We start from the raw sequence: 57,671 nt of genomic DNA, 5'->3' as shown, positions 1-57,671 counted from the left end.
CCTCCGCAGGTCGTCTGACGTACCGTCAGCCGAACTGCCGTCAGGGAGGTGTGCCGTGGCCGACGACCGCCCCGTACCGCTCGACGAGTACCCCGTGCACCAGGTCCCGCTGTCCATGAAGCATGTGGCCACCGGGGACCGCAACGCCTACGACCGCTGCATCTTCCACTTCCTCGACCACGAGGGACGTGCCCTGCTCATCCTCGGGCTCGGCGTCTACCCCAACCTCGGGGTGATCGACGCCTACGCGACCCTGCGCACCGGCGACACCCTGCACGCCGTACGCGCCTCGGACGCGCTCGGCGACGACCGGACGCGGCTCGTCGTCGGGCCGCTGCGGATCGAGGTCGTGGAGCCGCTGCGGCGACTGCGCCTCGTGTGCGACGACGACCTGCTGTCGTACGACCTCACCTGGACCGCGGACTTCCCGGCCCTGTGGGAGCCCCATCACCTCCAGCGCCGGGGCGACCGGCTGACCCTGGAGGGGCGCCGCTTCGTGCAGGCGGGCCGGGCGCGGGGGCTGATCCGCGCCGGGGACGAGGAGTTCCGGGTCACGGCCGAGGGCTGGACCGGCACCCGCGACCGCAGCTGGGGCGTGCGGCCCGTCCCGGGGGAGGAGGGCGGACGCCTCGCCGAGGAGCACCGGCCCGAGGGCTTCCACTGGATCTGGTGCCCGGTCCGCTTCGCCGACCGCTTCCTGATGGTCATCACCCAGGAGGACGCCGACGGCTACCGCACCCTGAGCGACGCGACCCTGGTCGTCCCGGGCCGGCGTGACCGCCAACTCGGCTGGCCCCAGACGGAGATCACCTATCGTCCGGGCACCCGCCACCCCGAACGCGCCGTCGTCCACCTGGGCGACCCGCGCAAGCCCTTGGAGCTGGAGGCCGAGATCCTGACCTCGTCCCCGCTCGCGGTCGGCGCCGGCTACCCGCCCGCCGACGATTGGCAGCACGGGACCTGGCACGGCAAGGAGTGGACCGACCGCCGTACCTACGACCTGACGTCCCCTCACCCCCTGGCCGCCTACGGGGTCACCGACCACGCGGCCCGCTTCCGGCTCGACGGGCAGATCGGCCACGGCATCTTCGAGCACGGCTCGTTCGGCCGGCACGACCCGAGCGGATTCACCGGCTTCGACTCGGTCGCACCCTGAGGGAGGCGGAGATGGCCACGGCACCCCGACCCCGTACCACCACCCGCGACCCCGAGGACCTCACCCGCCGCCTCACCGCCTGGCTCGGCACCCGGCTGCCCGGCGCCAAGGCCGTCGGGGTCACCGCCCCGGCCTCCAACGGCATGTCCAGCGAGACCCTCCTCTTCCACATCGAGCACCCCGAACCCCTGGTGCGCGCCTGTGCGTTGAGGCTCGCGGCGGACCCGGCGGCGTACACCGTCTTCCCGGTCTACGACATGGCCCGGCAGTACCGCACCCTGCGTCTGGTGGCGGACCGTACGGACGTCCCGGTGCCGAAGGTGCTCTGGCTGGAGGAGGACCCCGAACCGCTCGGCGCGCCGTTCTTCGTCATGCAGCGGGTGGACGGGCGCGTGCCGCCGGATGTCATGCCCTATACGTACGAGGGCAGTTGGCTGCACGCGGCCACCGACGCGGAGCGCGAGCGACTGGAGGCGGGCACGGTCGGGATCCTGGCGCGGCTGCACGACCAAGTGCCGCCCGAGGAGGCCGAGTTCCTGTCCCTGCCCGGAGACGGAGACGCACTGCGCCGCCACGTCGAGTCCCAACGCGCCTACTACACCTGGGTGATCGACGGCCTGGCTCGCTCACCGCTCATCGAGGCCGCGTTCGACCGGCTGGAGGAACTGTGGCCGCGTGAGCCGGGTGCACCGGTCCTCAACTGGGGCGACGCGCGCATCGGGAACATCGTCTACGACGGGTTCGACCCCGTGGCCGTCCTCGACTGGGAGATGGCGGCCCCGGCCCCGCGTGAGGTGGACCTCGGCTGGACCGTCTACCTGCACCGCTTCTTCCACGACCTGACGGTCGCCTTCGGCCAGCGCGGACTGCCCGGCCTCCTGCGCCGCGACCGCGTCGAGGCCCGCTACGCGCGCCTGACCGGCCACACCCCGCGGGACATGGACTTCTACACCCTGTACGCCGCACTGCGGCACGCGATCGTCATGCTGCGCGTCGCCTACCGCCAGGCGCACTTCGGTGAGGTGGCCGTCCCCGCGGACCCGGACATGCTGATCCTGCACCACGGCAGCCTGCGGGCCATGGTGCAGGGCAGCTACTGGGATTGAGCGAGGCCGGACAGGACCCGGCGAGTCGAGCCCGCGGGGCTCAGGCCGCTTCGCGGCGCATCGTCGGTACGCGCATCGGGCGCGAGCCCGCGCCGCCGACGTGCGAGAAGGGCTGCGTCCGCCAGTTCAGACCCTGGGGGAGCGTCAGCAGAAGGGCGGTGTCCTGCTCCTGCGGCCGGAAGGACTCGTCCGCCGGACGGGCGTCGGCGGCGGCACGGCCCGTGCCCGCGCACGCGGTGAGTCCGAACGGGTTCCACGGCGAGACGCACAGCGCGTGCTCCGGCAGGACCTCCTCGTCCGCCAGCAGGGCGATGGGCTGCGCGCAGTCCGGGCAGATCACCCGGTACATCTCGAAAGTGTCGTAGGCGTCGAGCTCCTCGGCCTCGTAGGCGTCGGGTTCGACGCCCTCCGGCTCGGGCTCGACGACCGGCTGCATCCGCTTGGGCACGGTACGACCAGGGCGCTTAAGACTCTGCATGGGATTCTCCCCCTCGGGCTGGGCCGTGAAGGCACTGCGGCCTCGACCACAGCAAGCACTTCCCGTCCCGTCTGGGCGGTAATCGCGAGTGCATCACGGAGGCCGTGGATGCGCTGTGGCGTTCGTCACATGCCGTGCGCAGGTGCCCGCTGCGGCGGGTTTTTCCCACCGACGGCTCACAGCGGGCTCCCCGCGACGTCACGAACCGGCTATGACCTGCGTCGCTCGGGTATCCGAGGAGATCAGGCGCACTGTAGGTTCTTGCGCCATGGAGGAGCTGGACCGTCAAATCGTGCAGCTGCTCGTCAAGGACGGGCGGATGAGCTACACAGACCTGGGCAAGGCCACGGGCCTGTCCACGTCGGCCGTGCACCAGCGGGTGCGACGGCTCGAACAACGTGGCGTCATCCGCGGCTACGCCGCGGTCGTCGACCCCGAGGCGGTGGGGCTGCCGATGACCGCGTTCATCTCGGTCAAACCCTTCGACCCCAGCGCGCCCGACGACATCGCGGACCGCCTGGCCCCAGTCCCCGAGATCGAGGCCTGTCACAGCGTCGCGGGCGACGAGAACTACATCCTCAAGGTCCGCGTGGCCACCCCCCACGAGCTGGAGGAACTCCTGGCCCGCGTGCGCACCCTGGCCGGAGTGTCCACCCGCACGACGGTGGTGCTGTCCACGCCGTACGAGGCACGGCCGCCGAAGGTCTGAGACACGGCCCGACGTGCCCCGAGTGCGGTGCGGGCCCTCGCGCGCGAGAGACTGTGCGGCATGACTGAACGTCCCGTCGACACCAAGACCGTCCTGTTGCGCCGTGGTGAGGTGCACAGCCCCGCCGACCCCTTCGCCACCGCGATGGTCGTGGAGCGCGGGCAGGTGGCCTGGGTGGGCTCGGAGGGCGCCGCCGACGCCTTCGCGGACGGTGTCGACGAGGTGGTCGACCTGGACGGCGCGCTGGTCACGCCCGCCTTCACCGACGCCCATGTGCACGCCACGTCGACCGGGCTGGCCCTGACCGGCCTCGACCTCTGCGACGCGCCCTCCCTGGACGCGGCCCTGGCCCTCGTACGGGACTTCGCCGCCGCCCGCCCGCACGACCGCGTCCTGCTCGGCCACGGCTGGGACGCCTCCCGCTGGCCGGGCGGCCGCCCCCCGACGCGCACGGAACTCGACGAGGCCACCGGGGGACGGCCGCTGTACCTCTCCCGCATCGACGTTCACTCGGCGGTCGTCACCACGGCCCTGCTGGACCTGGTTCCGGGCGAGCTCTCCCGCGTGGACGGGCCGCTCACCCAGGACGACCACCACGAGGCCCGCGCGGCCGCGTACGGCGCCGTCACCCCGGCCCAGCGCGCCGAGGCCCAGCGCGCCGCCCTCGCGCACGCGGCCTCCCTCGGCATCGGCTCCGTCCACGAGTGCGGCGGGCCGAAGATCTCCTCCGAGGACGACTTCGCCGACCTGCTGCGGCTGGCCGCCGAGGTGCCCGGTCCCCGGGTGGTCGGCTACTGGGCCGAGCAGGGCGAAGAGGGTGTCGCCAGGGCGCGGCAGCTGGGCGCGCTCGGCGCGGCCGGCGACCTGTTCGTCGACGGCGCCCTCGGCTCGCACACCGCCTGTCTGCACCAGCCCTACGCCGACGCCGACCACACCGGCGCCGCCTACCTCGACGCGGACGACATCGCCGCCCATGTGATCGCCTGCACCGAGGCCGGCCTCCAGGCGGGCTTCCACGCCATCGGCGACGCCGCCGTGACCTCCGTCGTGGAGGGCGTCCGCGCCGCCGCCGAGAAGATCGGCCTCGCCCGCGTCCGCGCCGCCCGCCACCGCGTCGAGCACGCCGAGATGCTCACCCCCGAGTCCGTCGCCGCCTTCGCCGAGCTCGGCCTGACCGCCTCCGTCCAGCCCGCCTTCGACGCGCTGTGGGGCGGCGAGGACGGCATGTACGCCCAGCGCCTCGGCGCGGAGCGGGCCCGCACGCTCAACCCCTTCGCGACCCTGCTGCGCAGCGGCGTCCCGCTCGCCTTCGGCTCCGACAGCCCGGTCACGCCCCTCGACCCGTGGGGCACGGTCCGCGCGGCCGCCTTCCACCGCACCCCGGAGCACCGGATCTCCGTGCGCGCCGCCTTCACCGCCCACACCCGCGGCGGCTGGCGGGCCGTCGGCCGCGACGACGCGGGCGTCCTGGTCCCCGGTGCGCCCGCCGACTACGCCCTGTGGCGCACCGACGCGCTCGTCGTCCAGGCCCCCGACGACCGGGTCGCGCGCTGGTCCACCGACCCCCGCTCCGGCACCCCTGGCCTGCCCGACCTGACCCCCGGCAACGACCTCCCGGTCTGCCTGCGCACCGTGGTGGGCGGCCGGACGGTGTTCGTACGGCCGGGCGAGTGATCTCCCGGGGTGGCGCGGGCGTGATCGTCCGGCGCCGCCTCGTCGCGCGACCTGCGCATCCTCCGCACCGACCTGGAACGGGGTGGTGTTTGCGCAGGTCAAACGGCTGTTGACAGCCAGCCGCAGCGGGCCGGTAGGTTCGGCCGAGTCCACCGCCGGACGCCCGACCGGGGAGCTTTTGCACACTCGTCGCAGCGCCGCTGGGTCAGGGACGGTGTGCCGCACCGGGGCGCCGTCGCTGGGAGCCAGGCTCAGTGCCCGCGCCGACGGGGGAAGGTTCCGGCCGGTCGGGAGGTGTGACCCGGGTGGGGCCCGGACGCTCAGTAGACAACGGCTTTCGGTCGACCCGCAGCCAGCGGGCCCCAGGTCGGCCCGAAGGGCGTCGGGCCCCCATCCGCAGCGGCGCGCAGAGCCGCACGGCCCGAAAAGCCGAAAAAATGCATTCTTACCCCGCTCTTGCGGAATCGACACCACCGTACGAACGTGCTGTCACGTCCGCGCAGGCCGCGGCCACTATGGTGGTCCCCTGCGTACGACACGAAGGGGCAGCAGTGAACGACGGCGACGGGACCCCCGCGGCACAGGCCCAGGAGAGGCGGTTCGGCCCGCTCGGCACGGCCTTGGTGATCATCCCGACCTACAACGAGGCGGAGAACATCAAGGCCATCGTCGGCCGGGTCCGCAAGGCCGTCCCCGAGGCGCACGTCCTCGTGGCGGACGACAACAGCCCCGACGGGACCGGCAAGCTCGCCGACGAGCTGGCCGCCGAGGACGACCACGTCCAGGTCCTGCACCGCAAGGGCAAGGAAGGCCTCGGCGCCGCCTACCTCGCGGGCTTCCGCTGGGGCCTGGACAACGGCTACGGCGTGCTCGTCGAGATGGACGCCGACGGCTCCCACCAGCCCGAGGAACTGCCCCGCCTGCTCACCGCCCTCAAGGGCGCCGACTTGGTGCTCGGCTCCCGCTGGGTGCCGGGCGGCCGGGTCGTGAACTGGCCCAGGTCCCGCGAGTTCATCTCCCGCGGCGGCAGCCTCTACTCCCGCCTGGCCCTGGACCTGCCGCTGCGCGACATCACCGGCGGCTACCGCGCCTTCCGCCGCGAGACCCTGGAGGGCCTCGGCCTCACCGACGTCGCCTCCCAGGGCTACTGCTTCCAGGTCGACCTGGCCCGCCGGGCGGTCAGGGCCGGCTTCCACGTCGTCGAGGTGCCCATCACCTTCGTCGAGCGGGAGCTGGGCGACTCCAAGATGAGCCGCGACATCCTCGTCGAGGCGCTGTGGCGGGTCACGGCCTGGGGCGTCGGCGAGCGGGTCGGCAAAATCACCGGCAAGGGCAAGCGCGCCTGACCTCGGGCCGCCCCCTTATCCCGCACTGAGCCGGGCCCAGGCACACTGGGTGCATGACGACTGGCGCTCCGACCCCTCCGCCTCGCACCCGACCCCGGCGCTCCCGGCTGCGCACGTTCCTGCCGCTGGGCATCGCCGCGTGGCTCGTGCTGGAGATCTGGCTGCTGACCGTGGTCGCGGGCGCGGCGAGCGGTTTCACCGTGTTCCTGCTCCTGGTGGCGGGCTTCGTCGCCGGTTCCGTGGTCATCAAGCGCGCCGGGCGCCGGGCGTTCCAGAGCCTGAACGAGGCCCTGCAGCGCGGTGGCTCCCCGGAGCGCGGCGGCGGCAACGGCTTCATGATGCTCGGCGGCCTGCTGATCATGATCCCGGGCCTGATCTCCGACGTCGTGGGGCTGCTGCTCCTGCTGCCGCCGGTCCAGAAGGCCCTGAGCCGCTACGCCGAGCGCACCGTCGACCGCAAGCTCCGCCAGGCCGCCCCCGGAACCCTGGGCGACGCCTTCCAGCAGGTCCGCATCCACCGCCCCGACGGCAAGATCGTGCAGGGAGAGGTCATCAGGGAGACCGCGGCCGAGCCCGGCGACCCCGCGTGGGACCAGCGCCCGCCGCTGACCAGCTGATACGCCGCGGCCACCTCTCGGCGCAGGCCGACATCACTCAGCCCGTCCGGCGATCGAGGACGAGGCACTTCGGGCCGAAGGCGGGGGTCCGGGGCGCAGCCCCCGGAGGGCCCGGCCACCCACGCCAGGAACCCCCACCCGCACCCACAACGAAACCGCGGGCGCCGTACGTCAACATGACGTACGGCGCCCGCGGTCAATCTCGTTGCGCTGTGTCGCGGCCCAGTCCCGCAGGAACTACGCGGACTTGCGGCTGTCCCGGGGATGAACCGCGATGTTCATCGCCCCGGAGCGGAGAACCGCCAGGCGCTCCTCGAGGACCTCTTCGAGCTCCTCACGGGTGCGCCGCTCCATCAGCATGTCCCAATGTGTACGCGCGGGCTTGGCCTTCTTCTCCTCGGGGCCGTCGCCGTCCACCAGGAGTGCCTGGGCACCGCAGACCTTGCACTCCCACTCCGGCGGGATCTCCGCCTCGACCGAGAAGGGCATCTCGAAGCGGTGCCCCTTCTCGCATGCGTACTCCACGGCCTGGCGCGGAGCCAGGTCGATGCCGCGGTCCGTCTCGTAGCTGGTCACCACGAGGCGCGTACCGCGAAGAGCTCGCTCACTCATGAATCGTGCCTCCCGGGCTTGTCGCCCACAGGACAGGTGTCGCTGTCGTCGTCATCCGGTCAACGTCCGGTCGGCGGTAAAGATTCCCGTTCCGAGTCCCGTACCGGGTCATGCGTCGCCGTCGTAGCCGCCCCTTGTTGTACCCACCAGCGCCCGGTTTGTCACATCTGCTAGCAGATGTCACCCAGCGTTTCGGCTTCTTTGACGCGCAGTAACGGTACGCCTGGCAGGCCAAACGCGTACACTACCGCCCTTTCGCGTTGAGCGCTAAATCAGTGCTAAATCTTCTCCGGAACCGGGTTACCCGCCGCGCCGATCGCCCGCCGCACCGGAACCCGCGCGAGCAGCACGAACCCGATGACGAAGAAGGCCACCAGCGAGATGATCGCGGAGCGGTAGCTGCCGGTCAGCTGGTAGGTGACGCCGAACAGCAGCGGGCCCAGCCAGCTCATGCCCCGGTCGCTCATCTCGTACGCCGCGAAGTACTCGGCCTCCTTGCCGGGCGGGACGAGATGCGAGAACAGGGACCGGGACAGCGCCTGGCTCCCGCCGAGCACCAGCCCGATCCCGGCGGCCAGCACGAAGAACCACACCGGCGCCCCGGCCGGCAGGAAGTACCCGGCCGCGAGCGTGACCGTCCAGGCGACCAGGGATCCGAGGATCGTGCGCTGAGCGCCGTAGGTCCGTGCCAGCCGCCCCATCGCCAGCGCGCCGGCCACCGCCAGCACCTGGACCAGCAGCACGGCCCCGATCAGCGTCGACTGCCCGAGCCCGAGCTCCTCGGAGCCGTACACCGACGCCTGGGAGATCACCGTCTGGATGCCGTCGTTGTAGATGAGGTACGCGAGCAGGAAGGAGAGCGTCAGCGGATGCCGCCGCATGTCGCGGACGGTGGCCGCGAGCTGCCGCAGGCCGGGCGCGGTGGACTCGCGCGCCGGAGTCGACCGGCGGTCGCGCAGGCGGCGCAGCGGTACGAGGGTGAAGGCGCCCCACCACAGACCCGCCGACGCCAGGCAGATGCGGACGGCCGCGGTCTCGGAGAGGCCGAAGCTGTCGTGCGCGGAGTAGAGGACGAGATTGGCGACCAGGACCAGGGAGCCCGCCGCGTACCCGAAGGCCCAGCCCCGCGAGGAGACCGCGTCCCGCTCCTCGGGCGGGGCGATCTGCGGCAGGTAGGAGTTGTAGAGCATCGTCCCCACGGACGACGCGGCGTTCGCGACGATCAGCAGCGCCCCGCCGAGCAGGTACCGGTCGCCGTCCAGGAAGAACATGGCCGCCGTCGCCGCGGCCCCCACATAGGCGGCCGCGCCCAGGAGCGGCTTCTTGCGGCCCGTGCGGTCGGCGACGCTGCCCACCAGCGGCATCACCACCACGGCCACGATCACCGACAGGGACACGGTGTAGGCGAAGAACGAGCCCGCCCGGACCGGTATCCCGAGCGGATGCACGAAGCCGTCCGCGTCCGCCGCGTGCTCGGCGACCGAGGTCAGATACGGGCCGAGGAACACGGTGAGCACGCTCGTCGAGTAGACGGAGCACGCCCAGTCGTAGAAGTACCAGCCACGCTGCTCGCGCCGCCGTTCGACGGCCTCGTCGGCCGCCAGTGCCCGCACGGTTTCGGTGCCCACCCGTGCCCTCGCTTCCCCGCTGAAAGTGCCGTGCGAAGGCGTGGCCGGGCGGGCCGGGTGCTCAGACCCAGACGCCCCGGTCCTCCATGACCTTGCGCAACGTGTCGATGTGATCGGTCATGATGCCATCGACACCGAGGTCCAGGAGCCGGTGCATCCGCTCCGGTTCGTTGATCGTCCACACGTGGACCTGCAACCCGAGCGCGTGGGCGGCGCGCACGAAGCGGTGGTCGACCACCGGGACGCCGGACTGCGACTCGGGCACCTGCGCGGCGACCGCCGACCGGCGCACCGCGGCGGGCAGCCCCCAGGAGCGCAGCCGCAGGCTGAGCACCCCGCGGACCCCGAACGACGTGGCCAGGCGCGGCCCGGCCAGCCGCTGGGCGCGCAGCACGCGCGCCTCCGAGAAGGAGCCGACGCACACCCGGTCCCAGGCGTTGGTGCGCTCGATGAGATCCAGCAGGGGCCGCAGGGCCGGCTCCGCCTTGGCGTCCACGTTCCAGCGCACGTCCGGGAACGTCTCCAGCAGCTCCTCGAAGAGGGGTACCGGCTCGCTGCCGCCCACGCGCGCCTGCCGCACGTCCTCCCACGGGAGGTCGCCGATCCGGCCCGCCCCGTCGGTGACCCGGTCCAGGGTGTCGTCGTGGAAGGCGACGAGCTTCCCGTCCGTCGTGGCGTGCACATCGGTCTCGATGTACCGGTAGCCCAGGTCGACCGCGCGGCGGAACTGCGCCACGGTGTTCTCCAGGCCGTCGGCGGCACCGCCTCGATGGGCGAAGGGTATGGGGCCGGGGTGGTCCAGGTACGGGTGGCGTATCAACGTGCTCACCGTGGCAGTATCACCCGTCCGGGTGTCCCCGTGGCAACGACCGTGCTGCCGTCGGATGCAGCCGGGACGGCGAAAACGCGCAGGAACAGCTGGGCCAGCGGCCCGATCGACAGCGCGTACAGCACGGTGCCGACGCCGATGGAGCCGCCGAGCGCGAACCCGGTGGCCACGACCGCGACCTCGATGGCGGTCCGCAACAGACGGATCGAGGCACCGGTTTGCCGGTGCAGCCCCGTCATCAGACCGTCGCGCGGACCCGCGCCGAACCGCGCCGCGATGTAGAGGCCGGTGGCCGCCCCGTTGAGCACGATTCCGGCGAGCAGCAGGGGGATCCGCACGGCGAAGGCGTGGGCCTCGGGCACGACGGCGAGCGTGCCGTCCATGACGATGCCGATCACGAAGACGTTGGAGACCGTGCCGAGACCGGGGCGCTGGCGCAGCGGGATCCACAGGAGCAGCACCGCCGCGCCCACGATGATCAGGACGACCCCGATGGAGAGCCCGGTGCGTTCGGCGAGCCCCTGGTGCAGCACGTTCCAGGGCTCCAGACCCAGGCCCGCCTGGACGAGAAGGGCGGAACTCACGCCGTACAGCGCGAGTCCCGCGTACAGCTGGATCAACCGTCGCCCGAGACGGTCCTGTGTGGACAAGAGGTCCCCCCTGGTGGTGGTAGTGGCCTGGCTCATGACACCCTGTGGCTTGGGGATGAACGCCATCCATGGCCAATTCGGGGAAGGTGGACTGATCTGCATGGCGCAGTGGACTTCGGCGGTGGGTGCCGCACAGCTCGCCCGGCTGCTCACCTCCCAGCAGGAGCGGCCCGCCGGTCCCGGCAGCCGCCGCCCGCCCGCCTACCGCGCCCTCGCCGACGGCATCCGGCTGCTGGTGCTGGAGGGCCGGGTGCCGGTGGCCGCGCGACTGCCCGCCGAACGCGAACTGGCCCTGTCGCTGTCCGTCAGCCGCACCACGGTCGCGGCGGCCTACGAGGCGCTGCGCACCGAGGGCTTCCTGGAATCCCGGCGCGGCGCGGGCAGCTGGACGGCGGTTCCGGCGGGCAACCCCCTGCCCGCCCGCGGCCTGGAACCCCTGCCGCCCGAGGCACTCGGTTCGGTGATCGACCTCGGCTGCGCGGCGCTGCCCGCGCCCGAGCCCTGGCTCACCCGGGCCGTGCAGGGTGCCCTGGAGGAACTGCCGCCGTACGCCCACACCCACGGCGACTACCCGGCCGGTCTGCCGGCCCTCCGCGCGATGATCGCCGAGCGCTACACCGCGCGCGGGATCCCCACCATGCCCGAGCAGATCATGGTGACCACCGGTGCCATGGGTGCGATGGACGCCATCTGCCACCTCTTCGCGGGCCGCGGCGAGCGCATCGCCGTCGAGTCACCCTCCTACGCCAACATCCTCCAGCTGATGCGGGAGGCCGGCGCCCGGCTCGTGCCGGTCGCCATGGCCGAGGGGCTGTCCGGCTGGGACATGGACCGCTGGCGCCAGGTGCTGCGCGAGGCGGCCCCCCGGCTCGCGTACGTCGTCGCCGACTTCCACAACCCCACCGGTGCGCTGGCCGACGAGGACCAGCGGCGTCGGCTGGTGGACGCGGCCCGCTCCGCGGGCACGGTGCTGGTCGCCGACGAGACGATGAGCGAGCTGTGGCTGGACGAGGGCGTGGATATGCCGCGGCCCGTGTGCGGCTTCGACCGCGCCGGCTCGACGGTGATCACCGTCGGCTCGGCCAGCAAGGCCTTCTGGGCCGGGATGCGCATCGGCTGGGTGCGGGCCGCCCCCGACGTGATCCGCAGCCTGGTCGCGGCCCGCGCCTACGCCGACCTGGGCACGCCGGTACTGGAACAGCTGGCCGTGAACTGGCTGTTCAGCACGGGGGGTTGGGAGCAGGCCGTGGACCTGCGCCGCGGCCAGGCCCGGGAGAACCGGGATGCCCTGGTGGCGGCGGTACGGCGCGAGTTGCCGGACTGGGACTTCGAGGTGCCCGCGGGAGGCCTCACCCTGTGGGTGCGGGCCGGGGGCCTGTCCGGGTCGCGGCTCGCCGAGGCGGGGGAGCGGGTCGGCGTGCGCGTACCGTCCGGGCCGCGCTTCGGCGTCGACGGCGCCTTCGAGGGCTACGTGCGGCTGCCGTTCACAGTCGGCGGAGCGGTGGCCGAGGAGGCTGCGGTCCGTCTGGCGGCGGCGGCCCGGCTGGTGGAGACGGGGGCGACGGGAGGGGCGGAGTCCCCTCGGACGTTCGTGGCGTAGTACCGCCCCGGCTCAGGGGGCCGCTTCCAGCTCCGCTCCCGAAGCCTTGGCCACGACGGCCTCGGTGGGAACCGACTCGGTGGGGATCGCTTCGGTGGGGATCGCCTCGGCGGGAAGCGTCTCCGCGTCCGCAGGCGTCGTACGCGGCGGAAGCAGGGCCAGCACCGCCTGCCGGTCGGCGTCGCTCGTGGCGTCGTCGTACGGGTCGGGGGTCGCCGGAACCTGGAGCCGGTGCACCGGGCCGTACCCCAGCCGGGCGTAGCCGCGCCCCGGCGGCACCTGCGTCAACGGCGTGGTGTGCGGCGGGGCGCCCAGGACCGCTTCCAACTGCTGGGGCGACGCGGGCCCGAGCACGACACGCGCGCGTGTGTGCTGCCGTACCGCGTCGCTCAACGCGTCCGCGCTGTCGAACTGCTCGGCCACCACCATGGTCACATTGGCCGCACGGCCGTGCCGCAGCGGAACCTGGAGCAGCGTCTGCGGATCCCGGCGGCCGTCCGTGGCGGCGAGGTGGGCGAAGACGCTCGGCCGGTCCAGCACGATCCACAGCGGCCGCCTGGTGTCGTCCGGCGGCGGATGACCCGCCTGCCGTGCCCGGTTGGCCGCGATGAGCCGCCGCTCGGTCTCGTGCGCGGCCCACTCCAGACTCGCCAGCGCCCCGGCCAGCCCGCACTCGACGGCCAGGACCCCGTCCCGGCCGGTCAGGCAGGCGTACTCGCCGGTGCCGCCGCCCTCGACGATCAGTACGTCGCCGTACTGGAGCGCCTGGAGGGCGACCGAGCGCAGCAGGGTCGAGGTGCCGCTGCCGGGCTGGCCGAGGACCAGCAGGTGCGGCTCGGTGGACCGGATGCCGGTGCGCCAGACGACCGGCGGCACGTCGCGCTGCTCCTCCCCGTAGGAGAGGGGGAGCGTGCGCTGGACCTCGGTGGGATCGGTGAAGCCCAGGACGGTCTCGCCCGGCGCGGTGACGAAGCGCTGGGCGGCGATGTCGGTGGGCAGGGGCGCGAGGACGGCCACCGTGAGCTGGTTGGCCTCCTCGTCCCAGAAGAAGTGGTACTCCCGGCCCCGCCCGGCCTTCGCGGCGAGCAGGTGCTCGATCCGGGCGCGCTCCTCGGCCTCGCCGTCCGGGAAGTACGCGGGGTAGCGGATCACGAGGTGGGCGACCCGTCCCGCCTCGTCGAAGTCGTGGGTGGGGAAGGTCTTCTCCCACTCGCCGCCGTGGATGTACAGCGGCGCGGGGTCCTCGGCGGTGGAGAAGTAGGGCACCAGGGCCTCGTACAGCGACCGCAGCCGCTCCGTCTGTGACTCATCGGGACCCTCCGGCTCCGACGCGGTCCGCTCCCGGCCCTGCCAGGCTGCCGCCGCCATCAGCGTGATGGCGGCGAGCAGCGGTCCGTACGGCAGGAGCGCCACGACCAGGACGAGCGTGGCCGCGAGGAACAGCAGCGGCCCGCGTTTGTCCTTGGGCGTGTCCGCCCACTTGCGCCGCCCGGCCGAGGCCAGCCGGCGCAACCCGCGCGAGACGGTGATCAGCGGGTGGAGGACGTCCGTGGCGCTGTCGGCCGCCGTCCGGGCCAGCTCCCGGCTCCGGGCGATCTGCGCGCTGCCGTTGCTCAGAATGCGGGGGAGGGGGCGCCGGGCCACTGCTGTCTCCTGTTGGTGCGTACGGACGGGAGGGGCGGCGTCAGAACTTGATGCCGCCGAGCAGGCTCGCCAGGCTCTCGCCGCCTGCCTTGATGCTCGGCGCGATGGCCGTGCTGGCCAGGTAGAAGCCGAACAGGGATGAGACGCAGGCGTGCGATGCCTTCAGGCCGTCCTTCCGGAAAAAGAGGAAGACGATGATGCCGAGCAGGACGACGCCTGACATGGAGAGAATCATTTTCGGTCTCCTGGTGTCGAGGGGGGACAGTCACCATGAGTTCTTCCAGGATCACAGCATGTATCCATACGACAAAAGGTGCAACTGGGTGGATTTCCGAGGATTTCACCTGGTCGGCTGAGGGATCCTGGCCCGGCCGGGCGGGGTCGCGCGCGTCCTGTGGGCGGGACTCCCGCGCCCCGTGGGGTCAGTGGTGATCTTTACCTCGGGCATATCCAGTCATGTGCCGCGAGAGCCAGTACCCTGGCGTTTCACCCGTACGGCGGCAACCGCTCGCTGCCGTAGGCTCCCTCAGTCCCCGAAGTGCGCAGGAGAGGCGGTCCGGCCGATGAGTGAAGCCCCCGACCCCGAGGTCGTGGAGCTGGCGACGAAGATCTTCGATCTCGCCCGGCAGGGCGGGACCGAGGCGCTCGTGGCCTACGTCGACGCGGGCGTCCCGGCCAACCTCACCAACGACCGAGGCGACTCCCTCGTGATGCTCGCGGCCTACCACGGCCACGCGGACGCGGTGCGTGCGCTGCTCGCCCGGGGTGCCGAGGCCGACCGGATCAACGACCGGGGCCAGACCCCGCTCGCCGGGGCCGTCTTCAAGGGAGAGACGGAAGTGATCAAGACACTTCTGGAAGGCGGCGCAGATCCGGCTGCGGGTACTCCGTCGGCCATTGACACGGCGCGTATGTTCGGCAAGACGGAACTGCTCGAATTGTTCGGCGCACATTGATCCGAACGTCCTGACCAGGAACGACACGCAAAACGGGGGAGGCGGTAAAGGGCCGCCGGAAATACGGTCGCGGCAGGAGAAACCCGCGAGTCATCATGACGTCGTGATTCACGGACGCGATGGCTGGGCAGGTGTTGCCGCACCACGCGGACCGTGATGCGGTCCGCATGGGCCACTGACGAGAGGCAGAGAGAAATGGTCTACAGCAAGCAAGAGACGGCGGGCGCCCCGACGTTGTGTCACGCGGCCAGGTAGTGCGTGTTCCCCGGTTGCGTCGACGCTTGATGTGAGGCTGTTTCCCATGTTCGATCCGGTCATAGCGCCCAGCGGTACGCTGCTCGGCCTGCTCCAGCGGGGCCGTGGCGACGGCACGCTGCACGCGCTCACCGCCCCCCGCGCCGAGGCGCTCGCGGCGCTGAACCACTGCGTGCTGCGCGACCCGCGCCACGACTGGCAGGTGGAGAACCGCTCCCTCTACTACGCCCGCCTGTACCTCGATCTCGGCGGCGAACTGGACGCCATCGAGGCCCACCTGTTCTGCGCCGAGGACGTCCTCGACACCGAGGAGTCCCGCACCGGCCTCGCTCTCGCCGTCCTCGGGCACCTCGCCTCGTACGGCAGGCGCGACGCCCTCGAACTGCTGCGCAGGTACGCCGGCTCCGGTTCCAACTGGGCCTGGGCGCTCGACGAACTCGCCCTCCGGGACGACGACGCGGGCCTGCGCGCCCTCGCCGCCCCCGTCCTGGCCCGCTTCGCCACCGACGCCGAGGGCGAGGCCGAGCTGGCCGCCGCCGTCCGCGACGCCTTCGAGCCACGGCCCTGGCGGCTGTGGGCCGAGGATCCGCGCGAATCCGTCGCCACGCGCGTGCGTGCCGCCCAGGAGGCCGGCTGTTTCGACCGCTGGCAGCGGCAGCTGCGACCGAGCGGGCCCCGTCCGGGGTGGAGCGTGCGAGCGGTCTTCGAGTGGGCCCAGCAGGGCCTCGAACGCGGCGCCGCCCTGCATGTCCCGGCCGCCCGCTGTCTCGTCGCCGTGGCAGGCCCGGAGGACCGGCCCGAGATCGTCCAGGCCGCCAAGGACGGCACCGAGGGAGCCCGGTGCACCGCCCTGCGCTACCTGGCCGACAGCAACGACCCCGACGCCCTCGGCCTGATCGAGGCCGCCGTCGGCGACGGCACCACGCCCGTCGTGGAGGCTGCCGTCGACGCCTTCGAGCGGATGCGCAGCATCGCCGCCGTCGACCGGGCCCGGGGCTGGGCCCACCGGCCCGACGCCCTCGGCGCCGCCGCCGGACGCATGCTCGCCTGTCGCGGCGGAGCCCAGGACAGCGACCTGGTCCTCGGCGCCCTCCGTGAGGCCGTACGGGGCGAGGGCCCCGACGCGCCGACCCTGTGGACCCTCGTCGACGGCACCGGACGGCTCGGCATCGCCTGCGCGGCCCCCGTCCTGCGCCACATCTATCGCGAGACGGCGTCGTCCCACCTACGGGGCCGCGCCGCCCGCGCCCTGTCCGCCACCGACCCCTCCTTCCCGGCGGGCTTCGCCGTCGAATGCCTCTGGGACTGCGAGGAGAGCACTCGCGAGCTCGCCGCCCGGCACGCCGAGACCGGTGACGCCCGGGTCGTCGAGCAGCTCCGCCGGCTCGCCGCGGATCCGGCCGAGGAGGCCGAGGTCCAGACAGCCGTGCGTAGCCGAATCGCGTCGGACGGACCCGCCGTGTGAACACGAGGTGACTCGTGGGTCAGGAAGTCATGGACGCGATCTGACCTGCTCGGGTGTGCAGCGCAACGCTCATGGGACGTTTATCGTTCGGAAAGATCCACTTTGACGCGGCCACGTTCAGCGCGGCGACAACACCGGTATGCGTGTCGTCATCGTGACCGAATCCTTTCCCCCCGATGTGAACGGCGTGGCCCACTGCGCGCTCCAGACCGCCCGGCACCTCGTCGATCGCGGTCACGCTCCCCTCGTCGTCGCTCCGGCTCCCGCCCCCGGCAACAAGCCCGACGCCTCGGCGCCGTGCCCCGTTGTCCATGTCCCCTCCCTCCCGCTCCCGGGCTACCCCCAGGTCCGCGTCGCCCTCCCCAGCCGACGCCTCGCCGCCGCACTCATCGAGCACCGTGCCGATGTCGTGCACCTGGCCAGCCCCTTCATCCTCGGTGTCCGCGGCATGGCCGCCGCCGCCAAGCTCGGCATCCCGGCCGTGGCCGTCTACCAGACCGACCTGGCCGGATACGCCCGCACGTACGTGGGCGCCGGTGAGGCGGCGGCCTGGCGGCGCATACGCTCCGTCCACTCCGCCGCCGACCGGACCCTCGCCCCGTCCAGCGCCTCCCAGCAGGACCTGGAGGCACATGGCGTGCCCCGGGTCAGGCTGTGGCCCCGAGGCGTGGACACCGTCCGCTTCCGCCCCGACCTGCGCGACGAGGCACTGCGCCGCGAACTCGCCCCCAACGGCGAGGTCATCGTCGGCTACGTCGGCCGGCTCGCCCCCGAGAAGCAGGTCGAGCTCCTGGCCGGTGCCTGCGGCCTGGAGGGCGTGAAGGTCGTGATCGTGGGCGACGGCCCCAGCCAGGCGCACCTGACCGAGGCGCTGCCGGGCGCGGTCTTCCTCGGCCGCCGCACCGGCTCCGACCTCGCCCGGATCTTCGCCTCGCTGGACGTCTTCGCGCACACCGGCCCCTTCGAGACCTTCTGCCAGACCGTGCAGGAGGCCATGGCCAGCGGTGTCCCCGTGATCGCGCCCGCCGCCGGCGGCCCGCTCGACCTCGTCGACCACGGCCGCACCGGCTTCCTGGTCCCGCCGCGCGACGGGGACGCCGTCCGCGACGCGGTGGCGACCCTGGCCACCGACCGGGGCCTGCGGACCGCCTTCGGCGCCACCGCCCGCGCGACGGTCGAGGGACGCACCTGGGCCGCCGTGGGCGACCAACTGATCGCCCACTACGAGGACGTCCTCGCCCACCGCCGGGCGGTGGTCGCGGCATGACCGGCGACTCCCTGCGCATCGTCCGGCTCGCCAACTTCGTCGCCCCCGCCTCGGGCGGCCTGCGCACGGCCCTGCGTGAACTCGGCACGGGCTTCCAGGCGGCGGGCCACGAATCGGTGCTGATCGTGCCCGGCGAGCGGTTCTCCGACCGGGACACCGAGCAGGGCCGGGTCATCACCCTGCCCGGCCCGCTGCTGCCGGGCACCGGCGGCTACCGCGTCCTCACCGACAAGCGGCGCGTCGCCACCCTGCTGGAGCGCCTCGCCCCGGACCGGCTCGAGGTCTCCGACCGCACGACGCTGCGGTGGACCGGCCGGTGGGCCCGGCGCGCCCGGGTCCCCGCCGTGATGGTCTCCCACGAGACCGCCGACGGCGTCCTGCGCACCTGGGGCCTGCCGGAGAACCTGTCCCGGCGCGCCGCCGACGCCCTCAACATGCGTACGGCCCACACGTACTCGCGGATCGTGTGCACCACGGAGTTCGCCGAGCGGGAGTTCGTCCGCATCGGCGCGCGGAACGTCGTACGGGCCCCGCTGGGCGTGGATCTCATGCAGCGGCACCCCGCGCTGCGCGACCCCGAGATGCGCGCCCGGCACGCGCGCCCGGACGAGGCGCTACTGGTGATGTGCTCCCGGCTGTCCGTGGAGAAGCGGCCCGGCACGGCGCTCGACGCGCTGGAGGCGCTGGTACGGCGCGGTCGGCGCGTGGTGCTCGTGGTGGCCGGCGACGGACCGCTGCGGGTACGGCTGGAGCAGCGGGCGCGTGAGCGCGGGCTGCCGGTGACCTTCCTCGGGCACGTGGCCGACCGGGGCGAGCTGGGCGCGCTCCAGGCCTCCGCCGACGTCGCCCTGGCCCCCGGGCCCGCCGAGACCTTCGGGCTCGCCGCGCTGGAGGCCATGGCCTGCGGCACGCCCGTGGTGGCCAGCGCGTCCTCCGCGCTGCCGGAGGTGATCGGATCCGCGGGCGCCACGGCGGCCGACCACGGCGCCGCCTTCGCGGACGCCGTGGAGATGCTCCTGGAGCGCCGGGAGCACGAGCGCCGTGAGGCCGCACGCGCGCGTGCCGAGTGCTTCGGCTGGGGCGCGGCGGTCGAGGCGTTCCTCGCGGCGCACGACGCTTCCGTCCTGTCGGAGGGCGCGGGGGACGACGATACGACGGCGCTGTCCCGTCCTGGCGCGGAGGACGGGACGACACCGTCCCGTCGTAGCGCCGACGACACGACGGCACCGTCCCGCTCCGTCGCCCACGACACGTCGGCACCGTCCCGTCCCGCCACGGACGGAACGTCGGCACCGTCCCGTCGCGTCGTCCCGGAGGGCGTCGTATGAGACCCGTCCGCTTCGTGGCCCTCGGGGACTCGCTCACCGAGGGAGTGGGCGACCCCGCCGGCGAGGGGTGGCGCGGCTGGGCCGCGCTGCTGGCCGGCGGACTCTCCGGGGACTCGGTCGACTTCACCAACCTCGCGGTCAGCGGGGCGCAGACGCGGGACGTCCTGGAACGCCAGACCCCGGCCGCACTCGACCTGCGCCCGGACGTCGCCTCCGTCGTCATCGGCGTCAACGACACCCTGCGCTGCACGTTCGACATCCACGCGGTGGCCGCGAACCTCGACAAGGCCTACGCGGCGGTCACCGGGCAGGGCGCGGTCCTGCTCACGGCGTGCCTGCCCGATCCCGGCTCGATGCTGCGGCTCCCGGGCGCCCTGGCCCGCCCGCTGGCCCGCCGGCAACGGGCGGTCAACGCCGTGGTGCACGCGCTCTCGGAGCGGCACGGGGCGGTCCACCTGCACGCCAGCGAGGGCGCGTGGCTCGCCGACCGCGCCATGTGGAGCGCGGACCGGCTGCACCCGGGGGAGCGCGGCCACCGGCAACTGGCCCTGCGTTTCCACGCGCTGCTCGCCAAGGCGGGCGTCGCGAAGGGCAAGGCACCCTCTCCCGAGCCGGAGTTCCCCGTGCCCACCAAGTCGGCGAGCCTGCTGTGGCTGGCCACCGCCGGCACCGCCTGGGTGATCCGGCGCTGCACCGACCTGCTGCCGCAGCTGCTGAGGCTGGCCCTCGACGAGATGCGGCACCGCGCCCGGGGCACCAGCGCCCGCCTCGACCTGCGCACCTCCGCCGCGGTCTCGTCGGCACTGGCCGCCCTGTCGGTCGCGGAGCGGCCGGACGCCGCATGACGGCTCAGCGTCGGCGCACGGCCACGAAGCGGACCGGGGTACCCGGTACCGCCTGCGCCGCGGCCGGGAGGTCGGCGGCGCGGACCACCGCGACCACCGGGTAGCCCCCGGTGGTCGGGTGGTCGGCCAGAAAGATCACGGGACGGCCGTCCGGCGGCACCTGGACGGCGCCGAGGACCATCCCCTCGCTGGGGAGTTCGCCGGGACGGGCCCGCTCCAGGGCGGGCCCTTCCGTGCGCAGTCCGATGCGGTTGCTCGCGGAGGACACCCGGTAGGTCCGCGCGGTGAGATCCCGTACGGCTCGGGGCGTGAACCAGTCGTCGCGCGGGCCCGGCGTCACGCGCAGGACGAGTTCGGCCGGCGGGCTCGGCTGCGGGGCGACGTCCACGCGCGCGTGCGGGCCGGCCGCGGCGCCCAGGGTCAGCACCGCGCCGTCCGTGAGCGGCGCCGGGCCGAGGCCGGACAGCAGGTCCGTGGACCGGCTGCCCAGAACCGGTTCGACGGCGACGCCGCCGTTGACGGCCACGTAACTCCGCACCCCCGCGACCGCTCTGCCCACCTCCAGTACCACCCCGGCCGGGACCACGACCGGGCCGCCCCAGGCCGCCGGACGGCCCCCCACGGTGACCGGGCACGGGGCGCCGGCGACCGCCACGGTGACCGTCGACCGCGGCCGCAGGGCACAGCCGTCGAGGGTCGTCTCCAGCACGGCGGCGTCCGGCGGATTGCCCACCAGCCGGTTGACGAGCGCCGCCGCGGGCGCGTCGAGCGCCCCGGACCGGGGAACTCCGAGATGGGCGTGCCCGGGCCGCCCCCGGTCCTGCACCGTGGTCAGCGCCCCGGCCCGTACGACGACCAGGGCACGATCCGTCATACGTCACCCACCGGTACGAAGCGGACGCGCGCACCCGGTGACAGCAGCGCGGCCGGCACGCGCGCGTGGTCCCACAGGACCGCGTCGGTCGTACCGATCAGCTGCCAGCCGCCCGGCGACGAGCGCGGGTACACGCCCGTGTACGGGCCCGCCAGGGCCACGGCCCCGGCGGGCACGGCCGTGCGCGGAGTGGCCCGGCGCGGCACGTCCAGGCAGGCGGGGAGGCCGGTGAGGTAGCCGAACCCGGGGGCGAACCCGCAGAAGGCGACGGTGAATTCGGTGGCCGCGTGGATACGGGCAACCTCCCGCTCCGGCACCCGCCAGTGGGCGGCGACCTCGGCGAGGTCGGGGCCGTCGTAGCGCACCGGGAGCTCGATCACCTCACGCGCGCGCGGGGGAGCGGGCGGCACTTCGGAGGCGGTCAGTTCGGATGCCCAACGAACCGGGTCGTCGAGGCTGTCGAGCAGCACCGTACGGGCCGCCGGGACGATCTCCCGGACGGCCAGGGAGCCCTCCGCGCGGCGGCGCAGCAGCTCCGCGTGCAGTGCCTGGGCCTCCTCGCCCGTGGACACCTCGACGAGCAGCCCGCTGTCGCCGACGGGCAGCGCCCTCATGCGAAGGCCTCCACCCGCACGCCCGACGCGACCAGCCGCTCGCGCACCCGGCGGGCGAGCTCCACCGCGCCCGGCGTGTCCCCGTGCAGGCAGAGCGAGCGGGCGCGGACCTCGATGCGCGCACCGGAGTGCGTGGTGACCTTGCCGGAGCGCGCCAGATCCACCGCGCGCTCCTCGACGGCCGCCGGATCGCTGAGCACCGCGCCGTCCTGCCCGCGCGGCACCAGCGTGCCCTCCTCGGTGTACGCGCGGTCCGCGAACGCCTCCGTGACGGCCGGCAGTCCGGCCTTCTGCGCCAGCTCCAGCAGGCGCGAGCCGGGCAGCCCCAGGACGGGGAGCGAGGTGTCCGCGAGGAGCACGCCGTCGATCACCGCCCCGGCCTGTTCCGGGTCGTGCACCACCCGGTTGTAGAGCGCGCCGTGCGGCTTCACATAGGCCACGCGGGCGCCCGCCGCGCGCGCGAAGACCTCCAGGGCGCCGATCTGGTAGGCCACTTCGGCCGCCAGCTCGGCGGGCGGCACGTCCATCGCGCGCCGCCCGAACCCCGCCAGGTCCCGGTAGGACACCTGCGCGCCGATCGTCACGCCGCGCTCGGCCGCCACCTCGCACACCCGGCGCATGGTCGCCGCGTCCCCGGCATGGAAGCCGCAGGCCACGTTGGCGCTGGTGACCACGGACAGCAGCCGTTCGTCATCGGTCAGCCGCCAGCGGCCGAAGCCCTCGCCGAGATCGGCGTTCAGATCGATCGAGGTCATGAATCTTCCGTGTCTCCTGTCAGGCCACGCGGTACTGCTCGTCGCGGGCGTCCGTGAGGAACATCTGTCCCGGCGCGTGGGTGATCGCGAACGGTGGGCGCGAGGCCATCACCGCGGCCTGCGGGGTCACCCCGCAGGCCCAGAACACCGGGATGTCGTCCGGGCCGACGTCCACCGCATCCCCGAAGTCGGGGCGGCCGAGGTCGTCGATGCCGAGCGCCGAGGGATCGTCGCAGTGCACGGGACCGCCGTGCACCGCCGGGAACAGGCTGCTCTCCCGGATCGCGGCCGCCAGATGCTCCGGCGGCACCGGGCGCATGGACACCACCAGCGGTCCGCTCAGCCGCCCCGCCGGCCGGCACTGGCGGCCGGTCACGTACATCGGGACGTTGCGGCCCTGTTCGACGTGCCGGATCGGGACGCCGGCCCCGGCCAGGGCCCACTCGAAGGTGAAGCTGCAGCCGATCAGGAACGACACCAGGTCGTCGCGCCAGTGGGCGCGCACGTCCGTCGGCTCGTCCACCAGCTCCCCGTCCTGCCACACCCGGTAGCGCGGCAGGTCGGTGCGCAGGTCCGCGCCCTCCGCGAGCTCGGTGGTCCAGGAGCCGGCGTCCGTGACGTCGAGCACTGGACAGGGCTTGGGGTTGCGCTGGCAGAACAGCAGCATGTCGTAGGCCCAGTCGGCGGGCACCGAGATCAGGTTGGCCTGCGTGTGGCCCGCCGCGACCCCGGCCGTGGGGCCCGCCAGACCCTCCCGGCAGCGGGCCCGCGCGGTTTTCGCGCTCCACGCGTGCGCGTGCTCGTCGACGAGGGTCAGGGGGCGGTCCTCGGTACGGTTCGCTCCGGTCACGCCAGTTCCCTTCCGCGTGTCTCCGGCAGCCCGAACAGCGCCAGCGCCGCGATGCCGTACCCGATCGCGCCGAAGACCAGCGCGCCGCCCACACCCCAGCTGTCGGCCAGGAAGCCCACCAGGGTCGGGAAGACGGCGCCCACGGCGCGGCCGGTGTTGTACGTGAACCCCTGCCCCGTGCCGCGTACCTCCGTCGGGTACAGCTCGCTCAGGAAGGAACCGAAGCCGCTGAAGATCGCCGACATGCAGAACCCGAGCGGGAAACCGAGCACCAGCAGCAGGGTGTTGGCGCCGCTCGGGATGTTCGCGTACGCCAGGATGCACAGCGCCGACAGCAGGGCGAACAGCCAGATGTTGCGGCGGCGGCCGAGCCGGTCGGTGAGGTAGCCGCCGGTGAGGTAGCCCAGGAAGGCGCCGGAGATCAGGAAGGTCAGATATCCGCCGGTGCCGACGACCGACAGGCCACGCTCGGTCTTGAGGTACGTCGGCACCCAGGTCGCCAGCGTGTAGTAGCCGCCCTGCACGCCGGTGGACAGCAGGCCCGCGAAGACCGTCGTGCGCAGCAGACCCGGCGCGTCGGCCGTACCCGGCCGGAAGATCGCCGCGAACGAGCCCCGCCGCGCGTTTCGTTCGCGCACCGCCGTCGCCCCCGGGGCGTCGTGCACCCGGCGGCGCAGCCACACCACGAGCAGTGCGGGCAGCGCGCCGGTCCAGAACATCACGCGCCAGGCCCAGTCGTCGCCGACGTAGGTGAAGACCAGCGTGTAGACGAGTGCGGCGAGCGCCCAGCCCACGGCCCACGAGCTCTGGATCGCGCCGAGGGTACGGCCCCGGTTCCTGGCGCTCGCGTACTCGGCGACCAGGATCGCGCCGACCGCCCACTCGCCGCCGAAGCCGAGGCCCTGGAGAGCGCGGAACACCAGCAGCGTCTCGTAGTCGGGCGCGAAGCCGCAGGCCACGGTGAACACCGCGTAGGTGATCACCGTGATCATCAGCGCCCTGACCCGGCCGACCCGGTCCGCGAACACGCCCGCCGCGGCGCCGCCGATCGCGGAGACCACCAGCGTGACGGTGGTGAACAGGCCGGTCTGACCGCTGTCCAGGCCGAAGTACGCCGCCAGCGCGACCATGCTGAGCGGCAGGGTGAAGTAGTCGTAGGAATCTAGGGCATATCCACCGAAAGCGCCCGCGAAGGCGCGGCGGCCGCCGGGGCCGAGGTCGTGCAGCCATCCCAACGCGCCGCCGTCGGCGCCGCGTTCACCCGCGCCTGTCCTGGCGTCGGAGGGAAGGGCCTGAGGTGGAGGGGTCGAGCTCATGGGCACCTCGCAGATGAGGGACGGAAGGTGCGGGAAACGGAGCCGCGTCGAGAGCCGTGCCGTGCGGGAGTTGTGCGCAGGAGTCGTGCCGTGCGGGGATCGTGCCGTGCGGAGCACCGTAGAGGATCGTTCAACGATCCTTCAATACCCGTGTTGTTTCGTCCTGGTGTCTGCGGTTGAATTCCGGGCATGGCAGAGCACCTGACGGGACTGGCCGACGACCGTGCCCTCCTGGGCCGTACGAGCACCGCCGAGCGTGTTTCGGACATCCTCAGAAGCCGCATCGCCGAGGGCTATTTCCCGCCGGGCACCCGGCTGTCGGAGGACAGCATCGGAGGGGCGCTCGGCGTCTCCCGCAACACGCTGCGCGAGGCGTTCCGGCTGCTCACCCATGAGCGCCTGCTGGTCCACGAGCTCAACCGGGGCGTGTTCGTCCGGGTCCTGACCGTCGAGGACGTCGAGGACATCTACCGCACCCGCGCCCTCGTCGAGTGCGCCGTCGTGCGCCGGCTGGGCGAGCCGCCCTACGCGCTGGAAGGACTCGCCTCCGCGGTCACCGAGGGACAGCTGGCGTCCGTCGAGAATGACTGGAAAGGACTGGGTACGGCCAATATCCACTTCCACCGGGAACTGGTCGCCCTGGCCGGCAGCGAACGCACCGACGAGCTGATGCGCAGCGTTTTCGCCGAGCTGCGGCTGGCCTTCCACGTCGTGGACGACCCGCGCCGGCTGCACGAGCCGTACCTCGCGCGCAACCGGCAGATCCTGCAGGCGCTCCAGGCCGGCGACCGGCGCGAGGCGGAGAGGCTGCTGGAGACCTACCTCACGGACTCGCTGGAGCGGGTCGTGGAGGTGTACCGGCGCCGGGTCGGCGAGGATGGCCCGGGCACGGACTGACACCGCCGGCGAGGGCGGGCCGGAGTGCCGGCCGGCACGTCAGGACCGACGCCTTCTCGCGCGGCTGTGACGCCCGTCGCTTCTGCGTCGTTTGGGTCGTTGTCAGACCGAGGATTTAGTCTGTGCACCGTGACTTCGCCTGCACCGACGGACAGCGTTCCGCCCCAGTTCACCGCGGTGCCGCGCCCGGCTCCGGGCCCGGCCGCCGACGAGGGGCTGGCGCGGCGGCTGCGCGCGCTCGCCTGCACGGCACCGCTGCACGACCTCGACGCGCGCAAGGCGAACCTCGCCGGCGAGTACTCGGTCTACGGCATGGCCGAGGTGGCCCTCGCCGCCATCGACCTCGTCACCCTCAACATGGACTTCGACACGGGCGCCGACCACGAGCAGATAGTGGCCAGGCTCATCCCGCGCATCGCCGCCCAGGCCCCGCGGCGGCCCGTCGCCGAGCACGAACGCGTCGCCCGCTGGGTCCTGGAGAACCTGATCAACGTCGGCAGCGTCGACCGCGGCTTCCGCGCCGTGTACGGCACGTTCGCACCGGACGGCACCTATGTCCGCCGTGACTACGACTTCAAGCTGATCGAGGAGGTCCCGGGCCCCGGCGGCACCGTCTACCTCCGGACGACCGACGAGGCGGTCAACGTCCTCGTCGGCGCCCTGGACACCGACGTCACCAGCGCCCAGATCGCCGCCGAGGTCAAGCTGGAGGTCCTGATCAACCGGGGCCGCCTCGCGGACGCCCAGCTCGCCGCGGAGCAGGCCCGCTACCGCACCGTGCAGTACTCGGAGACCCTGCGCCGGGCCCTGGACGCGACCCGGCGCAACGTCCGGGCCGTGGACTGGCTCAACGCCGTGCCCGACATGATCGCCGAGGCGCTGGACCACGTCGCCGACCGGTACCGCCACGAGAACGCGATCCTCACCAACATCCGCCGGGCCCGCGACGAGACCGAGGACTCCGAGCACAAGCGCCGCGCCGCCGAGCTGGTCGACATCGTCAAGGACTGCATCCGGCGGCACACCCAGCTCCAGTCCCGGCTGCTGGAGGCCGGCCCGCTGTTCCGCGCCGAGCAGGACCGGCAGGCCTTCGCCACGCCGATGACGACGTCCGGGATCGACCTGTACGGACACCTCGTCGCGCCGGTGCTGCCGCTGCCCGTGGAGCAGGCGGTCCGCGTCACCGACGCGTTCTTCGCGCGCGGGACGGGCCTGCGCACCCCGGTGTCGGTCCGGGTCGGCGACCTCGTCGACATACTGCTGACCCCGCCCCTGGAGCGCGAACACCTCGGCGCGGAGATGCCCGAGCCGGACCTGATCGCGACCCCGGACGACAGCCGGTTCAGCGACGAGCAGCTGGCGGCCGCGACGGAGCTGCTGGACCTCCCGGCCGACGCGCCCCGCCGGCTGTCGGGACTGCTCGCGCAGGCGCGCCGCCAGGACCCCGATCTGCCCTACCTGGTGGCCCTGCTGGCGGTCCACGCCGCCAGCCCCCCGGTCGGCACCGCCTACCGCCAGGGCGAGGAGAAGCTGCTCTTCGCCGTGGACGACGGGACCGAATTGGACGACCCCGAGTTCGGCGGTGCCGACCTCATCGTGGGCACAGCCCTGCTGGACGCCGCGGGGATGGCGGCGGACCGGACGGAAGCAGCATGAGTGAACGAGAACGCGACAAGGAGCCGAAGCCGTGACCGAGCACGTCGACTGGAGTGAGCCCGAGCCCGCCGCCGCGCCGGCCGGCTCCGCCGTCACGCCCGCCGACGCCGCCGACGCGGCGAGACTCGTCGCCTTCGGGCTCCAGCCCAAGCTGCAGCCCGCGCGGGACCAGGAGTACACCGAGCTGCTCCGCCGCTACCGGGAGGACCCGGCGTTCGCGCGGCTCGCGGACGCCGTCGCCGCCGGTCTGGGGCTGGTCGTCCTCGAAGTGTCCCCGCGCGCGGGGATGGCCGTGACGGCGGCCGAGGACTCGGTGTTCGCCGTGCGCATGGGCGACTACGCGCGTCGCGCCTCCTCCGACTCGGGCGACCGGTTCCTGCACGGGCTGGCCCATCTGGCCCTCGCCGCCCTGGCGTTCCCGCGGCCCGAGGACCTCGCCGACGACGGCTACATCGGCCGGGTCACCGTCAACGGCGTGGACGCCTTCGTCCGGCAGGCCTGCCGGCGTCTGGAGGAGCGGGCCGAGGAACAGGGCGAGAACACCGACCCGGCCACCGACGCACCCGGCCTGGAGGCCGCCTGGCGGATCTGGGTCAGACGCAGCGCGACCGGCGCCACCAAGGACGCCCGCCGGCTCGCCGGGTCGACGACCGGCATCGTCGGCAAGGCGGCCGCCTTCCTCACCGACTCGGGCTTCCTGCAACGCACCGGCGACGACCACGGCGGCACCTACCGCACGACGGCCCGCTACCAGCTCCAGATCCGCGACATGGCGGGCAGCACCGCCATGGCCGAGCTCCTCGACCTGGGCGTCGTCCCGGTCACCGACGGCAGCGCCAGTCTGCTGCCCGCCGAGGACACCGACGACCTAGACCTGGTCGCCGACGCGGGGCTGCCGTTCCACTCCTGAGGCCCTCGGCCACCGCAGATCCCGAACCACCGCACCTTTCCGAAGAATGACGACGAGAGTCCGCCATGTACGAGCTGTCCCGGGTCCGCCTCTACTCCATCGGGCCCGCCGGTGCGCGCTACGCCGACACCGTGCTTGACCTGCGGGGCGTGGGCGAGCCGGTGCCCCAACCCGCCCCGACGCAGGCGGAGTTCTTCGAGGAGGAGCCCGTCGGCCCGCCGCGCCGGCCCGCGCCCGCCGGCGTGCTCTTCCTGGAGAACGGCGGCGGCAAGTCGGTCCTGCTCAAGCTGATCTTCTCCGTCATGCTGCCGGGCCACCGCAACACCCTCGGCGGCGCCAGCTCCGGTGTGCTGCGCAAGTTCCTGCTCGCCGACGACTGCGGTCACGTGGCGCTGGAGTGGCAGCACGTGCAGACCGGCGAGTGCGTGGTCGTCGGCAAGGTCAGCGAGTGGCGCGGGCGCCAGGTGTCCAACGACCCGCGGAAGTTCGCCGAGGCCTGGTACTCCTTCCGGCCCGGCCCCGGCCTGAGCCTCGACAACCTCCCCGTCGCCGAGTCCACCGCCGTGCGGCCGCCCGTCGAGGGCGCGTCCGGCGCCCAGGGCCGCCGCCGCACCATGAAGGGTTTTCGCGACGCCCTCACCGAGGCGGGCAAGGCGTATCCGCACCTGGAGGTGCACTGGGAGGAGATCCACGACCGCTGGATCGAGCACCTCGGCGAACTCGGCCTCGACCCCGAACTCTTCCGCTACCAGCGGGAGATGAACGCCGACGAGGGCGAGGCGGCCGGACTCTTCGCGGTGAAGAAGGACTCCGACTTCACCGACCTGCTGCTGCGCGCGGTCACCGACACCCGGGACACCGACGGGCTCGCCGACCTGGTCGGCGGCTTCGGCAACAAGCTGGGACGGCGGGCCGAGCTGATCGCCGAACGGGACTTCACCGCCGGATCCGTCGACCTGCTCGGGCGGATCGTCGAGGCCGCCGAGTCCCGCTCACGCGCGCGTGACATCCACGGCGGCGCCGAGCGCCGCACCCGCACCCTGGCGCGTCGGCTGTCCGCGCGCGCCGTGCGGGAACGGGTGCGCGCCGCCGACCTCGCCCAGCGGGTGACGGCGGCCGCGTACTCCGTCACGCACTCCGAGGGCGCCCGGGAGCGCAGCGCGCTGATCGCCGCCGAACTCGCCTACCGACACGCGTCGCTGGCGCTCGCCGCCGCCGAGAAGGCCGCCGCCGCGCAGAAGCGCGAACTCGCCGACGCCCGCACCCTGCACTCCGCCTGGCAGGCCGCCGAGGCCGTGCTGCGCCACCGCGCCGCCGCCGACCGCGTCGCGCGCGTGGCCGCCGCGATCCAGGAGGCCGAGCGCGACGCCGCCCCCGCCCTGGCCGCCCGCGCCAAGGCCGCCGTGGATCTCGTACGGGCCCTGCACGGGGCCGTCGAGAGCGCCGAGACGCTCGCCAACGAGGGCGAGGAGCGGTCCGCCGTTCTTCAGGAGGCCGGCGAGGCCGCGTACCGCGACTCGACCGCCGCCGCCACCGAGGCGCAGCGCGCCCGCAGTGAGGTCGGGCACCTTCGGCAGCGCCTGAGCGAGGTCGAGCAGGAGACCGCCGAGGCGGTGCGCGCCGGCTGGCTCGACGACAGCGCGCCCGACGCCGACCCGGCGCGCGCCGCGCTGGCGGCCAGCGACGCCGAGAAGACGGCCGTCGCGGCCTGGGACACGGCCCGCGAGGCCTCCCGCAAGGCGACCGAGCACGCGCGCGAAGCGGCCTCCGCCGAGTCCCGCGCGGAGCTGACCGCGGCCCGCGCGGCCGACGCGGCCACGGCGACGGAACGCGCGTACGAGGCCGAGCGCCGCCTCGCCGAGTCCCTCGCCGCGGAGGAGCGGCTGGGTGAGCTGCTGAGCCTGCCCGGGACCTCCGGGTCCGGGCGGGCCGGGGTGCCCGGGCCGCGGACGGCGGCCGCCGACGGCGACGCCGGGTCGGGCGGTTCACGGGCACGGGGCACCGACGAGGTCGACGACTCGTCCGGCACCGCAGCCACCCGCTCCCTCGCCGAAGGCCCCGCCACCGAAGGCGCCCTCACCCCCGAGGACCTGGACCGCTTCGCCGACGAGCTGCGCGAACTCCTCGACGACACGGTCTCCTCCGCCGAACGCCTGCTCTTCGACCTGCGCACCGCCGCCGCCGACGACGCCCGGATCCTCGGCGCCCTCGGTGACGGCGGACTCCTGCCGCCCGGCCCCGACGTGCTGGCCACCGTGGAGTACCTCGGCGAGCACGGCATCCCCGCCCTGCCCGGCTGGCGCTACCTCGCCCAGGCCGTCGACCCGGCCGACCACGCGCGCGTGCTCGCGGCCCGCCCGGAGCTGGTCGACGGCGTGATCATCACCGACCCGGACACCCATGCGCGCGCCCGCGACGTGCTCGGCGACGCGGCGCTGCTGCCGCGCTCCGCCGTCGCCGTCGGCACGGCGGCCGCCCTGCTCGCCCCCACCCCGGCCGCCGACGCGTCCCCGGGCGACGTGTTCCTCGTACCGCCGAACCCGGCCATGCACGACGAGCACGCCGCCGACGAGGAGCGGCAGGCGCTGCGCGCGCGGGCGAGCGAGCGGGACGAGGAGATCCGGGCGCTGGCCGCCCGGCTCGGCAAGGACCGGGAGCTGGCGGCGCGGCTCGCCTCGTGGCGCACCGGCTGCCCGGCGGGCCGGCTCGTCGAGCTGGCGCGGGCCGCCCGTGAGGCGCGCGCGTTCGCCGAGGAGTCCGAGGCCGAGCTGGCCGAGGCGCGCACCGTGCGGGCCGAGGCCGACGGGGTCGCCGCCGAGGCCGCCCAGGTGCGCGACGAGCGGCAGGAGGCCGCGCAGAAGGCCCGGCGCGCGGCCGACGCCCTCGCCGGGCTCGCCTTCCGGCTGCGCGAGTGCTCCGGCTGGCAGGTGAAGCTGCGGGAACTCGCCGACGAGGCCACCGAGTGCGAGGCCCGCGCCCAGGTCTGCCTGGAGCGGGCCCGCGCCGCCGACGAGGACCGCCGTGCCGCCCAGCGCGCCGCCGACGACGCCCGCCGCACCGCCCGTGCCCTGCGCGCCGAGCGCTCGGAGATCGCGGGCGCCCCCGACGACGTACCGGAGGCGGACGCGGACGCGCCGAAGGCGTCCCTGCCCGCCCTCCGCGAGGCCTACCGCGCCGCCTCCCAGGTGTACGAGAAGGTGGGCGTCGGCGCCGACCTGCGCGCCGAGCAGGCCCGCGCGGAGAGCGACGAGAGCGCCGCCCGCGCCGAACTGGACCGGCTCAGCAACAAGGTCCGCACGCGCGCGGAGCAGCTGCTTCAGTTGCCCGATGGCTCGGACGGCCCCTCCCGGCAGGCCGCCGTCGCGCGCGCGGAGGAGCTGGTGCAGCTCCTGGAGACCCGTATGTCGACCGCGAGCGAGCAGCTCGGCCGGCTGCGCGGCGAGGCCGAGCGGCACGCGCCCGAGGACGGCGAGGCGCACACCGAGCTGCCGGAGGAACTCCTCCCGCGCGACGCCGAGCACGCCCAGGCCCTGCTGCGTACCGCCACCACCGAACTCGCCGCCCGCACCGAGGCGTTGGCCCAGGCGCGGGAGGCGCACGCCGAGCTCCTGGAGGCCCACCGGGCCGCGGAGGACGCGGCCGGCGGCTTCGACGAGATCGCCGCGATGCTCCGCGACCTGCTGCGCGAGCACACCGTCGAGGAGGAGCAGGAGGAGCCGGAGCCGTACCCCGGCAGCCTGGAGGAGGCCCGGCAGTCCGCCGCGGAGGCCCGCCGGTCGCTGCGCGGCTGCGCCGCCGACCTGTCCGCCGCCGATGCCGCCGTCCGCGAGGCGAGCGACATCCTCGTCCGGCACGCCAACTCCACCCGCTACGAGCAGGTGCGCACCCCCGCCCGCCAGCAGATCCGCGAACTGCCGGCCTCCGCGCTGCCCGAGCATGCGCAGAAGTGGGCGGACGCCTTCGCACCCCGGCTGCGCGTCCTCACCGACGAGCTGGCACAGCTGGAGCGCAACCGGGACTCGATCGTGGACCGGCTGCGCGGGCTCGTCGAGTCGGCGCTGGCCACCCTGCGCTCCGCCCAGCGGCTGTCGCGGCTGCCGGAGGGGCTCGGCGAGTGGTCCGGGCAGGAGTTCCTGCGCATCCGCTTCGAGGAACCCGACCAGGCCACGCTCGCCGAGCGGCTCGGCGAGGTCATCGACGAGGCGACCCGGGCCGCCGTGAAGAAGAACTCCGACCTGCGGCGCGACGGCATGTCCCTGCTGCTGCGCGGCGTCGCGGCGGCGCTCCAGCCGAAGGGCGTGGCCGTCGAGATCCTCAAGCCCGACGCCGTGCTGCGCGCCGAGCGCGTCCCCGTCGGGCAGATGGGCGACGTGTTCTCCGGCGGTCAGCTGCTCACCGCCGCCATCGCCCTGTACTGCACGATGGCCGCCCTCAGGAGCAACGACCGGGGCCGCGACAAGCACCGCCACGCGGGCACGCTGTTCCTGGACAATCCGATCGGCCGCGCCAACGCCACGTATCTGCTGGAGCTCCAGCGGGCCGTGTCGGACGCGCTCGGGGTGCAACTGCTGTACACCACCGGTCTGTTCGACACGACCGCGCTGGCCGAGTTCCCGCTGGTCATCCGGCTGCGCAACGACGCCGACCTCCGGGCGGGTCTGAAGTACATCAGCGTGGAGGAACACCTGCGGCCGGGACTGCCTCAGCAGAGCCAGGCCGGAGAAGCGGTGCACAGCGAGATCACGGCGACACGGATGTACAAGAGGCCCGCGTCGGCCATCAGTTGATCAACCTGGTGACCGGCGTCTTGATCCGGCGTCCTCCTCCTCGTCGGCCGGCGAGGAGGAGGGAGACACCGTGCGCCCCACCGAGGGCGGTCTCACCGACTGCACTCTGACGGACGGCAGGGCCCGCCTGCTCAGCCGCGTGTCCGGTCTCAGGGGTGCGACAACTGCCCGGCACCGCCCCGACGGCGTATTCGCTCCCGCTCCCGCTCGGCGGCCCGTGCCTGCCGGCGGGCGGTGCGCCGCTCGCGCCGCAGCGCCCTCGCCGTGCTGCTCGGCACCGACACCACCCCGTTGCGCTGGTTCCACACCTGGCGGGTCACCCAGATGTCGACGACGCTCCACGTGGCCACCACCGTGCTGGCCACACTGCTGATCACCATCGGGAACGCCAGCCAGGAACCCGCCATCGTGCACAGGAACGCGACCATGGCCTGGATCAGTGTCACGGAGATGATCAGCACCGCCCGCACGGCCGCCGTCCGTACCGGATCCGGCATCCGGCGCCGGCGAGCGGCCTCCTCGACCCACAACGGACGGTAATACGGCTGCTGTTGCGGCCCCGCGAACTCCGTATCGCGGCTCTGCGACGGAATGTCGCGATCCGGTGCCTCCCGGCGTTGCCCCGTCCTGGAGCGTGCCGTCACGCCGTCCTCGGGCGCCTCGCGCCGCTCGGCCGTCCCCATCACCGTGTCACTCCCCACCGCCGGCAGACCACCCCTCCGGTGCCCCGAGGCACCGGCTCCCCAGTGACTGCCCGGCTTGCGCTGTTTTACGCCGCCCGGGTGCAGGATGCGGCTCCTGTGGCCGATTCCGCCCCCATTTCCCGTAGTGAAGGACGAACGGCATGCCGTGAAGATTCCCAACTGGCGAAAAATTCCGGCCAACCGGCCAACTGTGCCGATCCGGCTCGCCTCGGTGGGGTACCCGGAATCCGGGTGGCAATCTCCCGCAATGCCCGGACAACTCGCCACGTCTCGCCGCCTTGGCGGAAGTTCGACCTCCGGATACGTCTTCGAGTTAGCTGTGTGGCGGTAGTAGGCTCCCCCCGTTTGTTGACGCACATGTGTACCCCCGGACCGGAGGGGGCCGAGCTGGGGGAGGCCATGCGCTTTCGCGGGAAGTCGATCCGCCGGAAGATCGTGGCGCTGCTTCTCGTGCCGCTGGTGTCCCTGACCGCCATCTGGGGCTTCGCGACCGTGCTCACGGGGCGCGAGGTCACCCGGCTCTTCCGGGTGACGGATGTCGTGGAGAACATCGGTTACCGCACCGAGGACACCGTGCACGTCCTGCAGCAGGAACGCCGCCAGACCCTCGTCTATCTCGCGGATCCCCGGGCCGCCGACGCGCTGGCGGCACTGCGCCGCACCCGGACCGCCACCGACGGCGCCCTCGCCAAGCTCCGGAAGAACGCCAAGGACCCCGATGTCCGGGGCGACATGGACAAGGACGACGGCGAACGCCTGACCGCCGCCCTGGACGCCTTCGACGACATCGACTCCCTGCGCCGCAGCGTCGAGCAGGGCACCATCACCCGAGCCCAGGCCCTCGGCCTCTACAACCGGGTCGTCGACTCCTGCTACGGCCTCCTGGCGAGCATCGACAGCGTCGACGACGTGGAGATGGACAAGCAGGGCCGCGCGCTCGTCAACATCGACCGCGCCCGTGAACTCCTCTCCCGCGAGGACGCGTTGCTCGGCTCCTCCCTGGTGGTCGGCAAGCTCACCCGCGAGGAGACCCGCGACATCTCCGACCTCGTCGCCCAGCGCACCCTGCTGTACGACATCAGCCTGCCGCTGCTGCCGCCCTCGGAACGCGGCCGCTACGAGCGGTTCTGGAAGAACGCCACCATCGCCCCATTGCGTGTGGCCGAACAGGCGGTCGTCTCCTCCGGCTCCGGCGCGCCGCGCGGGGTCAACGCCAAGAACTGGGACACCACCGCGGGCGGCGTGCTCGACGAACTCCGCACCCTCGACGACCGGGCCGACGACCGCTATCAGGACCGCGTCCACCCCGTGGCCGTCAGCGTGATCGTCCAGGCGGCCGTCGCCGGCGTCCTCGGCCTGGTCGCGCTCTTGGTCTCCGTCGTCCTGTCCATACGCGTCGGTCGCAGCCTCATCCGTGACCTGCGGCAGCTGCGTCTCGAAGCGCACGAGGCGTCCGGTGTCCGGCTGCCCAGCGTGATGCGCCGGCTGTCCGTGGGCGAACAGGTGGACGTGGAGACCGAGGTTCCGCGCCTGGAGTACGACAAGAACGAGATCGGTGAGGTCGGGCAGGCCCTCAACACCCTCCAGCGCGCCGCGGTCGAGGCCGCCGTCAAACAGGCCGAACTGCGCGCCGGCGTCTCCGAGGTCTTCGTGAACCTCGCCCGCCGCAGCCAGGTCCTGCTGCATAAGCAGCTCACCCTGCTGGACACCATGGAGCGCAGGACCGAGGACACCGACGAGCTCGCCGACCTCTTCCGGCTCGACCACCTCACCACCCGCATGCGCCGGCACGCGGAGGGCCTGGTGATCCTCTCCGGCGCCGCTCCCTCGCGGCAGTGGCGCAAACCCGTGCAGCTGATGGACGTCGTCCGCGCTGCCGTCGCCGAGGTCGAGGACTACGAACGCATCGAGGTCCGCCGACTGCCGCGTATCGCCGTCACCGGCCCGGCCGTCGCCGACCTCACCCACCTGACCGCCGAGCTCCTGGAGAACGCCACGGTGTTCTCCCCGCCGCACACCGCCGTCCAGGTGCTCGGCGAACGGGTCGCCAACGGCTTCACGCTGGAGATCCACGACCGGGGCCTCGGCATGGCGGCCGAGGCGCTGCTGGACGCCAACCTCCGGCTCGCCGAGACTCCCGAGTTCGAGCTCTCCGACACCGACCGGCTCGGCCTCTTCGTGGTCAGCCGCCTCGCCCAGCGCCAGAACATCCGCGTCTCGCTGCAGCCGTCCCCCTACGGCGGCACCACCGCCGTCGTCTTCATCCCCGACGTGCTGCTGACCGACGACGTCCCCGACACCAACGGCATCGGCTTCCGCCTCGACCGGGACAGGCCCTCGAAGGAGGCCGAACTGGAGGAGAGCCACGCGGCGGCTCTGACCCAGGCGCCCCTGCAACTGCCCGGCATGACGGCCTCGCTCCTGGACGGCCCGGTCGAGCTGGAGGCCCCCGTCGACCTGGACGCGCTCGACGAATTCCCCGACGTCCTGTCCGACGACGACAGTGAACGTGGCGGAATCTTCCGCCCCCGCCGCTCCACGGCCCGGGCGGACGGCCGGCCCCCGGCCCGGCTGGGTGAGCTCCATCAGCAGCCCTCCGCCCCCGAGGACCGGTTCGGCGCCCACGACGGGCCGAGCGCTCCCGTGCCGCTGCCCAGGCGGCGCACGCCCAAGCTGGTCAGCTCGCACGGCAGGCCGGTTCCCGAGCAGCGCAACCGTCGCGGCGAGCCGGAAGCGGAGGCCCCCGTGGGCTCGAGCCGCTCCGACTCCGAGGCCTTGGCGCCGTTGCCGTCCCGCCGCCGCGGCGAGCCGTCGCCGGGGCCCGCCGCCCCCGGGTTCGCGGGCCGCCTCACCGAGCGCGCGGACTCCCCGGCACCCCGCCCGGACGGGCCCGCCGAGGCCCCCGCGCTGCCCCGGCGCCCGCGCCGCAGCGAGAGCCCCGCCGGCGGCGGCCCGGGTGACAGCGCGCCGCCCCAGGGCAGCACACCCGAGGACACCGGATCAGGGCAGCTGCCCAAGCGCGTACGGCAGGCCAGCCTGGCGCCGCAGCTGAAGCAGAACACCGAACGGCGCGCCGAGCGCGCGGCGGACCCCGCCGACCGCGACGCGGACGAGGTCCGCAGCCGCATGGCCTCGCTCCAGCGGGGCTGGCAGCGTGGCCGTAAGGAGAACGCCGCGGGCGACGGGGCCCGGAACGGCACAGCACAAGGAACGACAGAGGGGGACGGTTGATGACCGCACCGAACGCGACCGGCCAGAGTGCGGCGAACAGGGGAGAGCTGAACTGGCTCCTCGACGAGCTCGTCGACCGGGTCGCCAGCATCCGCAAGGCCATCGTGCTCTCCGGCGACGGCCTGCCCACGGGCGTGTCCAAGGACCTGACCAGGGAGGACAGCGAGCATCTCGCGGCCGTCGCCTCCGGGTTCCACAGCCTCGCCAAGGGCGTGGGCCGCCACTTCGAGGCGGGCAGCGTCCGGCAGACGGTCGTCGAGCTCGACGACGCCTTCCTGTTCGTGACGGCCGCCGGCGACGGCAGCTGCCTCGCCGTCCTCGCGGACGCGGACTCCGACGTCGGCCAGGTCGCCTACGAGATGACCCTCCTGGTCAAGCGGGTCGGCGTGCATCTGGGCGCCGCCCCGCGCACCGATCTGCCCGCCGGCGGGTAGTGGGATGACATGAGCGGAGACGGTCAGGGAAGAAGTCACTGGTTCGACGACGAGGCCGGACCGGTGGTCCGTCCGTACGCCATGACGCGTGGCCGCACCACCAGTGCGGCCCAGCACCGCCTCGACGTGATCGCGGTGGTCGTCACCGAATCCCACGCGGACGATCCCGAGGCGGACCACACGCTGTCCCCCGAGCACGTGGACATCGTCGAGCTCTGCCGTGACGCCCCGCAGTCGGTCGCCGAGCTCGCCGCCGAACTCAATCTGCCGATCGGTGTCGTGCGGGTCCTGATCGGCGATCTGGTGAACGGGGAACTCGTCCACGTGACACGTCCGGTCCCGCCGGCCGAGCTGCCGGACGAGAGTATTCTGCGCGACGTGATCAACGGCCTCCGGGCGCTGTGACCGGCGCGGAAGCGGAGTAGTGACGTGACTGGCTGGCAGTTCTGGGTAGATCGAGGCGGCACCTTCACCGACATCGTCGCGCGGCGCCCGGACGGCCGGCTGCTCACCCACAAACTGCTGTCCGACAACCCCGCCCGCTACGCCGACGCGGCCGTCGCCGGCGTGCGCGACCTCCTCGACGGCTCCGAGGAGCGGGTCGAGGCCGTCCGGATGGGCACCACGGTCGCCACCAACGCGCTCCTGGAACGCAAGGGCGAGCGCACCCTCCTCGTCGTCACCAAGGGCTTCCGCGACGCCCTGCGCATCGCCTACCAGAACCGCCCCCGCATCTTCGCCCGCCACATCGAACTGCCGGAGCTGCTGTACGAGCGGGTCGTCGAGGCCGACGAGCGGATCGCGGCCGACGGCACCGTCCTGCGCGCAGCCGACCTGGACGCACTCGAAGGCCCGCTCAGGGAGGCGTACGACGACGGGATCCGCGCCGTCGCCGTCGTCTGCATGCACAGCCATCTGCACCCCGCCCACGAACGGGCGATCGGCGAGCTGGCCGCCCGCGTCGGCTTCCCGCAGATCTCGCTGTCCAGCGAGGTCAGCCCGCTGATGAAGCTCGTGCCGCGCGGGGACACCGCCGTCGTCGACGCCTACCTGTCGCCCGTGCTGCGCCGCTACGTCCAGCACGTCGCCGACGAGCTCCAGGGCGTGCGCCTGATGTTCATGCAGTCCAACGGCGGACTCGCCGAGGCAGGGCAGTTCCGCGGCAAGGACGCCATCCTGTCCGGGCCGGCCGGCGGCATCGTCGGCATGGCCAGGATGTCGCAGCTCGCCGGCTTCGACCGGGTCATCGGCTTCGACATGGGCGGCACCTCCACCGACGTCTCGCACTTCGCGGGCGAGTACGAACGCGTCTTCACCACGCAGATCGCCGGTGTCCGGCTGCGCGCGCCCATGCTGGACATCCACACCGTCGCCGCCGGGGGCGGCTCGGTCCTGCACTTCGACGGCTCCCGCTACCGGGTGGGCCCGGACTCGGCGGGCGCGGACCCGGGCCCCGCCTGCTACCGGGGCGGCGGGCCGCTCGCCGTCACCGACGCCAACGTCATGCTCGGCCGTATCCAGCCAGCCCACTTCCCGACGGTGTTCGGCCCCGACGGCGACGAGCCACTGGACGACGCGCAGGTCCGCGAACGCTTCACCGCCCTCGCCCGTGAGATCGGCGAGCGGACCGGGGACGAGCGCACCCCCGAACAGGTCGCCGAGGGCTACCTGCAGATCGCCGTCGCCAACATCGCCAACGCCGTGAAGCGGATCTCCGTCCAGAAGGGGCACGACGTGACCCGCTACGCCCTCACCACCTTCGGTGGTGCGGGCGGCCAGCACGCCTGCATGGTCGCCGACTCGCTCGGTATCCGCACCGTCCTCGTGCCGCCCATGGCCGGTGTCCTCTCCGCCCTGGGCATCGGCCTCGCCGACACCACGGCGATGCGCGAACAGTCCGTCGAGGCGCCCCTGGAGGCCGCCTCGATGCCGGGCGTCCGCAAGACGGCCGAGGACCTGGAGGGCGCGGCCCGCGCCGAGCTCCTCGCCGAGGACATCCCCGAGGACCGCATCAGGGTCACCCGTCGCGCCCAGCTCCGCTACGACGGCACCGACACCACGCTCACCGTCGAGCTGACCGAGCCCGACGACATGAGGCACGTCTTCGAAGAACGTCATCGCGCCACGTACTCCTTCACACTCGACCGCCCGGTCGTCGTCGAAGCCCTCTCCGTGGAAGCCACCGGCATCACCGAACCCCCCGATCTGTCCGCCCTAGCCCCGTACGAGGGCCGCTCCATCGCTCCCGAGACCGTCCGGCTGCACACCGGCGGCGCCTGGCGCGACGTACCCCTCCACCGCCGCGAGGACCTGCCTCCCGGCGAGACCGTCACCGGCCCCGCGATCATCACCGAGGCCAGCGCCACGACCGTCGTCGACGACGGCTGGCGGGCCGCGGCGACCGACGACGGGCATCTGGTCATGGAACGCGCGGCGATTACGCAGAGTTCCGATCTCGGCACGGAAGCCGACCCGGTCCTGCTTGAGGTCTTCAACAACCTCTTCATGTCCATCGCCGAACAGATGGGCGCCCGGCTGGAGTCCACGGCACAGTCCGTCAACATCAAGGAGCGGCTGGACTTCTCCTGCGCGCTGTTCGACCCGGACGGAAACCTGGTGGCCAACGCCCCCCACATCCCCGTCCACCTGGGCTCGATGGGCACCAGCGTCAAGGAGGTCATCCGGCGGCGCGGCGACTCCATGCGGCCCGGCGACACCTACGCGGTCAACGACCCGTACCACGGCGGCACGCACCTGCCGGACGTCACGGTCATCACGCCCGTGTTCGACACGCAGGGTGACCACATCCTCTTCTACGTCGCCTCTCGCGGGCACCACGCAGAGATCGGCGGCATCGCACCCGGCTCCATGCCCGCGAACAGCCGCACCATCGAGGAGGAGGGCGTCCTCTTCGACAACTGGCTGCTCGCCGAGAACGGCCGCTTCCGCGAGGAGCAGACCCACCGGCTCCTCACCGAGGCGCCCCACCCGTCCCGCAACCCGAAGACCAACCTCGCCGACCTGCGCGCCCAGATCGCCGCCAACCAGAAGGGCGTCGACGAAGTCGGCCGGATGATCGAGAACTTCGGCCTCGACGTCGTCCAGGCCTATATGCGCCACGTCCAGGACAACGCCGAGGAAGCGGTCCGCCGCGTCATCGACGCCCTGGACGACGGCGAGTACGCCTACGAGACCGACTCCGGCGCCGTCATCCGGGTACGCGTGCGCGTGGACCGCCAACAGCGCGCCGCGAGGATCGACTTCACCGGTACGTCCGCACAGCTCGGCACCAACTTCAACGCCCCGTTCTCGGTGGTCAACGCGGCCGTCCTGTACGTCTTCCGCACCCTCGTCGCCGACGACATCCCCCTGAACGACGGCTGTCTGCGCCCCCTGGAGATCGTCGTGCCGTCCGGCTCCATGCTCGCCCCCGAGCCGCCGGCCGCCGTCGTCGCGGGCAACGTCGAGACGTCCCAGGCCATCACCGGCGCCCTCTACGCGGCGCTCGGCGTCCAGGCCGAGGGCTCCGGGACCATGAACAACGTCACCTTCGGCAACGAACGCCACCAGTACTACGAGACCGTCGCCTCCGGCTCCGGCGCGGGAGACGGCTTCCCCGGCGCGAGCGTCGTCCAGACCCATATGACCAACTCGCGGCTGACCGACCCGGAAGTCCTGGAGTGGCGCCTGCCCGTGCTGCTCGACGAGTTCGCGATCCGGCCGGACAGCGGCGGCGCCGGGCAGTGGCGCGGCGGGGACGGCGCGGTGCGCCGCATCCGCTTCCACGAGCCCATGACGGTCTCCACCCTGTCCCAGCACCGCCGGGTTCCGCCGTACGGTATGGCGGGCGGCGAGGCCGGCGCGCTCGGTGCCAACCGGGTGGAGCGGGCCGACGGTACGGTGACCGAACTCGGCGGCAGCGATGCGGCCGACGTCGGCCCCGACGACGTACTCGTCATCGAAACCCCCGGTGGCGGAGGCTACGGCCCGCCGTCATCCGACCCCCATCAAGCAGGAGTAGAGATCGATGATCTTCGGGCGTTCTGAGCGCGGGAAGCCTCCGGTCGAGCCCGTCACGCTCAAGATCCTGGTGGCCGGCGGCTTCGGCGTGGGCAAGACCACCCTCGTCGGCGCGGTCAGCGAGATCAGGCCGCTGCGCACCGAGGAGCAGCTCACCGAGGCCGGACGCCCGGTCGACGACACCAGCGGTGTGGAGGGCAAGCACACCACCACCGTGGCCATGGACTTCGGCCGCATCACCCTGCGCGAGGACCTGGTGCTGTACCTCTTCGGCACGCCCGGGCAGGAGCGGTTCTGGTTCATGTGGGACGAGCTGTCCGAGGGCGCCCTGGGCGCCGTCGTGCTGGCCGACACCCGGCGCCTGGAGGACTGTTTCGCCGCCGTCGACTACTTCGAGCGGCGCTCCATACCCTTCGTCGTGGGCGTCAACTGCTTCGAGGGAGCGGCCCGTTATCCGGCCGAGGACGTCCGCCGGGCACTCGACCTCGACGGCGACGTCCCCCTGGTGCTGTGCGACGCACGCGACCGGGAGTCGGTCAAGGAGGTGCTCATCGGGGTCGTCCAGCACGCGATGGCGTACGCGGCCGGCCGCCGCGAGGCCGTCACCACCTGAGGCTCGCGCACGGCCCGTACCCCCGCCGACCGGGGTACGGGCCGCGGCCCTGTGGGAGCCCTAGCGCTCGTCTCCGTCCTCCAGCCAGCCGAGGCTCTTCTCCACGGCCTTGTGCCAGTTGTGGTACTCGCGGTCGCGCACCGACGCCTCCATGGTGGGCGTCCACTCCACGTCCCGCTGCCAGTGCGACTTGAGCTCGTCGAGGTCGTTCCACACGCCGGTGGCGAGTCCGGCCGCGTACGCGGCGCCCAGGCAGGTCGTCTCGGAGACCCTGGGCCGGATCACCGGGACGCCGAGCACATCGGCCTGGTGCTGCATGAGGAGGTTGTTCTTCGTCATGCCGCCGTCGACCTTCAGGGTCGTGATGTGCACCCCGGAGTCCTGGAACATGGCGTCCACGACCTCCCGCGTCTGCCAGCTGGTCGCCTCCAGCACCGCGCGCGCGAGGTGGGCCTTCGTGACGTACCGGGTGAGGCCGGTGACGACCCCGCGCGCGTCGGAGCGCCAGTACGGCGCGAACAGCCCGGAGAACGCCGGCACGATGTAGGCGCCCCCGTTGTCGTCGACGCTCGCCGCGAGGGTCTCGATCTCGTCGGCGCTGCGGATGATCCCGAGCTGGTCGCGGAACCATTGCACGAGGGCGCCCGTTATCGCGATGGACCCTTCGAGGCAGTAGACCGGTGCCTCACTGCCGATCTTGTACCCCATCGTCGTCAACAGCCCGCTCTTCGAGGGCACCGGCCGGTTGCCGGTGTTGAGCAGCAGGAAACTCCCCGTCCCGTAGGTGTTCTTCGCCGTGCCGACGTCGTAGCAGGCCTGGCCGAACACGGCCGCCTGCTGGTCGCCCAGCGCCGAGGCGACCGGGACGCCCGCGAGTTGCCCGACGGCGGTGCCGTACACCTCCGCCGAGGACCTGATCTCGGGGAGGATCGCCGCGGGCACGTTCATCGCCGCCAGGATGGACGCGTCCCACTGGAGCGTCTCCAGGTTCATCAGCATGGTGCGCCCGGCGTTCGTCACGTCGGTGACGTGCCGGCCGCCCTCGGTGCCGCCGGTGAGGTTCCAGATCAGCCAGGAGTCGATGGTGCCGAAGGCGATCTCGCCGCGTTCGGCGCGGTCCCTGAGGCCCGGCACGTTGTCGAGCAGCCAGGCGGCCTTGGGTCCGGAGAAGTAGCTGGCCAGCGGCAGGCCGGTCTGTTCGCGGAAGCGGTCCTGGCCGTCCGAGCCGCCCAGTTCGTTGCACAGGCTCGCGGTGCGGGTGTCCTGCCAGACGATCGCGTTGTGCACGGGCTTGCCCGTGGCGCGGTCCCACAGGACCGTCGTCTCGCGCTGGTTGGTGATTCCGAGCGCGCTGAGCTGGTCGGCGCGCAGTCCGGCCTTGGCGATCGCACCGGCGACCACGGCCTGCACCTTGGACCAGATCTCGGTGGCGTCGTGCTCCACCCAGCCGGGCTTGGGGAAGATCTGGCGGTGTTCGCGCTGGTCGACGGCGACGATCGCGCCACCGTGGTCGAAGATGATGCAGCGGCTTGAGGTGGTGCCCTGGTCGATTGCGGCAACGTACTTGTCGACGGTGTCCGTCATGGCTACCCCTTGATCGCCGGGTCAGAAGGCTGCGTTGTAGATGAGGCCCGCGAGCGTTCCTCCGATCAGCGGGCCGGCGACCGGGACCCAGGCATAACCCCAGTCGGACGTGCCCTTGTTCGGGATCGGCAGGAAGGTGTGCACGATGCGCGGGCCGAGGTCGCGCGCCGGGTTGATGGCATAGCCCGTGGGCCCACCGAGGGAGAGACCGATGCCGACGACGAGCAGCGAGACGATCAGCACGGTGGTGCCCGATTCGCCGAGCCCCTTGGTCAGCCCGAAGGCGAGGATCGGCAGGACGAGCGCGATCGTCGCGATGATCTCGGTGATGAGGTTGGCGACCGGGTTCCGGATCTCCGGAATGGTGGAGAAGATGCCGAGGGTGGCGGTCGGTTCCTCCGACGACCCCTTCTCGCGGACGTTCGCCTGGAACTGGGCCAGGTAGACGAGGTACGCCAGGACGGCACCGATCATCGCGCCGACCATCTGGCCCAGCAGATAGACCCAGACCTTGTCCCACTTGCCGGTGTCGATGGCGATGCCGAGGGTGACCGCGGGGTTGAGGTGTCCGCCGGAGAGGGGAGCGGCGGTGTACGCGCCCGCCAGCACGCCCATGCCCCAGCCGAACGCGATCACCACCCACCCCGAGGCCCGGGCCTTGGAGTGTCTGAGGGTGACGGCGGCGCAGACACCGGCACCGAACATGATCAGGATCGCGGTGCCGATGACTTCGCCGACGAATATGTCTCCGTTGCTCATGGCGGCTCCTAGGCGCTGGTCCGGGGTCTGCCCGGTTCCTCCGTGCAGGAACGGTTCCCTTGGCGACTTCAGCCGAAGGCAGGGAGAGTCCCGCGCCCCGCCCGGCGTCCGTGACGAGCGTGCCGTCGCAGCCGAATCGCCCATGGGGGACGGGCCATGGCTCAGCAGGGGCCCGCGGCGCAGTGCCTGATTACGCCGAGAATGTACGGCGATGTCGACCGACACCCGGAAGTGTTCACCGGCGTCCTGGGAGCGTCAAGGTCGCCGACGGCAACGGTGACAGGTGTTCGCCCGGCACCCGTGACAGCCCGACACGTGTGCGGGGCGCGGGAGTTCAGCGCAGCGGCTCGACCGCCATGTACCCCGCCTGGGCCGGCGCGCCGCCGGAACCCCGCCGGATCTCGTGTCCGGGCAGCCCCGCCCGTCCCAGCACCCAACTGGCCCCGCCCAGCGACTTGGCCGCCCTCTTCAGCGGCGCCAGGTACGCGGCGGCCTGCCGGTGGTCGGCCACGCTGCCGGGCACGCACACGACCGTGGCCAGGGACAGCGTGACCGGGCGCCCACCGGCCGTCCAGCGCGCGTCGAGCACGGCGGCCACCAGCGGGTCCAGCCCGTCCTCGTCCGCGAGCACCAGGAAGTCGTCCCCGCCGATGTGCCCCACGCGCGTGTTCCCGGACGCCGCGTGCACCAGCGCCCGCCCCACCGAACGGATCAGCTCGTCGCCCGCGGCGAAGCCGGCGCCGTCGTTGACCTGCTTGAAGTGGTCGATGTCCAGCCAACTCAGCACACAGGTGCGTCCGTTGGCGAGCCACCGGTCCACCTCGCCGGTGATCGAGTCCGAACCGGGCAGCCGGGTCAGCGGATTGAGCGCGGCGGCCTCCTCGACCCGGCTCTCCGCCAGCGCCCGCACCAGGTCCGCGAGCCGCACGACGCCCACGCACCGCCCGTGGCGGTCCACGACGGCCACGTCGTCCGAGGTGCGGTCCCGACCGCCGACCGCCACCACGTCCAGCACCTCCCAGGCGGTGGCGTCGATGCCGACCGTGCGCGGCACGTCGCCCAGTTTGAACGCGGGACGATCGGCGTACAGGGCGTGCCCGTAGCGGCCCGAGAGCGACAGCAGGAAGCGGGAGCGGTGCACCGAGCGCACCGGGACCCCGGTCTGGTCCACGAGCAGCACCCCGGACACGTCCGGCGACCCGGTCAGCAGCGCCCGCACCTGTCCCGCGGACGCCGTCACCGGAAGCAGCGCGGCGGGCCGGATGAACTCCCGCACCGACGGACCCGGCTTCGGCAACGCCACGGCACCGGGGGAGCGGGGCGGAACGTATACGTCCGAGGCGGGAATCCGGGCCGGTGGCGCGAACAGCTCACCCTGCGCCAGTTGCGCCCCGGCCGCCATCGCGGCAGCGCACTGCAACTCGGTCTCCACGCCCTCGATCGCCACCAGGGCGCCCAACTGCTCGCACAGGGTGCGCATCGCCCGTACCGCGGCCGGCCGCGCCAGCAGCGAGGCGTCCAGTTTGACCAGGTCGGGGGACAGGTCGGTGAGCAGCCGCAGCGGTACGTCGCCGTCCCCGATGCCATCCGCGCTGATCCGGAACCCCTGCTCGCGCACCGCGGCCACCGCCTCCAGCAGCGCCCGCTGCGGCACGTGCGTGTACGGCGGGACGACGTCGAGGGTCACCTCCCACGGCATGCGCCCGGCCGCGCGCACGGCGTCGTGCAGCGGCGTGAGGCCGCCGAGGTCGGCGAGGGTGGCCGCGAACACGTTCAGGTGCAGCGGCAGCAGCGTCTCCTTGCGAGCGGCCGCCCGGAGCGCCAACACGGCCAGTCGGCCGTCGAGTTCGGGGTCTCGACGGGCTTCGGCCAGTATGTCGCCGGTCTCCGGGCGGGCGAGTACCTCCAGCGCGGCGATCCCACCGGTCGTCAGATTGACCACCGGCTGGAAGGCGAAGCGGAGAGTATCCGTCACGGAGTGCACGGGAGCATGATGGCGCTGCCCGAGGGCGCCCAGGCCCAGTTCATAAGACGTTCACGCAGGATTCCGGGCCGATCACACAGCGTACGGATCGCGTCGAAAACCCTTCCGTCACACCCTCCCCGCACCTCACCCTCACCGCACCGCGATCACCGACGAACCGTGCCCGAACAGGCCCTGATTGGCCGTGATCCCCGCGCGCGCTCCGGACACCTGCCGCTCGCCCGCCGCCTGTCTCAATTGCCAGGTCAGCTCGCAGACCTGGGCGAGCGCCTGCGCCGGCACCGCCTCCCCGAAGGAGGCGAGCCCGCCGCTGGCGTTCACGGGTATGCGCCCGCCCAGGGAGGTCGCGCCTTCCCGCAGCAGCTTTGCGCCCTCACCCTCGCCGCACAGTCCCAGATCCTCGTACCACTGCAACTCCAGTGCGGTGGACAGGTCGTAGACCTCGGCCAGGGACAAGTCCTCCGGGCCGATCCCAGCCTCCTCGTAGGCGGCGCGGGCGATGGACGCCCGGAACGTCTCGCCGGGCGGGTCCACCGCCGCTGCCGAGTCCGTGGCGATGTCCGGCAGGTCCAGGACGGTGCTGGGATAGCGCGGCGTCACCGTGGACACCGCCCGGATCCGCACCGGCCGCGGCACTCCGCGCCGCCTCGCGAACTCCAGACTGGACAGCACGAGGGCCGCGCCGCCGTCGGAGGTGGCGCAGATGTCGAGCAGCCGCAGCGGATCGGCGACCACGGCGGAGGCGGCGACCTCCTCGGCGGTCACCCGCTTGCGGTAGCGCGCGTGCGGGTTCAACGCCCCCATGGCGGCGTTCTTGACCTTGACCAGTGCGAAGTCCTCCAGGGTGTCGCCGTGCACCGCCATGCGCCGCCGCGCATACAGCCCGAAGTAGGCCGGATTCGTCGCCCCGAGCAGCCGGAAGCGCAGCCAGTCCGGATCGTCGTGCCGGTCTCCGCCGGCCGGCCGGAAGAACCCCTTGGGCGCCGCGTCCGCCCCTACCACGAGCACCACGTCCGTGAGCCCGGCGAGGATCTGTGCGCGGGCCGTGGCGACCGCCTGCGCACCGGACGCGCAGGCCGCGTACACGCTGGTGACCCGGGCGCCCTGCCAGCCCAGGGCCTTCGCGAACGTGGCTCCCGCGACGTACCCCGGGTAGCCGCCACGCACCGTGTCCGCGCCGACGATCGAGCCGATGTCCCGCCACTGCAGCCCGGCGTCGGCCAGTGCCGCGCGGGCTGCCATTGCCCCGTACTCGGAGAAGCCGCGCCCCCACTTGCCCCAGGGGTGCATGCCCACGCCGAGCACCGCCACGTCCGCCGTCATGCCGTCACCCCCGTCGGCCGCCACTTCCAGATCGTCCAGGTCGTCTCCGCGTCCTCGTGCAGCACTCCGGGGACGGCCTCCACCTCCATGCCCACCGCCAGGTCCGCGACGGTGACGCCCGAAACCGCCTGCCCCAGCACCACGATCCGCTCGGACTCCAGCTCCACAGCGATCAACGCGTACGGTTCCCACGGAAGTTCCGGATCGCTCACATAGGGTGACGGAGGCCGGTACCGGCTGTCCGTGTACGACCAGATCCGTCCTCGTGGCGAGAGGGCGACCTCTTCCAGGCCGCCGCCGGGGCACCCCGGATTGCGGCAGTGGACGTCCTCCCGGGGGAAGAAGACCGAGGCGCAGGCGGAACACCGCGTGCCGAGCAGCCGGAACGCATCCCCCTCACCGGTGAACCAGCCGGAGACCGCGGGCGTGTGTGTGCGCGACAAAGTCCCTCCCGGACATCGAATCTGACGGATCGTCAGGAGTGTGTCACGGGTCACCGGAAATCGGCAGGCCGCGCGGGAGAACCGGACGACCCCTTGCGGCGTCGTGGTAACGGGAGGGGCGGCCGGGGCCGACGGGGGTGGTTCCGGCCGCCCCTCCGTTTTCCGACCACGAATCTTCGGGTCGCTTCCGGAAGACGTCGTTCCTGTGATCGGATACAGTCCGCGCGTGTCCGAAATTCAGCACCCACCAACCAACTCCGTGCCGGACTCGCACTGTTCGAGCTGCGGAGCGCCCTACGGAGAGGGAGTCTCCGGCTGGCCCCGCACCTGTGAGGCCTGTGGGGCCGTCGCCTACCGCAATCCGCTGCCCGTGGCGATCGCCCTCCTGCCCGTGTACGACACCAAGGGCACCGCCCTGGTGGTCGTCACCCGGACCATCGTTCCCGCGCGCGGGCGTACCGCGCTGCCCGGCGGTTACATCGACGACCGCGAGGACTGGCGGCAGGCCGTCGTGCGCGAACTCAGGGAGGAGACGGGCATCGACGCGGCCGCCCGCGACGTGCGGCTCGTCGACGCCATGAGCTCGCCCGACGGACACCTGCTGCTGTTCGGGCTCCTCCCGGAACGTCCGGCCGACCTCCTTCCGCCGTCCGACCCCACGGACGAGACGGAAGGCTGGCACCTGCTGCGCAGGCCGGAGGAACTCGCCTTCCCGCTGCACACCCTGGCCGTGAAGGCCTGGTTCGAGGGCCGGTACATCTGAGCCCCGCGCTCACGCCGGCGAGCCCCGCTCACCCCAGCCCGCGTATGCGCACCGGGTAGGCAGGGCCGCCCGCGCCGTCCTCCCCTTCCCGGGTGACCACCACCTGTCGGCCCTCCCAGCGGGCGACGTAGCGCTCGATCTCCGGCTCGTCCCATCCGTCGCCCGCGTCCGGCACGACCACCCCGCCGCCGCTCCGGCCCCGGACGGGCGCCCACACCTCCAGCTCCAGCCCGCCGTCCTCGCCCTGCACGGGCACCACGGCACCCGCGCGCGCGAGCACCGGGATCCGGGACAAGGGGGCGTCCACCAGGACCTGCCCCGGCCCCTCGTAGACCCGCCCGGTCACCGTGTCGTACCAGCGCCCCCGGGGCAGCTGCACCGCGCGCCGGTCCGTGCCCGGATCGAGCACCGGTGCCACCAGCAGGCTGTCGCCCAGCAGGAAGGCGTCGTCGCAGTCGCGCAGCGCCCGGTCCTCCGGCGAGCCCCACCACAGGGGCCGCACATAGGGGGCGCCGGTACGCCGGGCCACATGGGCCAGCGTCATGAAGTACGGCAGCAGCCGACGGCGTTCGGCGAGTGCCACGCGCGCGTGCTCCAGCACGTCCTGCCCGAACTCCCACGGCTCCCTGCGCCCCGCCCGCAGACTCGCGTGCGTGCGGAACAGCGGCAGGTACGCGCCCAGCTGGAACCACCGCAGATACAGCTCCGGCGACGGGCTCCCGTCGAAGCCGCCCACGTCCGGTCCCGAGTACGGCACCCCGCACAGCCCGAGCCCCAGCACCAGAGACAGGGACGCCCGCAGCCCGGGCCAGCCGGTAGCCACGTCCCCGGACCACGTGCCCCCGTAGCGCTGCATACCGGCCCAGCCGGAGCGCGAGAACAAAAACGGCCGCTGCCGGGGAGCGAGCTCGCGCAGCCCCTCGAAGCCCGCCTTGGCCATGCACAGCGCGTACACGTTGTGGGCCTCCCTGTGGTCGCCGCCGCGGCCCTCCAGGGCGTGCCGTGCCGAGCGCGGCAGCGTCGACTCACCGAAGGCGTTGAAGGACGTGGGCTCGTTCATGTCGTGCCAGAACCCGGCGAAGCCCTGCCCGAGCCGCTCCTCGTAGAGGCCGCCCCACCACTTCCGCACGCGCGTGTGCGTGAAGTCCGGATAGACCGACTCCCCGGGCCACACCTCGCCCCGCACCATCCCCCCGGCGGCGTCCCGCACGAAGGCGTCCACGGCCGACCCGCCGTCGAACACGGCGTTGCCCGGCGCGGCCTTCACCGCGGGATCGACGATCGACACCAGCCGGACCCCGTCCCGCCGCAGTTCCTCCGCGAGCGCCGGCAGCCCCGGGAAGCGCTCCCGGTCGACGGTGAACACCTGATGCGCGTCGTAGTGGTCGATGTCCAGGTGCACCGCGTCCAGCGGCAGATCGCGCTCCCGGTACCCGGCGACGATCCGGCGCACCTCCTGCTCGCTGCCGAAGCCCCAGCGCGCGTGATGGTGCCCGAGCGCCCACGCCGGCGGCAGCGCGGGCGCACCCGTCATCGAGGCCCACGTGTGCAGCACGCGCGCGGGAGCGCCCACCACCACCCAGCAGCGCAGCGGGCCGCCGTCCATCCGGAGCTCGCACCGCCCGGTCCGGTCGTGGCCCGACCCGGCGCCCTCCTCGCCCTCCCGCAGCGTCACCGTCCCGTCCCACGAGGAGTCGTGGAACAGCAGGTGCGTCGCCGCGTCGGCGACCACCAGCTGCACCGGCATGGTGATGTACAGCGGATCGTCACCGGGGCCGAAGGAACCGCCCGGGTCGGTGTTCCACAGCCGGTACGTACCCTCGCGCAGCCGGGCGCCCGACGCACGGCCTCCCAGGCCGAAGAAGCGCGCGTCGGCGGCCACCTCCGACCGCTGCAGCCAGCGCGCCGCACCGCCGCCCACCGGCTCCCACCACCGCGGCGGCAGATCCCGCCGCAGCATCACGCCACCCGGTGTGCACACCTCGATCGCGCCGTGCCGGGAGACGACGATCGTCACCCGCTCGGCCACGACCCGCCAGCCGCCGTCCTTGTCCGGCTCCAGCACCGCCCTGGGGTCCGGCTCCGGACAGCGCCCCGCGAGCGCGTACGACGGCTCGGGACCGGCCCCGTCCCAGCCCCAGAAGACGGCGCCGTTCACGGTGACCAGGATCCGCAGCTCGGACCGGCTGAAACGGATGAGACCGCCCCCGGGCCCGGGCTCCGCGCCCTGCACCGGCCCGGGCACCCGCGCGCGCTCGGCGCCCCGCGGCGGCAGCCCGGCAGCGTCGGTACGCCTCCTGCGCCACGCGGCCCTCACGGTACGCAACCCCTGGGCCGCTCTCGTCGAACCGACCACCTTCACCGAACGCACCAGGTCACGACCGTCCATGCTGTTCACCCTGCCACTCATCGCCCCACCCACGCGTGCCGTTCAACTGCCGTTCACCCGTGCTGGGACCACACCTTCACGCCAACGACTATGTGGGGCGCGCCCTGGTGTAGAAGTCGATCACATGGCATCGTCCGTGTCAGCCGCGTCACGCGCACACCCCTGCCCGTGCGCGAGCGACGCACACAACGCGCACAGTCCGGGAGCCGCCCATGTCGACCGCGAACCCCCTGCCGCTCTGGCAGCCAGATCCGGAACGGATCGCCCAGGCACGCATCACGAAGTTCCAGGCCTGGGCGGCCGAGCACCACGGCGCACCGTCCGAGGGCGGCTACGCGGCACTGCACCGCTGGTCCGTCGACGAGCTGGACACCTTCTGGAAAGCCGTCACCGAGTGGTTCGACGTACGGTTCGCCACGCCCTACGCGCGCGTGCTCGGCGACCGCGCGATGCCCGGCGCGCAGTGGTTCCCCGGGGCGACCCTGAACTACGCCGAGCACGCCCTGCGCTCCGCGGCGACCCGGCCGGACGACGCCGCACTCCTCTACGTCGACGAGACCCACGATCCGCGCCCGGTGACCTGGTCCGAGCTGCGCCGCCAGGTGGGCTCCCTGGCCGCCGAACTGCGCGCCCTCGGCGTCCGTCCCGGAGACCGGGTCAGCGGCTACCTCCCGAACATCCCCGAGGCCGTCGTCGCCCTCCTCGCCACGGCCGCCGTCGGCGCCGTGTGGACCTCCTGCGCCCCCGACTTCGGCGCCCGCAGCGTCCTGGACCGCTTCCAGCAGGTCGAACCCGTCGTCCTGTTCACCGTCGACGGTTACCGCTACGGCGGCAAGGAGCACGACCGCCGCGAGATCGTCGCCGAACTCCGCCGCGAATTGCCCACCCTGCGCGCCGTCGTCCACATCCCGCTCCTCGGCACCGAGGCGCCCGAAGGAGCCCTGGAGTGGTCGGCCCTGACGTCGGCCGACACGGAGCCCGTCTTCGAACAGGTCCCGTTCGAGCACCCCCTGTGGGTGCTTTACTCCTCCGGCACGACCGGCCTGCCCAAGGCCATCGTCCAGTCCCAGGGCGGCATCCTGGTCGAGCACCTCAAGCAGCTCGGCCTGCACTGCGACCTGGGCCCCGAGGACCGTTTCTTCTGGTACACCTCGACCGGCTGGATGATGTGGAACTTCCTCGTCTCCGGCCTGCTCACGGGCACGACGATCGTCCTGTACGACGGCAGCCCGGGCTACCCGGACACGGGCGCCCAGTGGCGGATCGCCGAACGCACCGGAGCCACCCTCTACGGCACCTCGGCCGCGTACGTCATGGCCTGCCGCAAGGCCGGCGTGCACCCGTCCCGCGACTTCGACCTCTCCAGGGTGCGGTGCGTCGCCACCACGGGCTCGCCCCTGCCGCCCGACGGCTTCCGCTGGCTGCACGACGAGGTCCGCGACGACCTGTGGATCGCCTCCGTCAGCGGCGGCACGGACGTGTGCTCCTGCTTCGCCGGAGCCGTACCGACGCTCCCGGTGTACATCGGCGAGCTCCAGGCGCCCTGCCTGGGCACCGACCTGCAGTCCTGGGACCCGAACGGCGCCGCCCTCGTCGACGAGGTGGGCGAGCTGGTGGTCACCAACCCCATGCCCTCCATGCCGATCCACTTCTGGAACGACCCGGACGGCAGCCGGTACCACGACAGCTACTTCGACACCTACCCGGGCGTCTGGCGTCACGGTGACTGGATCACGGTCACCTCCCGGGGCTCAGTCGTCATCCACGGCCGCTCCGACTCCACTCTCAACCGCCAGGGCGTGCGCATGGGGTCGGCGGACATCTACGAGGTCGTCGAACGCCTCCCCGAGATCAAGGAATCCCTGGTCATCGGCATCGAGCAGCCCGACGGGGGCTACTGGATGCCGCTGTTCGTGCACCTGGCCCCGGGCGCGGTCCTCGACGAGGCCCTGGTGAACCGCGTCAAACAGGCCATCCGCGAACAGCTCTCGCCGCGCCACGTCCCCGACGAGATCATCGAGGTGCCCGGCGTCCCGCACACCCTCACCGGAAAGCGCATCGAGGTACCGGTCAAGCGCCTCCTCCAGGGCACCCCTCTGGAGAAGGCCGTGAACCCGGGCTCCATCGACAACCTCGGCCTGCTGGGCTTCTACGAGGAGCTCGCCCGCAAGCGCGCCTGACCGCTCCAGAGGTTTCGGTCAGCCTCCATAGGTGGCCTCGGACTCGCCCAGCACGGCGGCGAAGTCCGAGGCCAGCCGCTCGGGGCAGCCTCGGCGACCGGGCCGCGAACGTCCTCACCAGGCTCTACGCCACCCGCGTCGCCGGACCGGACCGCGTCCGCTACCAGGCCTTCCACCGCACCGTCGCCAACGCCGGCCGGGCCCTGGGCGGCCTCGCTGCCGCGGCGGCCCTCACCCTCGGCACCACCACGGCCTACCGCTGGCTCCTCACCGGCGACGCCCTCTCCTTCGCCGCCGCCGCGCTCCTCACCCTGCGCTGCGGGGAACCCCCGTCGCCCTCCCGCATCGTCGCCGCCTCGACGGACAAGCCCCCCACCACCGGGCCCGCCAACCCCTGGCGCGACCGCACCTACCTTGCCTACGTCGCCACTGAGACGGTGCTCTTCCTCGACGACACCGTCTTCAAGGTCGGCCTGCCCCTGAGGATCGCCCACACCAGCCACGCACCCCACGGCCTCGCACCCCTGCTCCTGCTCCTCAACAGCGTGATGGTCGTGGCCCTCCAGATCCCCCTCGCCCGCTTCGCCACCACCGCGGCCGCCCGCGCCCTCCTCATCCCGCTCTCCGCCGCCTTCGCCCTCGGCGGCATCACGATGGCGCTCTCGGCCGACGGCGGCGCGGCGACGACCAAGCTCCGCGGCCTCCACGGACTCGCCCAGTCCGCCCAGCGCAGCCTCGGGCCACTCGCCGTCACCGCGGCCATCGCCGCGGGCCCCCTCGGCTGGACCGTCTTCGGCACGACCATCGCCGTGACCTGCGCGTTCCAGCACCGCCCGGTCCGTGACCGCCTGCGACGGACCCCATTGTCAGTGCCGCCGGTTACGGTGAGTGAACATTGATCGACTGCGCACAGGGGGAAACATGGCGCACACCGACCACCAGGCCATGCGACGCGTCCTGCACCGCGAAATCGCCGGCACCATCGGCCTGCTGACCGACGAGCACGACTTCCGCGCCATGCGGCGCTACCGCAGCTTCACCTTCGACGACCACGCGGCCTACCTCCGGCAGGTGGAGGCCGTCCTCAAGACCCGCGCCGCGCAGGGCGGCCACACCACACTGGCCCTCTTCGACCCCGAGGAGTACGCCGAATTCTGCGCCGAGAACAGCCTCGACCCGGACGTCCCGACGAGCCGCACCCGCTTCACGGCGGAACTCGCGGCCACCGGCCCCACCATCGCGTACGACGGCCAGGCCCTCGCCGACCTGCTGCCCGCCCTCGTCGACGAGGCCGTCCGCCAAGCCACCTGGGAGTACGCGAGCACCCTGCTGGCCCGCCTCGGACCCTGCGCCTCCTGCGGCGAGGACATCGGCCGAGCCGCCTTCACCCACGCCGCCGACCTCGTCGTCCGCATCCTCGACACGGCCGCTCCCGGCCAACGACACCTGGTGTGCAGCGTCATGAGCACACCCGAACCCCTCGTCTCCGTCCTCCACGCCGACGACGACAGCGACGGCGCCACCCACCTGGACGAGGCGGAAGCCCTCGAATTCACCACCGTCCTCGCCCTGGGCCTGGCCACCCGCAGCGCCGGCGGACTCGTCATGCGCACCACCGCCCCGGGGACCACGGACCGTATCTACGGCTGGCGCCTGCGAGGAGACGGACTGGCACCCCTCACCGCGGCCGAGGTCTTCGACGCCTACTGCACCGACATCGAGAACGGAGACCTCATCGCCCCCGAATCCGGCGTGGACTACTGCGTCCCACCCGACCTCGGTGAGGAGGACACGCCCCCGGGACACCGCCACTGAACACACCAGGGGCGCCCCACCCGCAGGCGGAGCGCCCCTGATCAAACCCTTGACGTGGTCCGACCGCTCGCCGGACCGCACCCTCTACTCGCCGGACAGCACAGCCTGGGCGGCGCCACGCGCCTCCTCGGCGCTGTCCGTCGCGCGCGCGGCTGACGCGGCCCGCTCGCACTGGGCCATCGTGTACTTGGCCAGCGTCGCCCGGACATAGGGAATCGACGCCGCACCCATGGACAGGGAGGTGACACCCAGACCCGTCAGCACACAGGCCAGCAGCGGGTCGGACGCGGCCTCGCCACACACACCACAGCTCTTGCCCTCGGCCTTCGCCGCCTCGGCGGCCAGCGCGACCAGGTCGAGCAGCGCGGGCTGCCACGGATCCTGCAGACGCGACACCGCACCCACCTGGCGGTCCGCGGCGAACGTGTACTGCGCGAGGTCATTCGTCCCCAGGGACAGGAACTCGACCTCCTGCAGAATCGAGCGCGCCCGCAGCGCGGCCGACGGGATCTCCACCATCGCGCCGAACTTCGCGCGCAGCCCCGCGTCACGGCAGGCGTCCGCGAACGCCTTCGCGTCGGCCCGGTCGGCCACCATCGGAGCCATCACTTCGAGGTAGACCGGCAGTCCCTCCGCGGCCGTCGCCAGCGCGGTCAGCTGCGTGCGCAGGACCTCGGGGTGGTCGAGCAGCGTCCGCAGACCGCGCACGCCCAGCGCCGGGTTCGGCTCGTCCGCCGGGGTCAGGAACTCCAGCGGCTTGTCGGCACCCGCGTCCAGCACGCGCACGACGACACGGCCCTCGGGAAACGCTTCGAGAACCTGCCGGTAGGCCTCGACCTGCTTCTCCTCGGACGGCGCCCTCTTGCTGTCGTCGAGGAAGAGGAACTCGGTACGGAAGAGACCGACGCCCTCCGCGCCGGCCTCGACGGCGGCCGGCACGTCCGCGGGCCCACCGACGTTGGCCAGCAGCGGCACCCTGTGTCCGTCGGCCGTGGCACCCGGCCCGGTCGAGGCGGCCAGCGCGGCCTTGCGCTCGGCCGCCGCGGCCTCCAGCTGCGCCTTCTTCTGCTCGCTCGGGTTGACGAAGATGTCACCGGTGCTGCCGTCCACGGCGATCACCGTGCCCTCGGCCAGGTCAACGGCACCCGGCAGCGCCACGACGGCCGGAACGCCGAGCGCCCGTGCCAGGATCGCGCTGTGGCTGGTCGGCCCGCCCTCCTCGGTGACGAAGCCGAGCACCAGGGTCGGGTCCAGCAGGGCCGTGTCGGCGGGCGCGAGGTCACGGGCGACAAGGACGTACGGCTCGTCGCTGTCCGGGACACCCGGCATGGGCACCCCGAGCAGCCGGGCGACGATACGGTTCCGCACGTCGTCGAGGTCGGCCACCCGGCCGGCGAAGTACTCACCGGCCCCGGCCAGCAGCTCCCGGTACGCGGCGAGCGCGTCGTACACGGCACGCTCGGCCGTGCTGCCGACGGCGATACGCCGATCCACGTCCGCGATGAGCTCGGGGTCCTGGGCCATCATGGCCTGCGCCTCAAGCACCGCCTGGGCCTCGCCCCCGGCCAGATTGCCGCGCGCCATCAGGTCAGCGGCCACGGCTTCCACGGCCTGGCGGGCACGCCCCTGCTCGCGCTCCGCCTCCTCCGCCGGGATCTGCTTGGCAGGCGGTTCCAGCACCGCCGTTCCCATGTGCCGAACCTCGCCGATCGCCACACCGTGGCTCACGCCGACGCCTCGCAGCGTTGTCTCCATCTCACCCGTCTCCGATAGTGCGGCGGGTCCCGCCGCCGCGGTGGTTGTCCTGCTCGCCGTCGCACGACGGCAACGACGTCACTTCCAGACGAAGAGGCTGTCGCCGGGCTTCACATCGCCGTCGTCACGGAGCTCGGAAAGGGACTCGGCCGTGGCTTCCAGCGCCACGATGGGGCAGATCGGGGACTTGCCGGTCTCCTCGACGGCGGCCGGGTTCCAGCGGACGATGCTCTGGCCGCGGGTCACGGTGTCGCCCTTGTTGACGAGCAGCTCGAAGCCTTCGCCATTGAGCTGCACGGTGTCGATGCCAAGGTGGGTGAGTACGCCATGGCCTTCGTCGTCGACGACGACGAAGGCGTGCGGGTGCAGGGAGACGATGACGCCGTCCACCGGCGAGACGGCCTCGGCAGGCTCACGGACGGGGTCGATAGCGGTACCCGGGCCGACCATGGCCCCGGAGAAGACCGGATCCGGCACGGATGCCAGTCCGATGGAGCGTCCTGCGACAGGGGACGTCACGGTGGTCATGGGAAGCCTCCCAGGGGTGGAGCGGCAGATGGGCCGTCATTAGTTCTGTCCCGAACGGCACGCTGAGCAGCAGGGTATGCCAGATGAAGTGCCCGTTCCGCATGAAAGCTACCAGCTAGTGGTCTAGACCACCAGCCCAATCGATTTGCACGTGCTTCAAGGCCCCGTGTACAGTCGTACCCCTGCTTGAGACCGAGCGGCGCTACCAAGCGTCCTGGCTCAGCGGCACCCAAACTAGTCAGATCCTTTCTCTGGGTCTCCTTTTGCATGTCTGCGAGAGGGTGGTCAGAGAGACGGAAAAGCACTGATAGAGTTTGGAAAC

At 72.7% G+C, this 57,671-nt stretch carries 46 protein-coding genes; 25 read left to right on the top strand and 21 right to left on the bottom strand.

Annotated elements, in window-relative coordinates; translation table 11 throughout:
* Window positions 1-55 precede the first annotated feature (55 nt).
* Window positions 56-1,156: a hypothetical protein gene (locus IPZ69_RS21410; RefSeq protein WP_235455819.1), complete on the top strand. Its 1,101-nt coding sequence runs from the start codon at window positions 56-58 to the stop codon at window positions 1,154-1,156.
* Between the two features lie 11 nt (window positions 1,157-1,167).
* Window positions 1,168-2,262, top strand: a complete 1,095-nt coding sequence (locus tag IPZ69_RS21405; RefSeq protein ID WP_235455818.1) for a phosphotransferase family protein — start codon at window positions 1,168-1,170, stop codon at window positions 2,260-2,262.
* Between the two features lie 40 nt (window positions 2,263-2,302).
* Here IPZ69_RS21405 and IPZ69_RS21400 read toward each other — a convergent pair whose 3' ends face one another.
* Window positions 2,303-2,740 carry a hypothetical protein gene (locus IPZ69_RS21400; protein ID WP_235455817.1) on the bottom strand — a complete coding sequence of 146 codons (438 nt, stop codon included), beginning with the start codon at window positions 2,738-2,740 and terminating at the stop codon, window positions 2,303-2,305.
* A gap of 268 nt (window positions 2,741-3,008) precedes the next feature.
* Here IPZ69_RS21400 and IPZ69_RS21395 point away from each other — a divergent pair, with 268 nt between their 5' ends.
* The 4 genes from IPZ69_RS21395 to fxsA all read left to right on the top strand — a co-directional run bounded on the left by IPZ69_RS21395 (window position 3,009) and on the right by fxsA (window position 7,086).
* A complete protein-coding gene (locus tag IPZ69_RS21395; protein ID WP_235455816.1) occupies window positions 3,009-3,449 on the top strand; it encodes an Lrp/AsnC family transcriptional regulator in 441 nt (146 codons plus the stop codon).
* 60 nt (window positions 3,450-3,509) lie between these two features.
* The gene (locus IPZ69_RS21390; protein ID WP_235455815.1) at window positions 3,510-5,123 is read left to right on the top strand and encodes an amidohydrolase; all 1,614 of its coding nucleotides are present in this window, start codon (window positions 3,510-3,512) and stop codon (window positions 5,121-5,123) included.
* A 551-nt stretch (window positions 5,124-5,674) separates the two neighbouring features.
* Window positions 5,675-6,469 (top strand): polyprenol monophosphomannose synthase, encoded by a 795-nt coding sequence (locus IPZ69_RS21385; RefSeq protein WP_235455814.1) that lies wholly within the window; start codon window positions 5,675-5,677, stop codon window positions 6,467-6,469.
* A 53-nt stretch (window positions 6,470-6,522) separates the two neighbouring features.
* Window positions 6,523-7,086, top strand: a complete 564-nt coding sequence (fxsA, locus tag IPZ69_RS21380; protein WP_235455812.1) for an FxsA family membrane protein — start codon at window positions 6,523-6,525, stop codon at window positions 7,084-7,086.
* 237 nt (window positions 7,087-7,323) lie between these two features.
* On the opposite strand, the gene IPZ69_RS21375 is transcribed toward fxsA, so the two are convergent.
* The 4 genes from IPZ69_RS21375 to yczE all read right to left on the bottom strand — a co-directional run bounded on the left by IPZ69_RS21375 (window position 7,324) and on the right by yczE (window position 10,841).
* Window positions 7,324-7,698 (bottom strand): RNA polymerase-binding protein RbpA, encoded by a 375-nt coding sequence (locus IPZ69_RS21375; RefSeq protein ID WP_003977404.1) that lies wholly within the window; start codon window positions 7,696-7,698, stop codon window positions 7,324-7,326.
* A 278-nt stretch (window positions 7,699-7,976) separates the two neighbouring features.
* Complete coding sequence (locus IPZ69_RS21370) at window positions 7,977-9,326, bottom strand: MFS transporter (protein WP_235455810.1); 1,350 nt, start codon at window positions 9,324-9,326, stop codon at window positions 7,977-7,979.
* Between the two features lie 61 nt (window positions 9,327-9,387).
* Window positions 9,388-10,155 (bottom strand): glycerophosphodiester phosphodiesterase, encoded by a 768-nt coding sequence (locus tag IPZ69_RS21365; RefSeq protein WP_235455808.1) that lies wholly within the window; start codon window positions 10,153-10,155, stop codon window positions 9,388-9,390.
* Complete coding sequence (gene yczE / locus IPZ69_RS21360) at window positions 10,152-10,841, bottom strand: membrane protein YczE (protein ID WP_235455806.1); 690 nt, start codon at window positions 10,839-10,841, stop codon at window positions 10,152-10,154. The genes IPZ69_RS21365 and yczE overlap by 4 nt, the downstream gene beginning before the upstream one ends.
* A gap of 64 nt (window positions 10,842-10,905) precedes the next feature.
* Between yczE and IPZ69_RS21355 the strand changes: the two genes are divergently transcribed.
* Window positions 10,906-12,405: an SCO1417 family MocR-like transcription factor gene (locus IPZ69_RS21355; RefSeq protein WP_235455804.1), complete on the top strand. Its 1,500-nt coding sequence runs from the start codon at window positions 10,906-10,908 to the stop codon at window positions 12,403-12,405.
* A gap of 12 nt (window positions 12,406-12,417) precedes the next feature.
* On the opposite strand, the gene IPZ69_RS21350 is transcribed toward IPZ69_RS21355, so the two are convergent.
* Window positions 12,418-14,049 (bottom strand): type IV secretory system conjugative DNA transfer family protein, encoded by a 1,632-nt coding sequence (locus IPZ69_RS21350; RefSeq protein ID WP_235455803.1) that lies wholly within the window; start codon window positions 14,047-14,049, stop codon window positions 12,418-12,420.
* Between the two features lie 40 nt (window positions 14,050-14,089).
* The gene (locus tag IPZ69_RS21345) at window positions 14,090-14,284 is read right to left on the bottom strand and encodes a hypothetical protein (protein WP_235455802.1); all 195 of its coding nucleotides are present in this window, start codon (window positions 14,282-14,284) and stop codon (window positions 14,090-14,092) included.
* 328 nt (window positions 14,285-14,612) lie between these two features.
* Here IPZ69_RS21345 and IPZ69_RS21340 point away from each other — a divergent pair, with 328 nt between their 5' ends.
* From IPZ69_RS21340 to IPZ69_RS21320, 5 genes are all read left to right on the top strand, one after another.
* A complete protein-coding gene (locus IPZ69_RS21340) occupies window positions 14,613-15,005 on the top strand; it encodes an ankyrin repeat domain-containing protein (RefSeq protein WP_235455801.1) in 393 nt (130 codons plus the stop codon).
* Between the two features lie 301 nt (window positions 15,006-15,306).
* The gene (locus IPZ69_RS21335) at window positions 15,307-16,725 is read left to right on the top strand and encodes a HEAT repeat domain-containing protein (protein WP_235455800.1); all 1,419 of its coding nucleotides are present in this window, start codon (window positions 15,307-15,309) and stop codon (window positions 16,723-16,725) included.
* Between the two features lie 139 nt (window positions 16,726-16,864).
* Window positions 16,865-17,992 (top strand): glycosyltransferase family 4 protein, encoded by a 1,128-nt coding sequence (locus IPZ69_RS21330; protein ID WP_235455799.1) that lies wholly within the window; start codon window positions 16,865-16,867, stop codon window positions 17,990-17,992.
* A complete protein-coding gene (locus IPZ69_RS21325; protein WP_235455798.1) occupies window positions 17,989-19,320 on the top strand; it encodes a glycosyltransferase in 1,332 nt (443 codons plus the stop codon). The genes IPZ69_RS21330 and IPZ69_RS21325 overlap by 4 nt, the downstream gene beginning before the upstream one ends.
* Entirely contained in the window at window positions 19,317-20,165 is an 849-nt protein-coding gene (locus tag IPZ69_RS21320; RefSeq protein WP_235455797.1) for an SGNH/GDSL hydrolase family protein, read from the top strand. Before IPZ69_RS21325 ends, IPZ69_RS21320 begins: the two co-directional genes overlap by 4 nt.
* Window positions 20,166-20,169: 4 nt before the next feature.
* On the opposite strand, the gene IPZ69_RS21315 is transcribed toward IPZ69_RS21320, so the two are convergent.
* From IPZ69_RS21315 to IPZ69_RS21295, 5 genes are read right to left on the bottom strand one after another with little or no spacing between them, the layout of a single operon-like run.
* Window positions 20,170-21,039 carry a 5-oxoprolinase subunit C family protein gene (locus tag IPZ69_RS21315; RefSeq protein ID WP_235455796.1) on the bottom strand — a complete coding sequence of 290 codons (870 nt, stop codon included), beginning with the start codon at window positions 21,037-21,039 and terminating at the stop codon, window positions 20,170-20,172.
* Entirely contained in the window at window positions 21,036-21,653 is a 618-nt protein-coding gene (locus IPZ69_RS21310; RefSeq protein ID WP_235455795.1) for a 5-oxoprolinase subunit B family protein, read from the bottom strand. The genes IPZ69_RS21315 and IPZ69_RS21310 overlap by 4 nt, the downstream gene beginning before the upstream one ends.
* Window positions 21,650-22,408 carry a LamB/YcsF family protein gene (locus IPZ69_RS21305; RefSeq protein ID WP_235455793.1) on the bottom strand — a complete coding sequence of 253 codons (759 nt, stop codon included), beginning with the start codon at window positions 22,406-22,408 and terminating at the stop codon, window positions 21,650-21,652. Before IPZ69_RS21305 ends, IPZ69_RS21310 begins: the two co-directional genes overlap by 4 nt.
* A 19-nt stretch (window positions 22,409-22,427) precedes the next feature.
* A complete protein-coding gene (locus IPZ69_RS21300) occupies window positions 22,428-23,258 on the bottom strand; it encodes a putative hydro-lyase (protein ID WP_235455791.1) in 831 nt (276 codons plus the stop codon).
* Entirely contained in the window at window positions 23,255-24,574 is a 1,320-nt protein-coding gene (locus IPZ69_RS21295; protein ID WP_235455790.1) for an MFS transporter, read from the bottom strand. Before IPZ69_RS21295 ends, IPZ69_RS21300 begins: the two co-directional genes overlap by 4 nt.
* Window positions 24,575-24,763: 189 nt before the next feature.
* Between IPZ69_RS21295 and IPZ69_RS21290 the strand changes: the two genes are divergently transcribed.
* From IPZ69_RS21290 to IPZ69_RS21275, 4 genes are all read left to right on the top strand, one after another.
* Window positions 24,764-25,471, top strand: coding sequence for a GntR family transcriptional regulator (locus IPZ69_RS21290; protein ID WP_235455789.1), 708 nt, complete (start codon window positions 24,764-24,766; stop codon window positions 25,469-25,471).
* Between the two features lie 129 nt (window positions 25,472-25,600).
* The gene (locus tag IPZ69_RS21285) at window positions 25,601-27,127 is read left to right on the top strand and encodes a hypothetical protein (RefSeq protein ID WP_235455788.1); all 1,527 of its coding nucleotides are present in this window, start codon (window positions 25,601-25,603) and stop codon (window positions 27,125-27,127) included.
* Window positions 27,128-27,158: 31 nt separating this feature from the next.
* Entirely contained in the window at window positions 27,159-28,037 is an 879-nt protein-coding gene (locus tag IPZ69_RS21280; protein ID WP_235455787.1) for a hypothetical protein, read from the top strand.
* Window positions 28,038-28,102: 65 nt separating this feature from the next.
* Window positions 28,103-32,824, top strand: coding sequence for a hypothetical protein (locus tag IPZ69_RS21275; RefSeq protein WP_235455786.1), 4,722 nt, complete (start codon window positions 28,103-28,105; stop codon window positions 32,822-32,824).
* A 149-nt stretch (window positions 32,825-32,973) separates the two neighbouring features.
* On the opposite strand, the gene IPZ69_RS21270 is transcribed toward IPZ69_RS21275, so the two are convergent.
* Window positions 32,974-33,507 carry a hypothetical protein gene (locus IPZ69_RS21270; RefSeq protein ID WP_235455785.1) on the bottom strand — a complete coding sequence of 178 codons (534 nt, stop codon included), beginning with the start codon at window positions 33,505-33,507 and terminating at the stop codon, window positions 32,974-32,976.
* Between the two features lie 420 nt (window positions 33,508-33,927).
* Here IPZ69_RS21270 and IPZ69_RS21265 point away from each other — a divergent pair, with 420 nt between their 5' ends.
* The 5 genes from IPZ69_RS21265 to IPZ69_RS21245 are packed head-to-tail and all read left to right on the top strand — an operon-like array spanning window position 33,928 to window position 41,826.
* Complete coding sequence (locus IPZ69_RS21265; protein ID WP_235455848.1) at window positions 33,928-36,759, top strand: nitrate- and nitrite sensing domain-containing protein; 2,832 nt, start codon at window positions 33,928-33,930, stop codon at window positions 36,757-36,759.
* Window positions 36,759-37,193, top strand: coding sequence for a roadblock/LC7 domain-containing protein (locus IPZ69_RS21260; protein WP_235455784.1), 435 nt, complete (start codon window positions 36,759-36,761; stop codon window positions 37,191-37,193). The genes IPZ69_RS21265 and IPZ69_RS21260 overlap by 1 nt, the downstream gene beginning before the upstream one ends.
* A 9-nt stretch (window positions 37,194-37,202) precedes the next feature.
* Window positions 37,203-37,598, top strand: a complete 396-nt coding sequence (locus IPZ69_RS21255; protein WP_235455783.1) for a DUF742 domain-containing protein — start codon at window positions 37,203-37,205, stop codon at window positions 37,596-37,598.
* 24 nt (window positions 37,599-37,622) lie between these two features.
* Window positions 37,623-41,240 carry a hydantoinase B/oxoprolinase family protein gene (locus IPZ69_RS21250; protein WP_235455782.1) on the top strand — a complete coding sequence of 1,206 codons (3,618 nt, stop codon included), beginning with the start codon at window positions 37,623-37,625 and terminating at the stop codon, window positions 41,238-41,240.
* The gene (locus tag IPZ69_RS21245; protein WP_235455781.1) at window positions 41,221-41,826 is read left to right on the top strand and encodes a GTP-binding protein; all 606 of its coding nucleotides are present in this window, start codon (window positions 41,221-41,223) and stop codon (window positions 41,824-41,826) included. Before IPZ69_RS21250 ends, IPZ69_RS21245 begins: the two co-directional genes overlap by 20 nt.
* A gap of 60 nt (window positions 41,827-41,886) precedes the next feature.
* Here the strand turns inward: IPZ69_RS21245 and glpK are convergent, their stop codons facing one another.
* The 5 genes from glpK to IPZ69_RS21220 form a co-directional block, all read right to left on the bottom strand.
* Window positions 41,887-43,410 (bottom strand): glycerol kinase GlpK, encoded by a 1,524-nt coding sequence (gene glpK, locus IPZ69_RS21240; protein WP_235455780.1) that lies wholly within the window; start codon window positions 43,408-43,410, stop codon window positions 41,887-41,889.
* Window positions 43,411-43,431: 21 nt separating this feature from the next.
* Window positions 43,432-44,169, bottom strand: a complete 738-nt coding sequence (locus tag IPZ69_RS21235; protein ID WP_235455779.1) for an MIP/aquaporin family protein — start codon at window positions 44,167-44,169, stop codon at window positions 43,432-43,434.
* 334 nt (window positions 44,170-44,503) lie between these two features.
* Window positions 44,504-46,153: a GGDEF domain-containing protein gene (locus IPZ69_RS21230; RefSeq protein ID WP_235455778.1), complete on the bottom strand. Its 1,650-nt coding sequence runs from the start codon at window positions 46,151-46,153 to the stop codon at window positions 44,504-44,506.
* 132 nt (window positions 46,154-46,285) lie between these two features.
* Window positions 46,286-47,476 carry a lipid-transfer protein gene (locus tag IPZ69_RS21225; protein ID WP_235455777.1) on the bottom strand — a complete coding sequence of 397 codons (1,191 nt, stop codon included), beginning with the start codon at window positions 47,474-47,476 and terminating at the stop codon, window positions 46,286-46,288.
* Entirely contained in the window at window positions 47,473-47,919 is a 447-nt protein-coding gene (locus tag IPZ69_RS21220; RefSeq protein ID WP_235455776.1) for a Zn-ribbon domain-containing OB-fold protein, read from the bottom strand. The genes IPZ69_RS21225 and IPZ69_RS21220 overlap by 4 nt, the downstream gene beginning before the upstream one ends.
* A 226-nt stretch (window positions 47,920-48,145) precedes the next feature.
* Here IPZ69_RS21220 and IPZ69_RS21215 point away from each other — a divergent pair, with 226 nt between their 5' ends.
* Entirely contained in the window at window positions 48,146-48,682 is a 537-nt protein-coding gene (locus IPZ69_RS21215) for an NUDIX domain-containing protein (RefSeq protein ID WP_235455775.1), read from the top strand.
* Between the two features lie 28 nt (window positions 48,683-48,710).
* Here the strand turns inward: IPZ69_RS21215 and IPZ69_RS21210 are convergent, their stop codons facing one another.
* A complete protein-coding gene (locus IPZ69_RS21210; protein ID WP_235455774.1) occupies window positions 48,711-51,071 on the bottom strand; it encodes a glycoside hydrolase family 31 protein in 2,361 nt (786 codons plus the stop codon).
* Window positions 51,072-51,283: 212 nt separating this feature from the next.
* On the opposite strand from IPZ69_RS21210, the gene IPZ69_RS21205 reads away from it, so the two are divergent.
* The 3 genes from IPZ69_RS21205 (at window position 51,284) to IPZ69_RS21195 (ending at window position 55,066) form a co-directional block, all read left to right on the top strand.
* Window positions 51,284-53,251, top strand: coding sequence for an acetoacetate--CoA ligase (locus IPZ69_RS21205; RefSeq protein ID WP_235455772.1), 1,968 nt, complete (start codon window positions 51,284-51,286; stop codon window positions 53,249-53,251).
* 437 nt (window positions 53,252-53,688) lie between these two features.
* Window positions 53,689-54,150, top strand: a complete 462-nt coding sequence (locus IPZ69_RS47475; protein ID WP_308407527.1) for a hypothetical protein — start codon at window positions 53,689-53,691, stop codon at window positions 54,148-54,150.
* A 22-nt stretch (window positions 54,151-54,172) separates the two neighbouring features.
* Entirely contained in the window at window positions 54,173-55,066 is an 894-nt protein-coding gene (locus tag IPZ69_RS21195; protein ID WP_235455770.1) for a hypothetical protein, read from the top strand.
* Between the two features lie 84 nt (window positions 55,067-55,150).
* On the opposite strand, the gene ptsP is transcribed toward IPZ69_RS21195, so the two are convergent.
* Together ptsP and IPZ69_RS21185 are read right to left on the bottom strand one after the other, a co-directional pair.
* Complete coding sequence (ptsP, locus tag IPZ69_RS21190) at window positions 55,151-56,821, bottom strand: phosphoenolpyruvate--protein phosphotransferase (protein ID WP_235455769.1); 1,671 nt, start codon at window positions 56,819-56,821, stop codon at window positions 55,151-55,153.
* 78 nt (window positions 56,822-56,899) lie between these two features.
* Window positions 56,900-57,349 (bottom strand): PTS sugar transporter subunit IIA, encoded by a 450-nt coding sequence (locus IPZ69_RS21185; RefSeq protein WP_235455768.1) that lies wholly within the window; start codon window positions 57,347-57,349, stop codon window positions 56,900-56,902.
* Window positions 57,350-57,671: the final 322 nt, after the last annotated feature.

Origin of the sequence: Streptomyces olivochromogenes, from assembly GCF_021538895.1 — a bacterium.
GTDB lineage: Bacteria > Actinomycetota > Actinomycetes > Streptomycetales > Streptomycetaceae > Streptomyces > Streptomyces olivochromogenes_A.
Note: the sequence above shows the minus strand (reverse complement) of the source record. Positions and strands in the feature narration are given on the sequence as shown.

Excerpts from the sequence above, each read along its gene's own strand:
- IPZ69_RS21315 (WP_235455796.1), bottom strand. The coding sequence starts at position 21,039 with ATGACGGATCGTGCCCTGGTCGTCGTACGGGCCGGGGCGCTGACCACG.
- IPZ69_RS21235 (WP_235455779.1), bottom strand. The coding sequence starts at position 44,169 with ATGAGCAACGGAGACATATTCGTCGGCGAAGTCATCGGCACCGCGATC.
- IPZ69_RS21260 (WP_235455784.1), top strand. The coding sequence starts at position 36,759 with ATGACCGCACCGAACGCGACCGGCCAGAGTGCGGCGAACAGGGGAGAG.
- ptsP (WP_235455769.1), bottom strand. The coding sequence starts at position 56,821 with ATGGAGACAACGCTGCGAGGCGTCGGCGTGAGCCACGGTGTGGCGATC.
- IPZ69_RS21310 (WP_235455795.1), bottom strand. The coding sequence starts at position 21,653 with ATGAGGGCGCTGCCCGTCGGCGACAGCGGGCTGCTCGTCGAGGTGTCC.
- IPZ69_RS21195 (WP_235455770.1), top strand. The coding sequence starts at position 54,173 with ATGGCGCACACCGACCACCAGGCCATGCGACGCGTCCTGCACCGCGAA.
- IPZ69_RS21255 (WP_235455783.1), top strand. The coding sequence starts at position 37,203 with ATGAGCGGAGACGGTCAGGGAAGAAGTCACTGGTTCGACGACGAGGCC.
- glpK (WP_235455780.1), bottom strand. The coding sequence starts at position 43,410 with ATGACGGACACCGTCGACAAGTACGTTGCCGCAATCGACCAGGGCACC.
- IPZ69_RS21330 (WP_235455799.1), top strand. The coding sequence starts at position 16,865 with ATGCGTGTCGTCATCGTGACCGAATCCTTTCCCCCCGATGTGAACGGC.
- IPZ69_RS21375 (WP_003977404.1), bottom strand. The coding sequence starts at position 7,698 with ATGAGTGAGCGAGCTCTTCGCGGTACGCGCCTCGTGGTGACCAGCTAC.
- IPZ69_RS21305 (WP_235455793.1), bottom strand. The coding sequence starts at position 22,408 with ATGACCTCGATCGATCTGAACGCCGATCTCGGCGAGGGCTTCGGCCGC.
- IPZ69_RS21210 (WP_235455774.1), bottom strand. The coding sequence starts at position 51,071 with ATGGACGGTCGTGACCTGGTGCGTTCGGTGAAGGTGGTCGGTTCGACG.
- IPZ69_RS21355 (WP_235455804.1), top strand. The coding sequence starts at position 10,906 with ATGGCGCAGTGGACTTCGGCGGTGGGTGCCGCACAGCTCGCCCGGCTG.
- IPZ69_RS21395 (WP_235455816.1), top strand. The coding sequence starts at position 3,009 with ATGGAGGAGCTGGACCGTCAAATCGTGCAGCTGCTCGTCAAGGACGGG.
- IPZ69_RS21205 (WP_235455772.1), top strand. The coding sequence starts at position 51,284 with ATGTCGACCGCGAACCCCCTGCCGCTCTGGCAGCCAGATCCGGAACGG.
- IPZ69_RS21270 (WP_235455785.1), bottom strand. The coding sequence starts at position 33,507 with ATGGGGACGGCCGAGCGGCGCGAGGCGCCCGAGGACGGCGTGACGGCA.
- yczE (WP_235455806.1), bottom strand. The coding sequence starts at position 10,841 with ATGAGCCAGGCCACTACCACCACCAGGGGGGACCTCTTGTCCACACAG.
- IPZ69_RS21225 (WP_235455777.1), bottom strand. The coding sequence starts at position 47,476 with ATGACGGCGGACGTGGCGGTGCTCGGCGTGGGCATGCACCCCTGGGGC.
- IPZ69_RS21265 (WP_235455848.1), top strand. The coding sequence starts at position 33,928 with ATGCGCTTTCGCGGGAAGTCGATCCGCCGGAAGATCGTGGCGCTGCTT.
- IPZ69_RS21290 (WP_235455789.1), top strand. The coding sequence starts at position 24,764 with ATGGCAGAGCACCTGACGGGACTGGCCGACGACCGTGCCCTCCTGGGC.
- IPZ69_RS21340 (WP_235455801.1), top strand. The coding sequence starts at position 14,613 with ATGAGTGAAGCCCCCGACCCCGAGGTCGTGGAGCTGGCGACGAAGATC.
- IPZ69_RS21185 (WP_235455768.1), bottom strand. The coding sequence starts at position 57,349 with ATGACCACCGTGACGTCCCCTGTCGCAGGACGCTCCATCGGACTGGCA.
- IPZ69_RS21275 (WP_235455786.1), top strand. The coding sequence starts at position 28,103 with ATGTACGAGCTGTCCCGGGTCCGCCTCTACTCCATCGGGCCCGCCGGT.
- IPZ69_RS21295 (WP_235455790.1), bottom strand. The coding sequence starts at position 24,574 with ATGAGCTCGACCCCTCCACCTCAGGCCCTTCCCTCCGACGCCAGGACA.
- IPZ69_RS21245 (WP_235455781.1), top strand. The coding sequence starts at position 41,221 with ATGATCTTCGGGCGTTCTGAGCGCGGGAAGCCTCCGGTCGAGCCCGTC.
- IPZ69_RS21390 (WP_235455815.1), top strand. The coding sequence starts at position 3,510 with ATGACTGAACGTCCCGTCGACACCAAGACCGTCCTGTTGCGCCGTGGT.
- IPZ69_RS21405 (WP_235455818.1), top strand. The coding sequence starts at position 1,168 with ATGGCCACGGCACCCCGACCCCGTACCACCACCCGCGACCCCGAGGAC.
- IPZ69_RS21325 (WP_235455798.1), top strand. The coding sequence starts at position 17,989 with ATGACCGGCGACTCCCTGCGCATCGTCCGGCTCGCCAACTTCGTCGCC.
- IPZ69_RS21345 (WP_235455802.1), bottom strand. The coding sequence starts at position 14,284 with ATGATTCTCTCCATGTCAGGCGTCGTCCTGCTCGGCATCATCGTCTTC.
- IPZ69_RS21320 (WP_235455797.1), top strand. The coding sequence starts at position 19,317 with ATGAGACCCGTCCGCTTCGTGGCCCTCGGGGACTCGCTCACCGAGGGA.
- IPZ69_RS21335 (WP_235455800.1), top strand. The coding sequence starts at position 15,307 with ATGTTCGATCCGGTCATAGCGCCCAGCGGTACGCTGCTCGGCCTGCTC.
- IPZ69_RS21400 (WP_235455817.1), bottom strand. The coding sequence starts at position 2,740 with ATGCAGAGTCTTAAGCGCCCTGGTCGTACCGTGCCCAAGCGGATGCAG.
- fxsA (WP_235455812.1), top strand. The coding sequence starts at position 6,523 with ATGACGACTGGCGCTCCGACCCCTCCGCCTCGCACCCGACCCCGGCGC.